This window comes from Fusobacterium sp. FSA-380-WT-3A (assembly GCF_012843705.1).
In the GTDB taxonomy this organism is placed as follows: domain Bacteria; phylum Fusobacteriota; class Fusobacteriia; order Fusobacteriales; family Fusobacteriaceae; genus Fusobacterium_B.
In genome coordinates, this window is sequence record NZ_JABAFQ010000010.1 from 1 (window position 1) to 57,671 (window position 57,671).

Here is a 57,671-nt window from a genome sequence, read left to right on the forward strand (position 1 = left end):
CCGAACCTAGCAGTTAAGCTCGTAAACGCTGAAAGTACTTGGGGGGCAGCCCTCTGGGAGGATAGGAACTTGCCAACACTACCAAATGCTTCTTTAGCTCAGTTGGTAGAGCCCACGACTGTTAATCGTGTTGTCGCTGGTTCGAGTCCAGCAAGAAGCGCCATTTGAAGAATAACAACCTAGAAATAGGTTGTTTTTTTTTATATAAGAAAAATTACATATTTTATAAGTAATTTCAAAAAGTTAGAAATCTGTGTATACAAAGAAAATTTCTTTTGAATATAATATATTAGATTTATTAATCAGGTTAATTACCGAAAATGTACAAGAAAATTTATAATGAATAATGATAATTGTCATATATAAAGGGAAATTCTAAATAATGTATAGTAATTACTCTAAATATATGAAGTAAATAATAATGAAAAATAAGAAAAATATAGAAAAAATTTAAAAAAGTTGTATGAATTTAAAAGTAGAGAAATAATAGAAGCAAGTATTTAATTTAAAGCAGTTTTAACTTTATAGAATATTTAAAAAGAAAAAGTTTTTTAATAATATTTTGAAGAATAAGAAATTAAATTTTCTTAGATTTATTTTAGAATAAAATTTTAAATTATGGGAAAAATTAGATATTTATTTACAAGATATATAGATAAAAATAGACATTGGTTTAAGAATTAAAAGTTTAATTTTTAGAAACTTGGAGTATAAAAACTTAATTTTTTAGAAAGATAATTAAATTTTTATTATGAAAATGAAAAATTTATTTTATTGAAATTAACAAAATAATATAGAATTTTATAAATAAGAATAAAATTATTGCAAGAATTTTATTTCATGTAAAATTAAGATGAAAAATATAATTTTAAGTAAAAAAATTATAGAAAGAAGAATAAATTACAATCTTTTTTATAAAATATTAAGAGATATAGACAAAAAATATATAAGCTAAAGGTATTGTAGATGTTTTTATAACTAATTTAATTCTTTATAAAATAAAAGAGTAAAAATTTATTATAAGTATTTTATATATCTTTTTTTATAAAATGAATTAAGTGAAGAAAAAAAATAAAAAAACACTTGAAAAAAGTACATAAAGATAGTAAAATAAATAAGATATTTAAATATATGATGGAAATATTTGAAAATGATTAGAGTTAATAAAAGAAAAGGATTCTTTTTATTTGAAATTTTAATAATTGTAAGCATAATATTGTTGATATTTTCTTTTTCTTATATAAAAGTTTTGAAAATTAGAGAAGAAAGAGATTTAGAAAGAGCTGTATTGGTTATTTTAAAGACTTTAGAGGGATATTCTGCCAATAGTTTATTAATGGCTATAGAGTATAAAATAAAACTACAATACAATAATAATAAAATAGAAGTACAGAAGAACTCTGAAAATAAAATATTGGAAGAGGTTATCCAATTACCAAGTAAATTAAAATATAGAATTCCTTATACAATAAATAGTAATTTAAAATTGTTGGATAATATGGAAATAAAAACTACAATAAATGGAAATATTTCTGATTCTTTTACAACTTATATTTTAGATTATAGTGGGAATATAAAATACAGGGTTGCTATTTATAATTTTCAAGAAAATAAATTAGTAAAAATAAATGTCTATAAAAAAATATATGGAGAAAAGATTTCAGAAGATAAATTACTAGATTATCATCAAAGGTTATTTGAAGAAGAGGAGTTAGGAAATGATTGGAGAAAGTGGTAACAAAAAAGAAAAAATTAAATTTATGAATACTGCTTTTTCTTCTAATGAAAATTCTAAAGTAGAAATTTTTATGAATAATATTTTTATTGATGGAATAAATTTAAATGCTAGTGATATTCATATAGAAACTTATAATGATTATTTTAGAATAAGATATAGGATAGATGGAATATTGATTGAAAAAGGAAAATATAAAATTCAAGATATTGCTCCTTTGATTTCAAGAATAAAAATTTTATGTAATTTAGATATTACAGAAAAAAGAATACCACAAGATGGGAGAGTAGATGGGCTATATAAGGGGAGAGAATTAGATTTTAGAGTATCTGTTGTCCCAACTTATTTTGGAGAAAAGTTAGTTATAAGAATTTTATATAAAGAAACTGCTCAAAAAACTTTGGAAGAATTGGGATTTAAAAAAGAATATTATTTAAAATTATTTGAAATAATAAAAAGAAAATCTGGAATGTTAATTATTTCAGGACCTATGGGAAGTGGAAAAACTACTTCAATGTATGCAATATTAAATGAAATAAATGGAGTAGAAAAAAATATAACAACTATTGAAGACCCTATTGAGTACACTTTAGAAGGAATAAATCAAATTCAATGTAAAAATGATATTGGATTAGATTTTTCAACTATTTTAAAATCAATATTAAGACAAGATTCTGATGTAATTATGATAGGGGAAATAAGAGATAGAGAAACAGCAGAAATTGCTATAAAAGCTTCTTTAACAGGACATTTGATTATTTCAACTTTACATACAAAGAATACTATAAGTGCAATAAAAAGATTGATGAGTTTAGGAATAGAACCATATATGATATCGGCTGGTCTCAAAGGAATACAAAATCAAAGACTTGTTAGAAGATTATGTCCTTATTGTAAAATAGAAGATAATAATTTAGAAGAAAAATTAAAAATTTTAGGTATAGAAAATAATAAAATTTTTAACAATAAGATTTATACTGCTAAAGGTTGTGAGTATTGTAATTATACTGGGTATAAAGGAAGGATTTTAGTTGGCGAATTTTTATATATAAATGATGAGATAGAAAATATAATCACTTCTGATTTTAGTACTTTAGAATTAGAGAATAGATTGAAAGAATTAGGAATAAAAACTATAGTAGAAAATGGTTTAGAATTTGTTAAACAAGGTTTAACTTCATTAGATGAGTTAATAAGAGAGTGTTAATTATGAAAATATTTTTTTATTTGGTGTGTGATAAGATAGGAAATAAAAAAATAGGTTTTTTAAAAGGACAATCTAAAAATGAAGTTGAAAATTCTTTGAGGAAAAAAGGTTATTTAATTATAAAGATAAAAAAGATAATTTTTATTCAAAGTGAAATCTCAAAAGCAGAATTAAAAGATTTTTTTATGAAATTAAAAGTGTTTGTAAAAAATGGATATCAATTTTATAAAATTATTGAGATTTTTCAGGGAAATGAAAAATTAGATTTTTATATAGAAAGAATGAAAAAATCTATTAATGAAGGAAGAAATTTACATAGTATTTTTGAAGAAAGTGGTTTGCCTTTAAAAGAAGTTGATATATTTATACTAAGAGCAGGAGAAGAAACAGGAAAATTATATAATTCTTTTGAAGGAATAGAAGAAAGGATTTCTCAAGAGATTGAAAAACAAAAGAGAATAAGAAAGATTTTGTTTTACCCAATTTTAGTGTTATTGATAGTTATAGTATTATTAATATTTTTAGGAAAATTTATATTACCTGATTTTGTAAATATTATTGGAAAAGATAGAATTCCAATTTTTACAATGGTAATAATTTTTTTAGCAAATAATATTATATATGTTTTTTTATTTTTGATTATCTTTTTTATAGGGATAAAAAAATTATATAAGAACAAAAGAGAGAGAATAATAGAATTTTTTTTAAAAAATAAAATACTATCAAAAATAATTATAGGAAATTTTATATTATATTTTTCCAAAATTTTAGTTATACTTTTGGAATCTGGAATAAGTTTAAGTGATGCTATATCTATAATAATAGATTCTATAAACAATGATTTTTTTAGAAAAAAATTATTAATGGCTAAAAATCATCTTATAAAAGGAAAAGACATATTTTATTCTTTAGAATCTATGGATATATTTGATAAAGTAGAATTAGAATTTATAAAAACAGGAGAACAAAGTGGGGAATTGTCTTCGATGTTTCAACTTATATACGAAAGAAAAAAAGAAGTTTTAGATGAAAAAATAGATAGATTTATAAAATTATTGGAACCAACCTTGATTTTAATTATCGGGATTATTGTAGGAGGAATATTTTTAGGAATATATGGTCCTATATTAGAGATGATGAATAATATATAACAATGTAATAAAGGGGGAAGTGTTATGAACAGTAAAGAAAAAGGATTTTCTTTAATTGAAGTTTTAGTAGTGTTGGGGATAATAGGATTATTTGCTAGCTTTTTAACACCAAAAGTATCAAACTATTTAGCTCTAGGAAAAGATACAAAAGTTATTACTACTTTACAAAATTTAAGAACTGCTTCTGAAATGTATTATTTTACAACTGGAGAAACTTTAGGAAAAGATAAATTAGATGGCAATTTATCAAGTACAGAATTAGAAAAATTAAAAGATTATATTTCAGGTGGATATAAGGAGCTTTTAAATAGTAATGAGGGAGAAGGAAAAGAGATAGTTTGTGAGATAGGTGGAAGTAGAAATGAAAAAATAGACACTCCAGGGGAAGCAGACTCTGTTATAACTTATGGAGGTAAAGTTAAATTTACTTTTAAAGCTCCTGATGGAGAAAAATCTGATGGAATAAAATTATGGATATTACCAGAAAATGGGGTAGGAGCTTATACAATAAAAGGGGAAAAATGGACAGAGTTATAATAGAAATATTATTTTTCATAGTATTATTTCTAATAGCTTTCATAGATTTAAAGAAAAAAATAATTCCAGATTCTTTAACAGGATTATTATTCTTATTCGGAGTTTTTAGAATTTTTTTATTTAAGGAAAGTTTTGAAAATAAAATAATAGGAATGAGTCTATTTCCTATATTCTTTTTAATTTTATATGGATATGGAGAAAGTATATTTAAAAAAGAAGTAGTAGGTTTTGGGGATATAAAATTATTGTGGACAATAGGATTTTATATAGGTTATAGAGGAATATATGAATTATTGATATTTTATAATATAATTTTTCTAATAGCACCATTATATGGATTTTTATATTATAAGTTTAGAAAGAAAAAAGAAGTTCCATTTGCACCAATATTAGCAATAGGAACTTTTATTTTTCGTATTTTTCAAAGGAAATTTTTATGAAGAGAAAAGGTTTTTTATTGATAGATTTGATTGTATCTATTTTTTTATTTGTTAATGTAATTTTGGGGTTACTTTTATTGTTGAATAAAAATAATGATAAAGCAAGAAAATTATTGATAGAAACTGATAAAAAAAGATTGATTTTTAATATAGAAAATATTATTGAAAGGGATTTAAAAAGAGATTTTTCAATAGCTAAATATCAATTAATTCAAAAAGATGAAATATTTTATTTAGAAAATTTATTAAAAAATAATGTTACAAAAATTGGAAAATATAAATATTTAAAGTTAGAGGATATAAAAAATATAAAAACTTTAAAAAAAGAAGTTTTATTAGAAAATCAAGTTATAGGTGAAGTATATATTTTTTATTTGGAATTTGAAAATAAAAAAATCGAAAAAATAATAGAGGGAGTTTATGAAAAATAAAGGTTACTTTATTTTAGAAGGGATTGTTGTATTAGGAATTTTTACAACAATACTTACAGTTAGTTTTTCTGTTTTTTCAAACTCAATGAAGATAAAAAATAATCTTTTAAATATATCCAATGTAGAGATAAATTATAGAAGAAATATTGATTATATGTTAAAAGAGATAAAAAATGGGAAAAAATTAAATTTAGATATAGATAGATTAAAATTTAGAAAAAATATTATTGAAAATAATATTTCTAAAGAGATAGAAATAACTTATTATTTTTCAGGAACTTCTCTATTAAGAAAAGCAAGTAATTCTGAAAAGTATGAAAGTTTTTTAGAAAATATAAAGGGGGAATTTTCTTTTAAAGAAAATCTTTTAAATCTAGTATTAAAATTTAAAGATAGAGAGGAAGAATATGTGGTGTATATCTGACAAAAAGAGAGGAAGCCTTTTGATTTTAGTTATATCTCTTCTATCTGTTATTAGTTGGAGTATATTTACAGTTAGTTTTATAATTCAAAAAGAATTTAAAAAGAAAAGTTTGGAAAAACAATTTGAAAAAAGAGTGGAAAAAGAAGAGATTTCTAAAATTTTTATTAAACTTTATACAAATTATATTGAAGAGGAGATAGGTAAAAATTCTGATTTAGAAGATAGGATAGACTATCTCTTATTTTTTAATGGAAAAAATATTATAGAAAATAATTTTGATGATAAGGAAGTAATATCAGATAGTGGATACTATATAGAGAAAATTTATTTAAAGAAGTCTTATGAAGATGATAATTTATACAAAGAGATTTATTCTAAAGATAGAAGACAAAAAAATAATTATAGAGGAATAATAAATAATTTTTCTTATATAAATAACTATAATCAAATTAAAGTAAATTTAAAAAAAATAGAAAGTACAGTAAAAATTAATAATAAAATTTATAAAACTGATATTTTTGGTATAGTGGAAATAAAATATTTTTTTAAAGGAAGTAGTTATCCTTGGGAAAAATTTGAGAAAATTAGGGGAGATATTGATGTATACTTTTATGAAAGATAAAAGATTAATAGTAGAAATAGGAGAAAATCAAATAAAAATCTTGTTAAATGATGAAGAAGTTGAAAAAATTAATAGAACTTTTAATTATTTGGATGAAGATTTAAAAAAGATAAAGAGAATATTCCTTAGGAAAAAAGTAAATTTTATTTTTAAAGATGATTTTTTTATAAAAAAAGAATTATTGGATAAAGAAAAATTAGAATATATTGATGTAAAAAGATATGTAAAAAATGAACTTTTAGAGGATTTAGAAGAGGAAAAAGATTTTTATTCTGTGAATTATTTTTATAATGAAAATGAAGAGTGTGAAATTTTTGTATATGAAGAGGGAGTTATATCAAATTTCATAGAATTTTTATTGAAAGAAAATATAAATGTTGAAGAGATATATTTTTCTGAAAAGTATATTTTAAAAGATTATAAAGAAGTACTTAAAAATAATAAAAAAGATAATCTATTTTGGATAATTTTAATAATAGGGATTGTATTAGGGATTAGTTATGGGGGAAATCTTTATTATAAAAAAGTTTTAGAGACACAATTAGAAGAGGTAAAAAATAATTTTTATAGTAAAGAAAAAATATTAAATAGTAAAAAAACAGATTTAGAAAATATAAAAACTGAAATAGAATTTTTAAAAAAAGAAATCAGTAAAAATAATATAAAAAATAAAAAATTTTTAAATGAAATTATGTGGATAATAAGTATTGCTCCAAATTCCTTAGGATTTAATAAGGTTTATTGGGAAAAAGGAAATATAATAATAAATGGGGCTGGAGATAGATTAGAAGATATATTGTATTTTATTAAGTTGTTAGAAAATGATGAGCGAATAGAAAAATTGAATTATGATTATATAATTAAAAAGGAAAATATTTATGATTTTATATTGGAGTTGAAAGTTTTTTATGAATGATTTAGATTTAAAAAATAAAATAATTTTATTAATTGTTATTTTAGGAGGGGTAATCTCTTTTTTTATAACTCCATTAGAGAAAAATCTATCTTTGAAAAAGGAGATTAAAAATTACTCATATAAATTGAGGAATAGTGATAAAAAAATATCCATAGTGAAAAATAAAATTTTGGAAGCCGAAAAAGAACTTGGGAATCTTCAGATTGAAGAAAAGACTATGGGGGAAAAAGTTTATAAATTTAATAATATCTCTCAAGGAAATCTCTATATAAATAATTTAATTGAAAAAAATAATTTGGAAATTTTAGAAATCGGAAGAATAGAAAGAATGGAGAAAAGTGTTTTTATACCTTATAAAATTATTGGGAGAGAGGAAAATATAATAAAGTTTATAGAAAAAGTAGAAAATGAAAATAAAATTTTTCTTTTAAATAATAGTTTTGAACTTTTAAAAGAGAATGAATTATTAAAAATTAGTTTTAGAGGGAATTATTTTGTAGAGGAAAATGAAAAAGTAATCAATGAGGGGGAGAGAAAAAACTTAAGTGGTAAAAAATTTTTAGTGGAAAAAGTAGAGTTTATAAATGATAGTGTGGGGATAATAGAGTTATCTGATAAAAAAATTTATATAAATGGAGAAAAAATAATAAGAATTTATAGGAATAATTATATATTTAGAATAGAAAATAAAAAATTAATTATTAGGGAGAAAATATTATGAAAAAAATAATTATTGGGATTGTATTTCTAGTCTTTTCTGTATTTTTATTTGGAAAAGATGAAAATATAAAAAAATTGGGAAATGTCTATTATTCTAATGAGATAAATGTTAAAGATATAAGTTTAGAAAACTTTTTGTTATTTTTATCAGAAGAAAGTGGAGTAACTGTTATATCATCTCAAAAAATAAAAAATGATAAAATATCTTTATATATTAATGAGAATAAAAATTTTTTTGAGATTTTAGATATTTTGTGTAATTCACAGGAATATATGATAAAGGACAGAGGGAACTATATTTATATATCCTCTAGATTTGAGAATAAAGAAAATAAAGGGATTTTAGTAGGAAGAGTTACTTCTGATGATTTTGGAGAAAATTTAGAAAAGGTAAAAGTTACTCTTTTAGATGGATATTCAAAACCAAATTATACTTCTAGTGATGGAGTATATAAAATAGATGATATCTCTTATGGAGTTTATTTTTTAAGAGTTGAAAAAGAGGGGTATGATACAGTAGGAGAAATAATTACAATTGATAAATCTCACAATATTTTAAATATTAATTTGAAAAAGAAATATCAAGTGATAAAAAAACAGGAGATTTCTAAAAAACAATTTGTAGTTAAAAAAGTTAAAGTTGGAGATTTAGAAAATCTAAAAATAGAGGAATTTATTTCAGATGAATTAAAAAATAATGTGAAACTTACAAGGGATAATAAGAAAAATATCTTGTATATAAGTGGAAGAGAAGAAAAGGTCGATATAGTAAAGGAAAATATAGAAAAAATTTGTCATTCAAATAAAGGGATAAGAATATCAGCTCAAATTTTAGACATAACGGATAATTTGTTTGAAGAATTAGGATTTTCTTGGATATATGGAGCTAATGAAAAGGGATATAAAGGAAATCAACTTGTGGGAGGTTCTTTAAATAATAGTTATATAGGTGGAATTGGGAGTATTTTTACTACAACTTTCAATTATATAAAAACTTTTAAAAATAATGAAGACTATTTAAATTTTGGAATAAATTTATTAAAATCAACACAAGATTTAAAAATAAGTTCTACTCCTGTGCTAGTTACAAGCAATGGTGAAGAAGCTAGTTTAAAAGTGATACTGGAACAAATTGTTGGACAGGAAAGAGTGGAGAATACAGATAATAATCAGAATACTTATATTCCTATTTTTAGAGAAGCTGGGATAATTCTTAAGGTTTTGCCAGAAATTTTAGATGATGAGTATATTTCGCTAAAGGTAAGTATAGAAAGTAGTGATTTCAAAATTTTAAATGAAAATACTTCTTCAGAAACTGATGGAGAAAATAATTATGGGGGAAAAGTTTCTAGAAATATTGAATCTACTTTGAGAATAAAAAATGGTGAAACAGTATTTTTAAGTGGACTTAAAAAAGGAGTTGTTCAAAAGAATCAAAGTAAAGTTCCATTTTTAGGGGATATTCCTGTAATTGGTTTCTTTTTTAGTAATAATAGAGATATAAAACAAGTGACAGATTTATATATAAGACTTAGAGTAGATGTAATAGAAAATAAAGGTTTTCAAGGAATTGATATGAAAAATTTTGAAAAAATTGACTAAAAAGATTGATATTATTCCTATTTGTTAGTAAAATATTAGTATGTAATACATATATTAGGTATTGTCCATGGAGGAAAAATGAAAAAAGAAAGATTAATAGAGATAATTTCAAATTTTAGAAAAGTAAGATTAGCTGTTATAGGGGATATAATGTTAGATGATTATTTAATAGGAAGTGTAGATAGAATTTCTCCTGAAGCTCCAGTACCAGTAGTTTTAATAAAGAAAGAAAAATTTGTTTTAGGGGGGGCTGGAAATGTTATAAATAATCTAGCTACTTTAGGGGCTAAAAGTTATTGTTATGGAGTAGTTGGTGACGATATAGATGGTGACCGCCTAATGAAATTTATGAAAAATTTAGGTGTAGATGTAAGTGGAATAATAAGAAGTGAAGAAAGACCAACTGTTGTAAAAAGAAGAGTTTTAGGTGGAAGTCAACAATTATTAAGACTTGATTGGGAAGACCCAACAGATATAAATGTTATATTAGAAGAAGCTATATTAGAGAAATTTTCTCAAGCTCTTGATAATATAGATGGAATAATATTATCTGATTATGATAAAGGTGTTTTAACTCCAAAAGTATCTAAAGAAATAATAAAAATGGCTAGAAAAAAAGGAAAAATAGTGGTAGTAGATCCAAAACCATCTAATGTAGAAAATTATATTGGAGCTTCTTCCATGACACCAAATAGAAAAGAAGCTGAACTTTGTTTAGGAAAACCTAAAAAGAAAACAATAGATGAAATAGGAACTGAGATAAGAGAAAAAATAAAATTAGAGAATTTACTTATGACTAGAAGTGAAGAGGGAGTAAGTCTTTATGAAGAGGATAAAGTAACAAATATTCCTACATTTGCCAAAGAAGTTTATGATGTAACAGGGGCTGGTGATACAGTTATATCAGTATATACATTAGCTAAAGCAGCTGGAGCTACTTGGGAAGAGGCTGCTAAGATAGCTAATACAGCAGCTGGAGTTGTAGTTGGAAAGATAGGAACTTCTACAGTAACTGTAGAAGAAATTATAAATTTTTATGATGAAATTTATAAGGAGTGGAATTAAAATTGTATAGAATAGGAAATGGTTATGATGTTCATAAATTAGTAGAAGGAAGAAAATTAATTTTAGGTGGAGTAGAAATTCCTTATGAAAAGGGTTTATTGGGACACTCAGATGCTGATGTTTTAGTTCATAGTATAATGGATGGAATATTAGGAGCTCTAGCTTTAGGAGATATTGGACAACATTTTCCAGATAATGATAATAAATATCACAATATTGATAGTATGATTTTATTAAAAAAAGTTAAAGAGTTAATGAATGAAAAAGGATATCAAATAGAAAATTTAGATTCAATTATTGTTGCTCAAAAGCCAAAATTAAAAGATTATATTTTAGAGATGAGAAAAAAGATATCAGAAGTTTTAGAAATTGATATAGAAAATGTTAGTATAAAAGCGACAACAGAAGAAAAACTTGGATTTACAGGAAATGGAGATGGAATGAAATCATATTCTGTTGTGTTATTAAAAAAATATTAGGGGGAATTATATGCCATTTGTAAAAATTAGTGGAATTTCAAAAGAAAAAGTTATAGAAATTAGTGAAGATTTAAAAAATATAATTGTAAAAGAAACAGAAACTCCAAAAGAAAGAATTAGAGTTTTCTATGATAGTACAGTTGAAATTTTTGACCAAAAAGAAGTTACAGAGAGAATAATGATTGATATACAATGGTTACCACGTCCAAAAGAGATGAGAGAAAAGGTTTCTCAAGCTTATTTTTCTTATTTTGAAGATAGAGGTTATAAAAATATAAGAATATATTTTGAAGATATCAATAAAGAATACTATTTTGTAAAAAATTAACCTTAAAATAAAATAAATAACTTTTTATCTAAAGATACCGTCTTTATTAATAAATTAAGAAAGATGGTATTTTTATTATTATTTATTTGTGAAAATACGATTAAAAAAAGAGCTTTAATAAAGAAAAATTAACAATTTGATATTATTAATATAAAAAATGTATTAAAATAATATAAAAAATATATTTTTAAAGTTGGTAAAATTGGACTATAATACTAAATATCAAATGAAAAGATGTCCCAATAAATATAAAATAATAAAGTAAAGAAGCAATTTTAAAACAAAGTATCAAAAATTAACCGAAAATAATTAAAATTAAAGGGGGATATATAAATGGAATTTGTAACATATGAACAAGAAGGATTTGTTGGAATAGTAACTATTAATCGTCCAAAAGCTTTAAATGCTTTAAATAGTAAAGTTTTAGAGGAACTTGATGAAGTATTTTCTAATGTAGATTTAGAAACAACTAGAGCTTTAATACTTACAGGAGCAGGAGAAAAATCTTTTGTTGCTGGAGCTGATATAGGAGAAATGAGTACTCTTACAAAAGAACAAGGAGAAGCTTTTGGTAAAAAAGGGAACGATGTATTTAGAAAAATAGAAACATTCCCAATTCCTGTAATTGCAGCAGTTAATGGATTTGCTCTTGGTGGAGGATGTGAAATTTCAATGAGCTGTGATATAAGAATTTGTTCAGAAAATGCTGTGTTTGGACAACCAGAGGTTGGATTAGGAATCACTCCAGGATTTGGAGGAACTCAAAGACTTGCTCGTATAGTTGGAGTTGGAAAAGCAAAAGAGATGGTATATGCAGCAACAAATATAAAAGCTGATGAAGCTTATAGAATAGGACTTGTAAATGCAGTATATCCTCAAACAGAATTGATGGAGATGGCTAAAAAATTAGCAAACAAAATATCAAAAAATGCTCCTATCGCTGTTAGAGCTTGTAAAAAAGCCATAAATGAAGGTTTAGATGTTGATATGGACAAAGCTATTGTAATAGAGGAAAAAGCTTTTGGAAGTTGTTTTGAAAGTGAAGACCAAAGAGAAGGAATGAATGCTTTCTTAGAAAAAAGAAAAGTAGAAGGATTTAAAAATAGATAAACTATATTAGAACTTAATTAAATTAAGATAGATGAGGAGGATTTAAAATGAAAATAGGAGTTATTGGAGCAGGAACAATGGGGTCTGGAATTGCTCAAACATTTGCACAAACAGAAGGATTTGAAGTAATGTTATGTGATATAAATCAAGAATTTGCAGCAAATGGTAAAAAGAAAATAGCTAAAGGATTTGAAAAAAGAATTGCTAAAGGAAAAATGGAACAATCAGTAGCTGATTCAATATTAGCTAAAATAACAACAGGAACAAAAGAAATTTGTGCTGATTGTGATTTAGTAATAGAAGCTGCTATAGAAAATATGGAAATAAAAAAACAAACTTTTAAAGAATTAGATGAGATTTGCAAACCAGAAACAATTTTTGCTACAAATACATCTTCTTTATCAATAACTGAAATAGGAGCAGGACTTTCAAGAGCAGTAATAGGAATGCATTTTTTCAACCCAGTACCAGTAATGAAATTAGTAGAAGTAATAGCTGGACTTAATACACCAGTAGAAGTTGTAGAAAAAATAAAAGAAATTTCTGAAATAATAGGAAAAGTTCCAGTACAAGTAGAAGAAGCTCCAGGATTTGTTGTTAATAGAATATTAATTCCAATGATAAATGAGGCAATAGGAATTTATGCTGATGGAGTAGCTTCAGTAGAAGGGATAGATGCTGCAATGAAATTAGGAGCAAACCATCCAATGGGACCATTAGCTTTAGGAGATTTAATAGGTCTAGATGTATGTTTAGCAATAATGGAAGTTTTATACAATGAAATGGGAGATACAAAGTATAGACCTCATCCATTATTAAGAAAAATGGTTCGTGGAAAACAATTAGGAATGAAAACAGGAAAAGGATTCTACGACTATACTAAATAATAGTTGCTATAGAGATTAACTTTCTTTAAGCTCGAAAATTTTTCGAGCTTATTTTATAAAAATGTTAAAAAATGTTTTAAAATTTAAAAATAATATATAAAATATATTTTAAAAAAAACAAAAATTGAATTATAATAAAATATATAAAAAATGATGGTTTTTATATCAAAAGGTTTAAAACAAAACATAAATTATAAAAATAAACTTGATAAAAAACCTAAATAATAAAAATCAGGAGGAAAACATGTCAAAAGTATATTTAGTAAAAGCAAAAAGAACTCCAATAGGAAGTTTTCTAGGAAGTTTAAAAGATGTTAAACCTGGAGATTTAGGAGCATTAGTTGTAAAAAATATAATTGAAGAAACAGGAATTAACCCAGCTGATTTAGATGAAGTTGTAATGGGAAATGTACTTCATGCAGGACATAAACAAGGAATAGGGAGACAAGTAGCTATAAAAGCTGGAATTCCACAAGAAGTACCAGGATATTCAGTAAATATGATTTGTGGTTCTGGATTAAAATCAGTTTATTTAGCTTATTGTGAAATAAAATCAGGACAATCTAATATGATAATAGCTGGAGGAGTAGAATCTATGTCTCAAGCAGGATTTGTTTTACCAGCTTCTGTTAGATCTGGAGTAAAAATGGGAGATCTTAAATTAGTAGATCATATGATAGCTGATGGATTAACAGATGCATTTCATGAATATCATATGGGAATTACAGCAGAGAATATTGCTGAAAAATATGGAATCACAAGGGAAGAACAAGATGAATTTGCAATGAATTCTCAAAGAAAAGCGATTGCAGCTGTTGATTCTGGAAGATTTGCTGATGAAATAGTTCCAGTACCAGTAAAAATAAAAAAACAAGAAGTTTTATTTGATAAGGATGAACATCCAAATAGAAAATCAACACCAGAAATATTAGCAAAATTAAAAACAGCTTTCAAAAAAGATGGAACAGTAACAGCAGGAAATGCTTCTGGATTAAACGATGGAGCTTCAGCAGTTTTATTAGCATCAGAAGAAGCTGTAGCAAAATATAACTTAAAACCAATGGCAGAAGTTTATGCTGTAGGGCAAGGTGGAGTAGACCCAGCATATATGGGATTAGGACCAGTTCCAGGGATTAGAGATGTATTGAAGAAAGCAGGATTAAAAATAACAGACATAGACTTATTTGAGTTGAATGAAGCTTTTGCTGCTCAATCTTTAGGAGTTTTAAGAGAAGTTTGTGAAGAACATGGAGTAACAAAAGAATGGATGTTAGAAAGAACAAATGTAAATGGTGGAGCAATAGCATTAGGACATCCAATTGGAGCTTCTGGAAATAGAATATTGACTACATTAGTTTATGAAATGGAAAAAAGAGATTTAACTTATGGACTAGCAACACTATGTATTGGTGGAGGAATGTCTGTAGCAGTAATATTAAAAAGAAATAAATAGTAAATTTAAAATAGCTTATTAGTGTTATAGCACTAATAAGCTATTATATAGAACAAAAACTTATCATTTTATGATAAAAATAGGCTCAATATTTTAAAAAACGTAAAAAAAGTGGAAAAATGGTTGATTTTACACACAATTTTATTATAAAATGATAAGTGACAAAGTTTAGCTAAAAAATCAGTAGGAGGATTAGATAGAATGGAATTCAATATACCTAAAACACATGAACTTTTCAGACAAATGATAAGAGAATTTGCTGAAAAAGAAGTAAAACCTTTAGCTGCAGAGGTTGATGAAGAAGAAAGATTCCCAATGGAAACTGTTAAAAAAATGGCAGAAATAGGAATAATGGGAATACCAATTCCAAAAGAATATGGAGGAGCTGGAGGAGATAACTTAATGTATGCTATGGCTGTTGAAGAGTTATCAAGAGTTTGCGCAACTACAGGAGTTATAGTATCAGCACATACATCTTTAGGAACTTGGCCAATTCTAGCTTTTGGAACTGAAGCTCAAAAGCAAAAATATTTACCAGGTCTAGCAAAAGGTGAATTAATAGGTGCATTTGGATTAACAGAACCTAATGCTGGAACAGATGCTGCAGGACAACAAACAACAGCAGTATTAGATCCAGAAACAAATGAATGGATTATTAATGGTTCAAAAATATTTATAACTAATGCTGGATATGCAGATGTATATGTAATATTTGCTATGACAGATAAAAGTTTAGGATTAAAAGGAATTTCTGCTTTCATAATTGAAAAAGGAACACCAGGATTTACTATTGGTAAAAAAGAGAAAAAACTTGGAATTAAAGGATCTGCAACTTGTGAATTAATATTTGAAAATGCAAGAATACCAAAAGATAACCTATTAGGACAAGAAGGAAAAGGATTTAAAATTGCTATGATGACTCTTGACGGAGGAAGAATAGGAATTGCATCTCAAGCTTTAGGAATAGCTCAAGGAGCTTTAGATGAAACAGTAGCATATACAAAAGAAAGAAAACAATTTGGAAAAGCTATTGCTAAATTCCAAAATACTCAATTCCAATTAGCTGATCTAGATGTAAAAGTAGAAGCATCAAGATTATTAGTTTATAAAGCAGCTTGGAAGAAAAGTGCAGGATTACCATATTCAGTAGATGCAGCAAGAGCAAAATTATTCGCTGCTGAAACAGCTATGGAAGTAACAACAAAAGCAGTTCAATATCATGGAGGATATGGATACACTAGAGAATATCCAGTAGAAAGAATGATGAGAGATGCTAAGATAACTGAAATTTATGAAGGAACTTCAGAAGTTCAAAGAATGGTAATAGCAGGACACTTATTCAAATAGGAAACTTTAGGTAAAAAACATATTGAAAAATATTGGAGGACAAAAAATGAAAATAGTAGTTTGTATAAAACAAGTTCCAGATACAACAGAGATAAAATTAGATCCTGTAAAAGGAACACTTATAAGAGATGGAGTTCCTAGTATCATGAACCCTGATGATAAAGGTGGATTAGAAGAAGCTTTAAAATTAAAAGATATGTATGGAGCACATGTAACAGTTATAACAATGGGACCTCCTCAAGCTGACGCTATATTAAGAGAAGCATATGCTATGGGAGTTGACAGAGCTATACTATTAACAGATAGAAGATTTGCTGGAGCAGATACATTAGCTACATCAAACGCTTTAGCAGCAGCATTAAGAGAATTAGATTATGATTTAATAATCGCAGGAAGACAAGCAATTGACGGAGATACAGCACAAGTAGGACCACAAATTGCTGAACATTTAGGAATACCTCAAATATCTTATTTAAAAGAAATGAAATACAATGAAGAAGCTAATACAATAACAGTAAAAAGAGTTATAGAAGATGGATACTATCTATTAGAAACTCAATTACCAGCATTAGTAACAGTTTTATCTGAAGCTAATACTCCAAGATATATGAGAGTTGGAAATATTGTTGATGCATTCGATAAAGAAGTTGAAGTTTGGACAGTAGACAACGTAAAAATAGAAGTTGAGAAACTTGGATTAAAAGGATCTCCAACACAAGTTAAAAAATCATTTACTAAAGGAGCTAAACAAGCTGGAAAAGTATTTGATGACTTAGATACTAAACAAGCAGTAGACTTAATTGTAGAAAAATTAAAAGAAAAATTCGTTATATAATTAATACGAATATAAAACCTTAAGATAAAGGAGATAGAATAATGAATTTAAGCGATTATAAAGGAATAGCTGTATTTGCTGAACAAAGAGATGGGCAATTACAAAATGTAGGATTAGAATTATTAGGAAAAGCAAGAGAATTAGCAGAAAGCTTAGATAATAAAGAAGTAACTGCTATATTAATAGGAAGCGAAATTGAAGGATTAGCAAAAGAATTAATAGCTTATGGAGCAGATAAAGTTTTAGTAGTAGACAAACCAGAATTAAAATACTACGATACAGAAGCTTATACACAAACTTTTAAAGCTATAATAGATGCTAAAAAACCAGAAATAGTATTATTTGGAGCAACAACTTTAGGAAGAGACTTAGCTCCAAGAGTATCTTCAAGAATGACAACAGGACTTACTGCTGACTGTACAAAACTTGAAATTTCTGCAGATGAAAATAAAAGATTAGAAATGACAAGACCTGCATTTGGTGGAAACTTAATGGCAACAATTATTTGTCCTAATCATAGACCACAAATGTCAACTGTAAGACCAGGAGTTATGCAAAAAATAGCTAAAGATGAAAATAGAGAAGGAATAGTAGAAAAATTTGACTTTGTTTTAGATTCATCTAAATTAAAAGTAAAAGTACTAGAAGTAGTAAAAGAAGAGAAAAATAAAATAGATATTACAGAAGCTAAAATATTAGTTTCTGGAGGAAGAGGAATTGGTTCAACTGAAAACTTCAAAAATCTAGAAGCTGTTGCAAAAGAAATTGGAGCAGAAGTATCTGCATCAAGAGCAGCTGTAGATGCTGGATATATGGACCATGACAGACAAGTAGGACAAACTGGTAAAACAGTTAGACCTGATATTTACTTTGCATGTGGAATTTCAGGAGCTATCCAACACGTTGCTGGAATGGAAGAATCTGAATACATAATTGCTATCAACAAAGATAAATATGCACCTATATTTGGAATAGCAGATTTAGGAATTGTTGGAGATGCAAATAAAATAGCTGTATTATTAGCTGAAGAATTAAAGAAAGTAAAAGCAGCAAAATAAACTTTGTCAAAATTAAAAGCTAGGAGTTAATCCTAGCTTTTTTTATTATTAAAATTTAAATATAATATAGGTTTTATAAAATGTAGAGAGTATATTTTTAGTATACTCTCTATATTTGATGTTAAAACTATGGTTATTATGAAAGTTATAATTTAAAATAACTTAATGGAAAATTATTATAATTATTATGGTAAAACTTCTATAGTAACTCTTCTATTTGCTTTTCTTCCTTCTAAAGTACTGTTAGAAGCTATTGGCATATCAGGACCTTTTCCTACTATTGCAAATCTATTAGGAGATACTCCCCTAGAAACTAAATAATTTCCAACTGTAAGTGCTCTTTTTTGAGAAAGAGTCATATTATATTCACGAGAACCTGTAGAGTCTGTATGTCCAGTAACAATAATATTTGATTTAGGATATTTATTTAAAACAGTAGCAATACCATCTAAATGTCTAGTAAATTGAGATTTTAAAGATGAGCTGTTTAAATTAAAAGTTAGTCCTTCAGGAATATTTAATAAAATAGAAGACCCAGTATTAATAATTTCTACTCCTGAATTATATAAAATATTTCTAAATTCATTTTCTTGTTGTTGTAAATGAGCACCTATAGCAGTACCGATTAAAGCCCCAGCAGCAGTTCCTATAAGAGTTCCTTTAGTATTACCACCAATTAATTGTCCTGCTAAAGCTCCAGCAGCAGCTCCACTTAAAGCTCCACCAGAAGTATAAGACATGGATCCTTCAGGTCTTACAAAATTAGAAGTACATCCAGAAATTAAAATTGCTGAAATAAAAAATCCAACTATAATTTTTTTTGTTTTCATATGAAACCTCCTTAAAAATTTTAGTAAAATGGAAAGTACAGATAAAGCTTCTACTTAAATTATAACTTATATATTAAAACTAAGCAAATTTTTTTAAAAAAATTAAAAATAAAAAACATTGAAAATAAAAGAAAAATATGAAAAAATAAAAAAAATCTAAAAAAAGTATTGACATAAACTATATATTATGGTATCATTATTCTTGTCTTAAGGGACGTCGGAATATAGCGCAGTCCGGTAGCGCACTTGCCTTGGGAGCAAGGGGCCGCAAGTTCGAATCTTGCTATTCCGACCATTAAGCGGGAATAGCTCAGTTGGTAGAGCGTCAGCCTTCCAAGCTGAATGTCGCGAGTTCGAACCTCGTTTCCCGCTCCATTTTTATGTTAATGTGTCTGTAGCTCAGCTGGATAGAGCAACGCCCTTCTAAGGCGTGGGTCAGGGGTTCGAATCCCTTCAGACACGCCATATATGGTGACTGTAGTTCAGTTGGTAGAGCGCCAGTTTGTGGCACTGGTTGTCGCGAGTTCGAGCCTCGTCAGTCACCCCAACAATGCGTCATTAGCTCAGTAGGTAGAGCACACGACTTTTAATCGTGTTGTCACTGGTTCAAATCCAGTATGACGCACCATATTTATTAGTGCGAGGATGGCGGAATTGGCAGACGCGCTAGACTTAGGATCTAGTGTCTCCGACGTGAGGGTTCAAGTCCCTCTCTTCGCACCATTTTTTTATAAAAAGAATAATTAAAATAATAAAAGGGCTACTACGGTAGTCCTTTATTTGTATAAAAAATATTTTAAAGTTTTTTGATTTATGTTATAATGACGTTGGATAAAATTTTATAGTTTAGGAAAATAAAATGGAGATATTTGATATAAAAGAAAAAACTAAAATAGATTTTCAAAAGACTCAGAATGAAAAAAATTATTATTTAGGAGAGTTTAAAGAAAATGTAATATCTGCCTTGAGAAAAGAGGATATTGATGAAAATATTCAATATAGGTTTTTAGATTTAATGAAAAAAGAAAATGCTAAATTGCTAAAAATTAGTAGAGAGCTTGAAATGAAAAAAATAAAAAAATATATTGAGTATGCTGAAAAAATTAATTTAAATTATAGGTTAGTTGATGGAATTGCTTATACAGGAGATATAGGAATGGTAATTGTATCTGATTATCCTATTGATAATGAAAATAAAGATGTAATTTTTAAAAATGAAAAAGAAATATATAAAGAAAAAAATCTATCGCCTTTTTATTGGGAGGCAGAAGGAAAAAAAATTTGTAATTTTCATTATAAACAATTAAAAGACAAATTTAAAGAAAAAGAAGACAAATTTAAAAAGATGGGGATATTAGATAAAATTTTAGGATATAAATGTCCTATATGTGAAAAAGAAAAAATAAAAGGAGATATGTAATGGGAGTAGGAGCTTTTAAAATAGTTGGAAATAAAAAATTAGAGGGTATACTAGAAGTAGAAGGGTCAAAAAATGCTTCATTACCAATTTTTATAGCAACTCTTATAGAAAAAGGAACATATGTATTAAAAAATATTCCTGATCTTATGGATATAAGAACATTAATTAAATTATTAGAAAGTCTAGGACTTGAAATAGAGAGATTAGACAGAAATTCTTATAAAATTGTAAATAATGGAATTACTAATATAGAGGCCTCTTATGAATTAGTAAAAAAGATGAGGGCTTCATTTTTAGTAATGGGTCCAATGTTAGCTCATTGTGGAGAAGCAAAAGTTTCATTACCAGGTGGATGTGCAATAGGAGCTAGACCTGTTGACTTACATTTAAAAGGTTTTGAAAATCTAGGTGTTGAAATAACAATAGAACATGGATATGTATATGGAAAAGTAAAAGAAAATGAATTAAAAGGAAATAAAATAGTTTTAGATTTTCCAAGTGTTGGAGCTACAGAAAATATTGTAATGGCAGCTGTAAAGGCTAAGGGAACAACTATAATTGAAAATGTAGCTAGAGAACCAGAGATAGATGATTTATGTAACTTTTTAAATAAAATGGGTGCTAAAATAGAAGGAATAGGAGAGGGAAGATTAATCATAGAGGGTGTAGATAAGTTATATCCTTGTGAATATGAGATAATTCCAGATAGAATAGTAGCAGGAACATTTATAATAGCAGCCATCATGTTTGAAGGGATAAAAGTAAAAGGAGTTTGTGTAGAACATTTAGAAAGTTTCTTAATGAAATTAAAGGAAATGGGAGTTACATATGAAATAGATGAAAATGGATTATTTATAGTAACTTCAAAAATAGATGATTTAAGAGGGGTAAAAGTAAAAACTATGCCTTATCCAGGATTCCCTACAGATTTACAATCTCCAATCATGACTTTAATGTGTTTGGCTAAAGGAAGTAGTGAGATAAAAGAAACAATATTTGAAAATAGATTTATGCATGTTCCTGAATTAAATAGAATGGGAGCAGAGATAACAACAGAAAAAAATATAGCTGTAATAAAAGGAATAAAGAATTTTTCTTCAGCTCAAGTAATGTCTAGTGATTTAAGAGCAGGGGCAGCTTTAGTATTAGCAGCTTTAAAATGTGACGGAGAAAGTATTGTAAATAGAATCTATCATATAGACCGTGGATATGAAGATTTAGATGAAAAATTAAGAAATATTGGGGCGGATATAGAAAGAGTTAAAGAAGAAATATAGGGAGAGCTATGGAAAAAATAATAGGAATAAATCCAGTAATGGAAGTATTAGAAAATAAAGAGAAGAGTATTGAAAAAATAGAGATATTTCAAGGGATAAAAGAAGAAAAAGCAAATATTATTAGAAAAAAAGCTTCTGAAAGAAATATAAAAGTTCAATATATAAAAAAGAAACTTGAAAATTCTCAAGGAGTAATAGCATACATCAGTTCTTATGATTATTATAAAGAATTTGGAGAATTTTTAGAAAAAGTAGCTCCTAAAGAGAAAGATATTATTTTAGTACTTGATGGTGTTCAAGATCCTAGAAATTTTGGTGCAATAATAAGAAGTGCAGAAATTTTTGGAGTATCAGGGATAATTATACCTGAGAGAAATTCTGTAAGTATAAATGAAACAGTTATAAAGACATCAACAGGGGCTATTGAATATGTTGATATAATAAAAGTAACTAATATAACAGAAGCATTAAAAGGATTAAAAAAATTGGGATATTGGGTTTATGGTGCTGAAGGTGATGGAGAAAAAAAATATTTTGAAGAGAAATATCCAAATAAGACAGTAATAGTTCTTGGAAGTGAAGGATTTGGAATTAGAAAAAAAGTTAAGGAAAATTGTGATATTTTAGTAAAAATTCCTATGTATGGAAAAATAAATTCTCTGAATGTTTCTGTTGCTGGAGGAATACTTTTGGCAGAAGTAGCAAAATCTATATACTAAAAAATAATGGGGTGTGGAGATGGATGCATCGGAATTAAATATTTTGATGAAAGCAAAAGCTGGTGATAACGAAAGTTTTGAAATTCTTTTAAAAAAATATGAAAAGTATATTTATATGAATACTAAGGGATATTATCTTGCTGATGGAGAAAGAGAAGATTTAATACAAGAAGGAATAATAGGGCTTTTGAAAGGAATAAAGAGTTACGATAGTGAAAGAGAGGCTTCTTTTAAAACATTTGTGATAATGTGTATGAGAAGGCAAATTATATCAGCTATTAAATCTTCAAATAGTAAAAAAAATAAGTTTATTAATAATTTGAATAATGATTTAGAAACTGGATATATAGATAATAATTATGTAGAAAAATCTCCTAATGCAGAAGAGACATATATATATAAAGAATTAATGGAAGAGTTTAAAGAATATACTAAAGAACATTTTAGTGATTTAGAAAAACAAGTACTAGAAAAATTAATACAAGGTTATAATTATAGTGAAATAGCTAAAATTTTAGATAAATCTCCAAAAGTAATAGATAATACATATCAAAGAATAAAAAATAAAGTAAAAAAATGGTTAAATGAATTTAGAAATATTTAAAAATAAAAATATAGAGAAAGGGGAAAAAATGAAAGAGTATAATTTCAAAGAAATTGAAAAAAAATGGCAAGCAAAGTGGGAAAGTAATGTACTCTTTAAAACAGAAGATAAAGTAAAAGGAAAAGAGAATTATTATGTACTTGTAATGTTGCCTTATCCATCTGGGAAATTACATGTAGGACATGCTAGAAACTATACAATAGGAGATGTAATAGCTAGATATAAAAGAATGAAAGGGTATAATGTTCTTCATCCAATGGGATGGGACTCATTTGGACTACCAGCAGAGAATGCTGCTATACAACATGGGGCACATCCAGCTATATGGACAAAATCAAATATAGAAAATATGAAAAGACAATTAAAATTAATGGGACTTTCATATGATTGGGATAGAGAAGTAGCAACATATACTAAAGAATATTATAGATGGAATCAATGGATATTTAAAAAACTTTATGAAAAAGGATTAGTTTATAAAAAAGTATCTACAGTAAACTGGTGTCCAGAATGTCAAACAGTATTGGCTAATGAACAAGTTGAAGATGGAAAGTGTTGGAGACATTCAAATACTCAAGTAATTCAAAAAGATTTAGAACAATGGTTCTTTAAAATAACAGATTATGCAGAAGAATTATTAACAGGACATGAAGAATTAAGAGAAGGATGGCCTGAAAAAGTATTAACAATGCAAAAAAACTGGATAGGAAAATCATTTGGAACTGAGATAATATTTACAGTAGCTGAAACTGGAGAAAAATTACCTATGTTTACTACAAGAATAGATACTATACATGGTGTTACATATTGTGTAGTAGCTCCTGAACATCCAGTAGTTTCTAAAGTAATAGAAGTTAATCCATCAATTAAAGAAGCAGTTAACAATATGAAAAATATGGATATAATTGAAAGAACTGCTGAGGGAAAAGAAAAAAATGGTGTAGCAACAGGATGGCATGTAATAAATCCAGTTACAGGAGATAAGGTCCCTTTATGGATAGCAGATTATGTATTAATGAACTATGGTACAGGAGCAGTAATGGCTGTACCAACACATGATGAAAGAGATTTCGCTTTTGCAAAAAAATATAATCTTCCAATGAAAGTTGTAATAAATCCAATAGGACAAAAAGAAATATTAAATCCTGAAAATATGACAGAAGCTTTTACAGAAGTAGGTATAATGGTAAATTCTGGAGAATTTAATGGATTAAATTCAAAAGAGGCATTAGAAAAAATAGCAGATTATGTTCAAGAAAAAGGATATGGAGAAAAAACAGTAAAATATAGATTGAAAGATTGGGGAATTTCAAGACAAAGATATTGGGGAACACCTATTCCAGTATTATATTGTGACAAATGTGGAATGGTTATGGAAAAAGATGAAAATCTTCCAGTTGAATTACCTACAGATGTTAAATTTACAGGAAATGGAAATCCAATAGAAACTTCAGAAGAATATAAACATGCTGTTTGCCCAGTTTGTGGAGGACCAGCAAGAAGAGAAACAGATACAATGGATACTTTCGTAGATTCTTCTTGGTATTATTTAAGATATTGCGACCCTAAAAATACAGATTTACCATTTGATAAGGAAAAAGCGGATGCTTGGACTTCTGTAAATCAATATATTGGTGGAGTAGAACATGCTGTAATGCACTTACTATATGCAAGATTTTTCTATAAAGCATTAAGAGATTTAGGATTGGTAACTGCTAATGAACCATTTAAAAGATTACTAACTCAAGGTATGGTACTTTCTGATTCTTATTATTCACCAGCTGAAAATAGATTTGCTTTTTCTGAAGAGGTAGAAGTAAAAGGAGAAAAAGCTTTCTTAAAAACTACTGGAGAAGAGTTAGTTGTTAAGATGGAAAAAATGTCTAAATCAAAAAATAATGGTGTAGACCCTGAAGAAATTATGGATAAGTATGGTGCTGATGCTACAAGATTATTTATAATGTTTACAGCTCCACCTGAAAAAGAATTAGAGTGGAATGAAAATGGATTAGCGGGAGCAGTAAGATTTTTAAATAGAGTTTGGAGAATTGTTATAGAAAATAAAGAATTTATTAGTGATGAAAAAATAGACTATTCTAAAATTTCTAAAGAAGATAAATCATTAATAAGAAAATTACATCAAACTATTAAGAAAATAACAGACTCTATAGAAGATAATTATCATTTCAATACAGCTATAGCTGGAACAATGGAATTAATAAATGATGTTTATGAATATAGAGCTAATATATTAGGAACAGAAAAAGAAACTACAGAATCTAAAAAAATATTTGGACAAGTAATAGAGAATATTATAATAATGCTTTCTCCATTTACTCCTCATTTCTGCGATGAGCTATGGGAAGAAATAGGAGAAAAAGGATTTTTATTTAATTCTGAATGGCCTCAATATGATGAAAAATTAACTGTAGCAGATGAAGTAACAATAGCTGTTCAAGTAAATGGAAAAGTAAGAGGTTCTTTAGTGATAGATGTAAATGCAACTAAAGAGGAAATAGAAAAAGCAGCATTTGAGATTGAAAATGTTCAAAAACATGTTGAAGGAAAAACAATTGTAAAAGTAATAGTTATTCCTAAAAAGATAGTAAATATTGTTGTAAAATAATTTAATTATAATGCACTACCAATAATAAAATTGTGTAGTGCATTTTTATTTTTTTGGTAAAAATAAATCAATTTAAAAAATATTGAAAAATATATATTTTTTTTAAAAACTGTAGTATAATAAGAGAGTTAATAGAAAAATAATAAAAACAGAAGGAGATGATAGTATGAATATCATGTTATTTGGAGCACCAGGAGCTGGGAAAGGAACTCAAGCAAAATATATTATAGAGAAATATGGAATTCCACAAATTTCTACAGGAGATATATTAAGAGCAGCAGTAAAAGAGGGAACTCCTATGGGATTAGAAGCTAAAGCTTGTATGGAGGCTGGAAAATTAGTTTCAGATGAAATAATTATAGGAATAATAAAAGACAGATTAGCAAAAGATGATTGTAAAAAAGGATTTATCTTAGATGGATTCCCAAGAACTATAGCTCAAGCTGAAGCTCTAGAAGTTTTAATGAAAGAAATGAATATAAAATTAGATAAAGTAATTTCTTTAAATGTACCAGACGAATTAATTGTAGGAAGAGTAATAGGAAGAAGAGTATGTAAAGATTGTGGAGGGTCTTTCCATGTTGAATTTAATCCACCAAAAGTAGAAGGAATTTGTGATTTCTGTGGTGGAGAGTTAGTTCAAAGAAAAGATGATTCAGCTGAAACAGTAGGAAAAAGATTAAATGAATATCATGCTCAAACAGCACCATTATTTGATTTTTATATGGAAAGAGGAATTTTAGCTGACATTGATGGAACTAAAGAAATTGACGAAATAACAAAAGAAATCTTTAATATTTTAGGATAATTTTATAAAAGAAAGGATGGAATATGGCAGTTATAATAAAAACTCCTGAAGAAATAGAAGGAATAAAAAAAGCCAATCAAATAATAGCTAGATTATACAAAGAAATATTACCTCCTCATATAAAACCAGGAATTTCTACAAAAGAAATAGATAAAATAGTAGATGAATATATTAGGTCACAAGGAGCCATTCCAGGTTGTATTGGAGTACCTGGACCTTATGGACCATTTCCAGCAGCTACTTGTATATCTGTAAATGAAGTAGTAGTCCATGGAGTTCCTAGTGAAAATATAATATTAAAAGAAGGAGATATAGTTAGTATAGATACTGTAACTATATTAGATGGATTTTATGGAGATGCCGCTATAACTTATCCTGTTGGAGAAATAGATTCAGAAACTAAAAGATTATTAGAAGTTACTGAAAAAGCAAGAGAAATAGGAATAGAGATGGCAGTGGTAGGAAATAGATTAGGAGATATAGGACATGCTATCCAATCTTTTGTAGAGAAGAATGGTTTTTCTGTAGTGAGAGATTATGCAGGACATGGAGTAGGAAAAGAAATGCATGAAGACCCTTGTGTAGCAAACTATGGAAGAAAAGGAAGAGGAATAAAAATAGAAGAAGGAATGGTTTTAGCTATAGAGCCTATGGTTAACATGGGAAGTTATAAAATTGGAATGTTAAATGATGGTTGGACAGTAGTAACAAGAGATGGGAAAAAATCAGCTCATTTTGAACATTCAATAGCGATAGTAGATGGAAAACCATTGGTACTTAGTAAATTAGATTAAAAAAATTTTAAAAAATGTAAAAAAATTGTAGACTTTTAGTGTAAAATATGGTATCATATTATGAATTTCTGTTCGATAGGAGGAGATATGTCAAAAAAGGATGTTATCGAATTAGAAGGAACTATTTTAGAAGCCCTTCCAAATGCGATGTTTCAAATTAAATTAGAGAATGGGCATACTATTCTAGGTCATATTTCAGGAAAAATGAGAATGAACTATATAAAAATATTACCTGGAGATAAGGTAACAGTTCAAATTTCTCCATATGATTTATCTAGAGGAAGAATAGTTTATAGAAAAAAATAGTTTTTTTACATCACGAAAAAGGAGGTAGAGATGAAAGTAAGAACATCAATTAAACCTATTTGTGACAAATGTAAAGTAATCAGAAGACACGGTAAAATAAGAGTTATTTGTGAAAATCCAAAACATAAACAAGTTCAAGGATAATTAGAATAAACTTATTTAGAAACTAGATTATTTTACTAACAGGAACAAATTTAGTACTGACATTGGAAGTACTGTAAAGATATGTGTGGCTGTAGAGCCTTTTCTTAGGTTATTCTAAGGCATATCGAGGAAAGTGTTGGCTAACCACAGATGTTAGCGAATATATAAAAATTTTTGTGAATAGGAGGAATCAGATTTGGCTAGAATCGCTGGAGTAGACATTCCTAGAAATAAGAGAGTAGAAATATCTTTAACTTATATCTATGGAATTGGAAGAAAAACTTCTCAAGACATTTTAACTCAAGCAGGAGTTAATTTTGACACAAGAGTAAAGGACTTAACTGAAGAAGAATTAAACAAAATTAGAGGTATCATTGATGGATTAAAAGTAGAAGGAGACTTAAGAAAAGAAGTTAGACTTTCTATAAAAAGACTTTTAGACATTAGATGTTACAGAGGATTAAGACACAAAATGAACTTACCAGTAAGAGGACAAAGATCTAAGACTAACGCTAGAACTAGAAAAGGTCCTAAAAAAATGGTAAAAAAATAAGATTAACTTAAAGTTAATTATGTCATATTTTAGATGAAGAGAGAATTAGGAGTAAGGAGGGAGCTCAATTGGCTAAAAAAGTAGCTAAAGTTAAAAAGAAATTAAAAAATATTCCTAGCGGAGTAGCTCATATACATTCAACATTCAATAACACAATTATTGCTATTACTGACCCAGAAGGAAGAGTAGTAAGTTGGAAATCAGGTGGAACTTCAGGTTTCAAAGGAACTAAAAAAGGAACTCCATTTGCAGCTCAAATCGCAGCAGAACAAGCAGCTGGAATAGCTATGGAAAATGGAATGAAAAAAGTTGAAGTTAAAGTAAAAGGACCTGGTTCAGGAAGAGAAGCTTGTGTAAGATCATTACAAGCAGCAGGATTAGAAGTTACAAAAATAACTGACGTAACACCAGTTCCACACAATGGATGTAGACCACCAAAAAGAAGAAGAGTGTAGTCACTTAATATTTATTTAAGTATGAGAAAAAAGTAAGGAGGAATATTCGAGAAATGGCAAGAAATAGACAGCCTATATTAAAAAAATGTAGAGCACTTGGAATTGAGCCTATGATTTTAGGAGTAAATAAAACTTCAAAAAGAGGGTTCAGACCAAATGCAAATAAAAAACCTACAGAATATGCAGTACAATTAAGAGAAAAACAAAAAGCTAGATTTATATATAATGTAATGGAAAATCAATTTAGAAAACTTTATGAAGAAGCAACTAGAAAAGATGGAGTAACAGGTTTAGTTTTAGTTGAATTCTTAGAAAGAAGATTAGAAAATGTTGTTTACAGATTAGGATTTGCAAAAACTAGAAGACAAGCTAGACAAATCGTTTCTCACGGACATATCGCTGTAAATGGAAGAAGAGTAAACATTGCTTCTTACAGAGTTAAAGTAGGAGATGTTATATCTGTAATTGAAAATTCTAAAAATATAGAAATAATAAAAGAAGCTATCGAAGGAGCTACAGTACCAGCTTGGTTAGAATTAGACAGAGCTGCATTTGCTGGAAAAGTTCTTCAAAATCCAACAAAAGAAGATTTAGACTTTGATTTAGATGAAGCCTTAATAGTTGAGTTCTATTCTAGATAATAAGCCTTTTAATAGGAGTTGATCAAATGTTAAAAATTGAAAAACATGCTAGAGGTATAAACATAACAGAAGTAAAAGAGAGTGAATTTAAAGGACAATATGTGATTGAACCTTTATATAGAGGGTATGGAAATACAATTGGAAATGCTCTAAGAAGAGTTCTACTTTCTTCTATACCTGGTGCAGCAATAAAAGGTGTCAAAATTGAGGGTGTTTCTAGCGAATTTTCAATTATGGAAGGGGTAAAAGAACCTGTTACAGATATTATCCTTAACATAAAAGAAATAGTAGTTAAAACAGAATCTGTTGGAGAGAGAAAAATGACTCTTTCTGTTAAAGGACCAAAAATAGTTACAGCAGCTGATATTATTCCTGATATTGGATTAGAAATAGTTAATCCTGAACAAGTTATTTGTACAATAACTACAGATAGAGAAGTTGAAATGGAATTCTTAGTAGATGTTGGAGAAGGATTTATAGTATCAGAAGATATTGATAAAAAAGATTGGCCAATTGGATATATAGCAGTAGATGCTATATACACACCAATCAGAAAAGTATCTTATTCTGTTGAAGCAACTATGGTTGGAAGAATGACAGACTTTGACAAACTAATAATTAATATAGAGACTGATGGAAGTGTTGCAATAAGAGATACAGTTTCTTATGCAGTTGAACTTTTAAAACTATATTTAAATCCTTTCTTAGATTTAGGAAATAGAATGGAATATTTAAGAGACGAATCTGAAGAAGAGGAAGAAGAAGTAGAAAAACAAGAAAAAGATGGAAATATTTTAGAAACTAAGATAGAAGAGTTAGATTTAACTGTTAGATCATTTAATTGTTTAAAGAAAGCTGGAATAGAAGAAGTTGGACAACTTGCTAGATTAAGCATGAATGACCTTCTAAAAATAAAAAATCTTGGAAGAAAATCTCTTGATGAAATCCTTGAAAAAATGAAAGAATTAGGATTTGACCTTAATCAGAATGAATATTCTGAATAATATCGATGAGGAGGAAGCTAACTAATGAATCACAATAAATCATATAGAAAGTTAGGAAGAAGAGCTGACCATAGAATGGCTATGCTTAAAAACTTAACAATCTCATTAGTAAAAGAAGAAAAATTAGAAACTACAGTTACTAGAGCTAAAGAACTTAGAAAATTTGCTGAAAGAATGATAACTTTAGGTAAAAAAGGAACTTTAGCTGACAGAAGAAGAGCTTTTGCTTTTTTAAGAGACGAAGAAGCAGTAGCAAAATTATTCAATGATTTAGCACCAAAATATGCTGAAAGAAATGGTGGGTATACTAGAATAATTAAAACTTCTGTAAGAAAAGGTGACTCTGCTGAGCTAGCTATAATAGCTTTAGTATAATTAAAATAAAATCAAAGAGACTCTTGAGAGTCTCTTTTTTTTATAGTATAATGTAGTATAACTTATAAGGAGGTATATAATTATGAATACAAAAATAGTTTTAGCTGGTTTAACTTTAGCCTCTTCAATAGCTTTTGGAGCTGGACCTCAATTTTCTGTAGCTCCTGGAATACAATTTGGAGCAACTAAATATGATACAATAACAAATTTCAGTTTTAACCTATTAGGGGCTGAAAACCAAAATATGTCTGGATTAGATATATCATTAGTTGGATATAGAAAAATTAATGGAAATTTTAGTGGAGTACATTTTCCTATATTTGGATTAGAAGCTTTTAGAGTTGGTGGTAATATGGAAGGTGTTTCTATATCTTTATGGAATGATATACAAGGAAATTTAAATGGTGGAACTTTAGGAATAGTAAATACTATTGGAGGGGATTCTACATTTAATTTAGGTGGAGTGAACTATGTAGAAGGTAGAGCAATGGTACAGTTAGGTTTGGTAAATTATTCTCAATCTGTTGGAGGAATTCAGTTAGGTTTTGTTAATGCAACACAAAATTTAGAAGGACTTCAAGTGGGATTTGTAAACTATGCTGCTAATGGAATTTTACCAGTTTTACCAATTATAAATTTTAGGAAATCTTTTTAAAATTATAGTATAAAAAATAATAAAAATGAAAAGGACTGTTATAGATTATTAATTTTATTGGATAATAATTTAATCAGTCTTTTTTTATAAAAAATAATATAACATTTTTCTAAAAAAGGCTTGCTTTTTTTCGTAAAAAATGATATCATATTCTTACAAATATGAAATGATTACAATTTTTAAAAGTTTAGGAGGGTCCATGGGAAAACATTTATCTACAGAAATAAGGGTAGCTATAGAAAAAGATAATTTTTCTATAATGAGAGATGAAGAGAAATGTGTGAAATGTGGGTTATGTAAGGAAATTTGTAATAACTATATAGGAGTAAATAATAAGTATTCACTAAAAACTACAAATGATAGAGCTATTTGTATCGATTGTGGTCAATGTTCAAATGTATGTCCTACTTCTAGCATAACAGAGGTTTATGATTATAAAAAATTAAAAGAAATTGTAAAAGATAAAAATAATATTGTAATTTTTTCTACATCACCAGCAGTAAGAGTTTCTTTAGGAGAGGAATTTGATTTAGAAAAAGGAAGTTTCATTGAAGGAAAAATGGTTTCTTTATTGAAAAAACTAGGGGCAAATTATGTTTTAGATACAAATTTTGCTGCTGATTTAACAATTATAGAAGAAGCTAGTGAATTAATAGATAGGATAATAAATAAAAAAACATTGCCTCAATTTACAAGTTGTTGTCCAGCTTGGGTAAAATATGCTGAAATTTTTTATCCTGAAATATTAGATAATATTTCTACAGCAAAAAGTCCAATAGGAATGCAAGGACCAACTATAAAAACATATTTTGCTAGTAAAATGGGACTAGATCCTAAAAAAATAGTAAATGTAGCAGTAACACCTTGTACAGCAAAAAAATCTGAAATAAAAAGAGATGAAATGAATGCTTCAAGAAGATATTATAAAATAGATGATATGAGAGATATGGATTTTGTTATTACAACTAGAGAATTAGCTTTATGGGCAAAAGAAGAAAATATTGATTTTAATGAATTAAAGGAGAGTTCATTTGATAATTTAATGGGTAAAGCTTCAGGAGCTGGAGTAATATTTGCTAATACAGGTGGAGTTATGGAAGCAGCTTTAAGAACAGCTTATTATTATATAACTAAAACAAATCCTCCAAAAGAGCTTTATAATTTAACAGAAATCAGAGGAATGAAAGGAGTAAAAGAAGCTTCTTTAAAAATAGGAGATTTAGAATTAAATGTGGCTGTTATTTATGGAACTGATAATGCTGGAAAATTTGTTGAAAATTTAGATAAGATGGATAAAAAATATCATTTTATAGAAGTTATGACTTGTCCAGGTGGTTGTATTGGTGGAGGAGGTCAACCAATACCAAAAGATGGAGATTTAGATAAAACAAGATTAAAAAGAATAGAAAGTATATATAATAGAGATTCACAACTAGAAATTAGAACAAGTCATGAAAATGATGAAATAATAACATTATATAAAGAATTTTATAAGGAACCGTTAAGTGATATAGCTGAGGAGATGCTACACACTATTTATTTTAATAAAAGTAATCAATTAGGAGGGAAAAAAATGAAAAAATATCGTTGTACAATATGTAATTATATTCATGAAGGAGATTTACCAGAAGATTTTATATGTCCAATCTGTAAACAACCAGCTTCTGTTTTTGAAGAAATAGAAGAAAAAAAAGAAGAAGGAAAAAATAAATATTCAGGAACAAAAACAGAGAAAAATTTATTAGAAGCCTTAGCTGGAGAATCAATGGCTAGAAATAAATATACTTTCTTTGCTAGTGTGGCTAAAGCTGAAGGATATGAGCAAATTCATAATTTATTTATAAAAACAGCTGATAATGAAAGAGAACATTCAAAATTATGGTTTAAAGAGTTAGGAATGCTAGGAGATACTAGTGAAAATTTATTGCATGCAGCTGAAGGAGAAAATTATGAATGGACAGATATGTATGATAAATTTGCTAGAGAAGCTGATGAAGAAGGATTCCATGATTTAGCATTAAAGTTTAGAGCTGTAGCAAAAATTGAAAAAGCTCATGAAGAAAGATATAGAAAATTATTAAGCAATGTTGAAATGAAAAAAGTATTTGAAAAATCAGAAGAAACTATGTGGGAATGTATAAACTGTGGTCACTTAGTAATGGGTAAAAAAGCTCCTGAAAGTTGTGAAGTTTGTGGATATGCACAAGGATTTTTTGAAGTAAGAAGTGAAAATTATTAAAAAATAAATTAAAGGGTATTGTAGTTTTACAATACCCTTTATTCATATAAAATTTATTATTAAAAAACTTTATTTTTAGTTTTAAAGAAATTATAGATATGAAAACTTGAAATAGCTATCCATCCAATACCTGTAGCCCAAGCTACACCCCCAAGTTTAAGTGAATCAATAAATAAATATGAAAGAACAACTCTAATTATAATTTGCAATGTAGTTCCAATAAAAGGAATGTTTAAAATTCCACTTCCTCTGAAATATCCAACAAAAGCACTTCCATTAAAACAAAGAATATAGAAATAAGAAATTACTTTTAAATATTCAACCCCATTACTAACAGTTTCTTCATTTGCATTTTCAAGTAACATTTTTATAAAAGGACTAGCTCCAAGATACATAAATAAAGCCATTACAAGACCTAAAGAATACATTAAAATAAGACTTATTTTAAAACCATCATAGGCTCTTTTTTTATTTCCAGCTCCAAGATTTTGAGCAATAAAAACAGAAATTGCTTCAGTTCCACTTATAGCAAAGGTATTAGAAATTCCTTCTATTCTACTTGTAGCCGTGTAGGCTGCTATTCCAAAAGTTCCTAAGGTATTTACAGCTCCTTGAACTAATATTTTTCCTATATAAAGACTAGATTGATGAAGAGCTGAAATTGAAGAAAAGTAGATAGTTTTTTTTAGAAGTTTTCCATCATATTTTATATCTTTTTTAGAAAGAATACATTCAGGGAAGTTTTTTCTTAGATAAATAAAACATAAAAAAGCAGAAATTCCTTGAGAAATTACAGTTGCCCAACCAGCTCCAGCTATTCCTAAATTTAAAAATTTTATAAAAATAATATCTAAAAAAATATTACAAATCATAGAAATAATTAAGAAAATAAGAGCATATTTTGTATTTCCCATTGATCTTAATTGAGAAGCAAATAAATTATATAAGAAAGTAATAAATAAACCAATAAATATTACAACTAAGTATTGGGTAACGTATATGGTTAATTCTTCTGGAGTATTAATAATATTTAATATAGTAGGTAATAAAAAAATAGAAATAATACTTAAAGTTATAGTAAATATTAAACCAAAAGAAAGAGCTAAAAAAGATTCTTTTCTATAGGAAGTTAAATCTTGTTTTCCATAAAAAGTAGAAAGGATAATAGAAACCCCAGTACAACAACCACCTATAAGAAAAATGAAAAGATTCATAACACTACCAGCTATTCCTAAGGCAGCAAAGGCATTTTCTCCAATATATTTTCCTACAATAATTGTATCAACTAAATTGTAAAATTGTTGGAAAATATTTCCTATTAAAAGTGGAAGAGCCAAATAAATAAGTTGAGATTTAATATTTCCTTCTGTTAGTATATATGTGTTTTTTTTCATTTGATAATGACTCCTTTAATCAAAATATCAATTTTATATTACTCTCTTTATTATAACATTTTATATAAAAAAATAAAAGTTAATAAAAGTTGAAATAATTGACAACTTAAATACATATGATATAATTTATAATATAAATTTATTAAGAAGAAAGTAAAGAAGGTAAAGAGTATGATTGAAGTAATAAAATGTATAGAAAAACGTATAGAAAAATTAATGTACTTTATGAAAGAAAAAAATTTAGATTTTATTATAATATCTAATCCTGAAAATATATTTTATTACACAAATTTTAATCCAATTATATATAGTAATCCACCATTTGTAATTATAAAAAAAACAGGAGAATGTATATTATTATTACATTCAATAAGAAAATTTCATGCAGAAGGAAGTAAAAATATTTTTGGAAAAATTTTATTTTATGGTTTTTGGGGAGAAACACAGAGTATAGGGAAAACTTTTCAGGAAGCATTGATAAAAATAGTGGGTATAACTAAAATAAAACTTGGTATAGAAATGGAAAATTTAAATTTAAAATTATTTTTAGAATTAAAAGAAAAATTAAATATTGAAAATATTTTTGATGTAACAGGATTTATAAAACAACAAAGAATAATAAAGGATATTTATGAAATAGATTGTATAAGAAAAGCTGCTGAATTAAGTGATTTAGGAGTTAAAACTGTAATAAAATATTTGGAAATAGGGTATTCAGAGTTAGAAGCTTGTACAGAAGCTCATTATCAAATGAGAAAAAGATGGCAAGAAAAATATTCTGACTATGAAGTAAGTGGATTTGGAACTAAAGAAAATGGACAAATTGATTCTTTAAATGTATGGTGTATGTCAAATGAAAGAATAATATATGGCTGTGATTGTCCAATAAATTATAAAGTAAAAAAAGGAGATTTAATTTTACCAATGGCTTGGGCTAGAATAGGTGGTTATGCAGCAGAAACGGAAAGAACAATTTTTGTGAAAGAATTAACAGAGGAAAAAAGCAAGCTTTTTGAGACAGTTTTAGCGACAAGAGATAAGATATTTTCTATGATAAAACCTAATATTATAGTTGAAAATTTATATATAGAAGCAATAAAAATTTTTATAGAAAAAGGATTTGAAAAAGTTTTACCTGGACGAATAGGGCATGGAATAGGTTTATCAACCCACGGGTTTCCATCTATCACTTTAGGTAATAAAGAAATATTGAAAGAAAATATGGTATTAACTATAGAACCAGGGATAATGATGAAAGATTATGGAATTAGACATTCTGATACAATTTTAATAACAAAAGATGGATTTGAATTTTTAACCAACTTAGAGAGAGGAAAAATAAAAATAAATAAGGAGTAAATATGAATTTTACAAATTTAGAATATTTTCTTTTATTAGCTGAAGAGTTAAATTTTACTAAAGCAGCAAATAAATTATATATTTCACAACAATCTTTAAGTGTTCATATAGCAAAATTAGAGAAATATTTTAATATAAAGTTATTTGATAGAAATAATCCAATAACATTAACTCCTGCAGGAAAGTGTTTATATATTAGGGCAAAAGAGATATTTGAAACAAAAAGTATTTTAGAAACAGAAATGGATAATATAAAAAATAATATAATAGATGAAATAACGATAGGAGCAACAATTTCACGGGGTTCTTTAATATTACCTTTTATAATAAAAAAATTTCAAGAAGAATATCCTTTTACTAAGATAAATATTTATCAAGAAAGTTCTTCAAAAAAGTTGGAAGAAGCATTGTATAAAGGAAAAGTTGATATTATAATTGGATTTACTCCAAGTGATATAACAGCTATAACTAGTATATTTTTTTGTAAGGAAGAATTTTTTATAGTAGTTCCTAAAAAGATACTTGAAAAATATTTTCCTAATAAAGAAGAAGTTATTATGCAAGAATTTCAAAAAAGTTTAAATTTTAATTTATTAAAAGATTGTCCTTTTATAAAAATGGATTCAAAGACTTATGCTGGGAAAGTTTTTGATGATATTTTTAAAGAACAAAAACTAAAACCAAATGTTTATATAAATATTTCAAATATAGAGACAATGTTGTCTTTATGTGAAGAAGGACTAGGTATAATTATTATTCCTAAAATATTTATTACAACTCCATTAAGAGAAAAAAATAGGTTAGAATTTGAAAAGAAAAATTATTATTTTTCAATTCAAATACCTGAAAATAATTTTACTATATCATTAAGTTATCTAAAGAAAAAGAAATTATCATTTAATGGAAAAGAATTTATAAGAATAGCAAAAGAATTAGGAAAAGAATATAATTTAGATTAAAAATAGAGCTATTAGCAAAATAAATCAGAGAAGCTAGTAGCTTTTTTTATTAACAACTAAAAGGTTGTAGTATGTTTAAAAATAAAAGTGTTGGATTTATTTATTTTTTTGTCATAAAATAGATTATAAAGTTTATTAAAATTATATAATATTAATATTTCTGCAGAAACTTTATTATTATAGTTATTATTAATCTATAATATGGAGGAAAAAATGAATAAAATAGAGAGAATTAAAGCAGCTATTTCAGGTGAGAAAGTAGATAAACTTCCTTATGCTTTCTGGAGTCATCTTCCTGGAATTGACTTAGATCCAGTAAGACTAGCAAAAGAAACATATAATTTTTATAAAAAATATGATATAGATTTTGTAAAAACTATGAATAATGGAATGTATTCTATTGAAGATTTTGGTTGTAAAGTTGATTATTCACAAGTTCCATTAGGAGGAGTAGCTAAAATTATAGACACTCCAATATCTTGTGGAGATGATTGGGAAAATATAAAAGCTGTTAAAATAACAGAAGGATCTCTAGCAAGGGAGCTTTATTCTTTAGAATTACTTCTTGATATGTTAAAAAATGAAAATGTTCCTGTTGTATTTACTGCTTTTAGTCCATTAACTACTGCAGAAAAATTATCTTCTAAAATGATAAGAAAACATATAGAGGAAGGAAAAGGAGGACTTATTCATAAAGCTTTAGAAGAGATAACAAAAACAACCTGTGAATTAGTAAAAAAAGCTATCGATATGGGAGCTTCTGGAATATTTTTTGCATCTCAATTAACTACATTTGATGAGATGACAGAGAAGGAGTACCTTGAATATGGAAAACCATATGATTTAAAAGTATTAGAAGCTGCTTCAAAAGGATGGTTTAATATAGTTCATGCTCATGGTAATAATATAATGTTTGACATATTAAAAGATTATCCAGTACAAGTTTTTAATTGGCATGCTTGGGAAACTTTACCAGAAGTAGAAGAAGCTAAAGATTTAACTCATAAATGTTTAATGGGTGGAATAAAAAGAATGGATATTACAAATTGTAATAAAAATGAGGTTCGTAATCAGATTTATAAATCTATTAAAATATTAAATAGAAAAAATCATATTTTAACTCCTGGTTGTGTTATTAGATATCCTTTAAATGAAGAAATGTTAAAATTTGTAAAAATAACTAAAGATGAGATAGAAAATAATCTTAGTTAAATAATAAATATAATAAAATATACTTAGGGAGGTTTTTATGAAAATTAAAAAAAGAATTTTGGCATTATTTTTATCTATTTTTACAATATTTGGATTAATCGGTTGTTCTCAAGGAAAGGAAGTAAAAATTGATCCTAAATATCCTAAAAAACCAGTAGAAGTTATAGTCGGATTCTCAGCTGGTGGAGGAACAGATGCTTGTGCAAGACTTGTATTTCAATATGCTGGAAAATATTTTGGACAAAAGTTTGCAATAGTTAATAGACCAGGTGCTTCTGGTGAAATAGCTTGGACTGAATTATCAAAAGCTCCTACTGATGGTTATACAATAGGATTTATTAATCCTCCAACTTTTAACTCTCATCCAGTTCAAAGACCAGGGTGTAAATATTCTATGGATAGTTTTAAAATAATTGCAAATATGGTTACAGATCCTGCTTGTTTTGTGGTTAGAGCCAATAGCCCTATTAATTCCATAAATGATTTATATGATATGGCAAAAACAAAAAATATTTCTATAGGATATTCTGGACCAGGAACATCAGAGTCTTTAATGTTAAGACAAATAGAGGAAATTAAAAAAATAAATCTTGATAAAATACCATATGATGGTTCAGCACCTTCAGTTGTAGCTTTATTAGGTGGTCATGTTGATTCAGTAGTAATGAATGTATCAGAAGCCATTACTTATACAGTAGATGGTTCTTTAAAACTTATTGCTGTCTCTTCAAGAGATAGAGTTGAAGCATTCCCCGAAGTTTCAACATTAGCTGAACAAGGATTAGAAGTTTATAATGAAGCATATAGAGGAGTAGCTGCTCCTGCTGGAATGCCAGATGAATATATAGCAAAAATAGAAGATTCAATAAAAAAAGCATTACAAGATCCAGAGTTTATAGCTAAAGCAAAAACTCAAAACTTACCATTAGATTATATGGGTTCTGAAGAATTTACAAATATTATTTTAGGAATAGATGCAAATTTAAGAGAAGAATTCAAAAAAGGAGAATGGTAAAATTTACCATTCTTCATAAATAAAATAAGGAGAGACAGATGGAAAAATTTCAAAAAAAATATATAGCAGTAATTATAATATATATTGTTACTTTTTCTTTTTTCATTCAATCTTTTTCTTTAGTAAAAGATGCTGGATTATTTCCAAGATTAATATCAGGAATATTAATTTTTCTTAATACTCTTTATGCTCTAGAAATATATAGAGGAATTGATAATAAAAAGAAGAAAAAAGATGATATGTTACCTAATAAATTAATTGGTATTATTGTTCTTTCTACATTATATGTTATAATTGTTAATTTTTTAGGTTATGTTATTACAACATTGATTTATTTACCAGTAACCATGAGATACTTAGGAATAAAGAATAACAAGATTATATTGTTATCATCTGTAATAAGTGTGACAGTTATTTATCTATGTTTTGTTACATTACTTGATGTTCCTATTCCTACTGGAATATTAGGTATATAAGGAGGTATTACGATAAATGGAACATTTTTTTAATGCGATACCTTTGGTATTCAATTTTTCAGCTATTTTTATTTCATTTTTAGGAGTTGTTTTAGGAATTATTATAGGAGCTTTACCAGGATTATCTTCTACAATGGGAGTTGCTCTTTTTATACCTGTTACTTATATGATGAAACCTTCAACAGGGTTAGTATTTTTAGGAGCAATATATATGGCTTCAACTTATGGTGGGTCAATATCAGCTATTTTAATTAATACTCCCGGGACTCCTTCAGCAGTAATAACAGCTCTTGATGGTTTTGAGTTAACAAAACAAGGAAAAGGTGGGGAAGCTTTATCAATGGCCACAATTGCTTCGGGAATAGGAGGAATTATATCTGTTTTTGCCTTAATGTTTATATCACCACCTTTATCAAAACTTGTTATAAAGTTTGGAGCTGCTGAAATGTTTTTACTTTCTATTTTAGGATTAACAATAATAGTAAGTTTATCTAAGGATTCATTAGTGAAAGGTTTAATGGTAGGGTTATTTGGAATGTTAATATCTGTTATAGGAATAGATGGAATAACAGGAGAATATAGATATACATACGATATACTTTCTTTATTTGGAGGAGTGAATACTGTAGCTACTGTTATTGGAGTTTATTCAACATCTCAAGTTTTTAAATTAGCTGCTCAAAAAAGAAGTACAATTCAATATGACTATGATGGTTCAACAAAACTTAATTTAGTAGGAATAAAAGATATTTTAAGAAATTCTTTTAATTTTATTAGATCAGGAATAATTGGAACAATAGTTGGTATTTTACCAGGAGCTGGAGTAAGTATTGCTTCTGCTTTAGCTTACAATGCTTCAAAATCTACTTCAAAAACTCCAGAACTTTATGGTGAAGGAAGTATAGATGGATTGGCAGCTTCTGAATGTGCAAATAATGGTGTTGTTGGAGGATCGTTAGTACCATTATTAACTTTAGGGATACCAGGAAATACTGTATCAGCTGTATTTTTAGGAGGCTTAATAATTCATGGCTTACAACCAGGACCACAATTATTTACAAAACATGGAGATATAGCTTATGCCTTATTTATAGGATTATTCTTTGCAACAGTTTTAATGACAATAGTAGGATTATCAGGAGCAAAAGTATTTGCCAAGATATCAGTTATGCCAACTAATGTTATAGCACCTATTATAATGGCACTTTGTGTAATTGGAGCATTTTCAATTAGTAATAATAGTTTCAATATTTATGTTATGTTTTTCTTTGGACTTTTAGGGTTAGCAATGTCTGAACTAAATTTCTTCCAAGCACCATTTGTTCTTGGATTAGTTTTAGGACCTATAACAGAACAAGAATTTAGAAGAGCTCTTTTAATTAGTAAAGGGGATTATGGAGTATTTGTAGGAAGTCCTATTTCAATATTATTAGTAATTTCTATTATAGGATTCTTAGTTTATCCATATTTAAGAGAAGCTAAATTGAAAAAGCAGAAATAATACCCAAAGTAACGATTATATAAATAAAAAAGGTTTATAAATCTTATGATTTATAAACCTTTTTTGTTTTTATAAGAAATGAGCTCCAAGTTTTGCAAAATCTTCTATCATTTCATCAGGCCAAACAGAAGCTTGAACCTCACCAATATGTAATTTTTCAAGGAAAAGCATACATATTCTTGATTGCCCAATTCCTCCACCAACAGTATAAGGAAGTTCTTTATTAAGAAGAGCTTTATGGAATGTTAATTCTTTTCTCTCTTCGTGACCAGAAATTTTTAATTGAGATTCTAAACTTTCTTCACTTACTCTTATTCCCATAGAAGAAATTTCAAGAGCATGTTCAAGGACAGGGTTCCAAATAAGAATATCTCCATTTAAATCCCAGTCATCATAATCTGGAGCTCTTCCATCATGTTTTTTACCTGATTTTAAAATTTTACCAATTTGAGATATAAAAACAGCTCTATGTTCTTTAGTGATAGCATCTTCTCTTTCTTTTGGAGTAAGATTAGGATACATATCTTCTAATTCTTGAGAAGTTACAAAGAAAATATCTTGAGGTAATTTTTTTGAAAATATAGGATATTCTCTAATTAAATATTCTTCAGTTTTTCTTAAAGCTTTGTAAATATCTTTAACTATAGTTTTTAATGTATCCATAGTTCTTTCTTCTTTTTTTATAATTAATTCCCAGTCCCATTGGTCAACATACATAGAATGGATATTATCTAAATCTTCATCTCTTCTAATAGCATTCATATCTGTGTAAAGTCCAGTATGAACAGGAAAATTATATCTTTTTAAAGCCATTCTTTTCCATTTAGCAAGAGAATGAATAACTTGAAATTCTTCACTTTTATCCCATTTAGTATCGAAAATAACAGGTCTTTCTACACCATTTAAGTCATCATTCATTCCAGATGACCTTCTAACATAAAGTGGTGCTGAAACCCTTGTTAAGTTTAATTCATATGCTAAAGTTCTTTCAAAGTAATCTTTTACTTTTTTTATAGCTACTTCTGTTTCATATAAATCTAGTTTGCAATCATAGTTTTGTATCATATATATCACTCCTTTAAAAATTTATTTTTTAACTATTAAAAAAAGCCATTCGTTTATACCCGAATGGCTTGTATCTTAAGAAAATCGGGTACAAATCATTTTAAATGGAAAATGGATTTGTACCTGAAGTAAATATTACTTAAGTCCAAATCCCGACATATTATTATTGCTATTATTTATTTTATCATTCAAAACAATAGAATGTAATTTCATAAAATCTCCTCTAAATCAATTTTGTATGTGATTAGAATACACCTTTTTGCAATAAAAGTCAATATTTTTTTTATTTTTTTAAATATTGGAAGCAAGAATCATTGATATTAAAATATATTTTAAAAAAAATATAATTTTTTTAAAAAATAGTTTGACAAACTAAATTTTTTATGGTATTATAATATCAAGAAAGAAATATTTCTTCTTTGAAACGATGGTGATAAGTTTCAAAGTTATCCGATTTATCTCTCCTAAAATAAATCGGTTCCTACCCTAAACTTTTAAAAAATTGTAGAAAAAGCTGGCTAGTGACGGAGTACGGCTTTTTCTATTTTTTGGAAAAATTTTATAGAGAATTTTGAATCTAAATAAAAATGAGGCTGTTGTAAAATTATTATTACAATTTACAACAGCCTCATTTTCTATTTTTTTCTATTTAAAATTTCATATCCATTTGAGATTACAGGCATATTTAAAATACCCAACATTCTTTCAAGTAAAATTCCTTCTCGAGGTTGATATTTAAATCCATAACTAGCTCTTATACATTGAGTTATGAATTGTGTACCTCTATCAATGGCTATTGGTAAACTATCACCTTGTAAAAGACTACCAATAACAACACTAGTATAACAATCTCCTGTTCCAGGATAAGAAGCAGGGATATATTTACATCTTATTTTCCAAAAAACATCATTTTCTCTATCATAAGCAATAACATTAGAATATTTTTCATTAACTATAGTTTCACTTTCAGGGACACTAGTAGCAATAACTATTTTAGGTCCTACATTTGATAATTGAATCAAATAATCTTTTACTGTTTCTTCATCGATATTTTCTACATATTCCTTATTTAATAAAAGACAAACTTCTGTAAAATTAGGTGTAATTATATCAGCTTTGGTAATTAGTTTTTTCATTTCTTCAACCATTTCAATTCCCATAGTACTGTATAGTTTTCCACTATCACCAAGTACAGGGTCAATAACAGTAAGATTATTTTTGTGACCAAAACGGTCTATAAATTTAGAAACTATATCTATTTGTTTGTGGGAACCTAAGAAACCAGAATAAATACAATCAAATTCAAGATTTAATTTAGACCAGTGCTCCATCATTTTTTCCATATTATCAGTTAAATCTATAAAACTAAAATCTGTAAATCCTCCTGTATGTGTAGACAAAATAGCAGTTGGAAGAGGACAAACTTGTATTCCCATAGTTGATAGAATAGGGATAATATTTGTAAGAGAAGCTCTTCCAAAACCAGATAAATCATGAATAGCAGCAACTTTTTTTACTATTTTTTCCATAAGTATCTCCTATTTAACTCTATAAGTTTTTATACCTCTATAATTAATTACATTAAATTTAGGGTCTTTTTCAATTCTTTCAATCATTTCATCAATTTTATTAACTTTTCTACTTTCTAAAAAGCTTTTTAGTTCAAATTGATTCATTGGATGTCTTTTACAAAGACTTAATACAGATTCATAATCATCTAAAATTTCACTAAAAAAAAAACCAGAACTTAACATATCTATAGATATTCCACCTAATTCATTAACAGCATATTTCATTTTTTCCTTAGTAATCATATTAACATCTGGTTCAGCAGGTGGTCTAACACAAGTATTAAGATAAAGTCTTGTATACTTAATTTTTTCTAATAATTTTTTATACTCTTTAATAGATTCTTTACTATCATTAATACCATCAAGTAGCATGATTTCTAGCCAAAGTTCTCCTTTATATAAGTGTGAAAATTCAATAATTCCTTTAAGAGTTTCGTCAAATTTAATTTTTCCATAAGGTCTGTCTATTTTTTTTGAAATCTCTTCATTATATCCGTTGATAGAAGGAAGAACAATATCGGCTTCCATTAAATCTTCTTGAACTTTTTTGTCATTTAATAAAGCTCCATTGGTAATAACAGCAACAGGTTTATCAGTTAGTTTTTTTAATTCTCTAACAAGTTCTCCTAATTTAGAATAAAGAGTTGGTTCACCTTCACCAACTACAGTTACAACATCAAAAATATCTGAGTTTTTAAGATAATTTTTAAATTCGTTAATAATATCTTCTAATTTAAAAAATTCTTGTCTTTCATTGGTCATTTTATTAGTTCTACCTAACTGACAGTAGATACAAGAATAATTACAAGTCTTTTGAGGTATAGGACTAACTCCTAGAGATTTTCCCAGTCTTCTAGAAGGAATAGGACCATATACAAATTTTAAAGTTTCCATATTTTCCTCCTTTAAATATATATTATTTCGCTCAATTATATCACAGTCTTATTAAAAAATCTATAATATAAATTTTTATAAAAATTATTTTTTTATAATATTTTAATTTTAGTACAAAAGTAATAAAAAAATGTGCTATATTTATTCAATTTAAAAAAAATAAAAAAAAGTCTTGAAATTCTTAAAGAAAAGTGATAAAGTATCATCAATCTTTATTTTGAAAACAAATGTATCTGAATTAAAAACAAAGTTTTGAGGGGAAGTGATTTTATGAAAAAGAGATTTTTAGCTTTATTATTAGCTTTAGGAGTCATAACAGGAATTATGACAGGTTGTGGAGGAAAAGAAGAAGTTAAAGAAGAAGTTATAAAAATAGGAGTATTTGAACCTCTTACAGGAGAAAATGGTGGAGGAGGTTCTCAAGAAGTTGATGGAATAAAATATGCAAACAAAGTTTATCCAGAAGTTCTAGGGAAAAAAGTGGAATTGGTTATAGTTGATAATAAATCAGATAAAGCTGAAGCTTCAGTAGCAGCTACTCGTTTAGTAGAAAAAGAAAAAGTTGTAGCTGTGATAGGTTCTTATGGTTCTGGAGTTTCAATAGCAGCAGGAGATATATTTAAAAATGCCAAAGTTCCAGCTATGGGAGCTTCTTGTACAAATCCAATGGTAACAGAAGGAAATGAATTTTATTTTCGTACTTGTTTCTTAGATCCATTCCAAGGTAAAGTTATGGCTCAATATGCAATTGAAAAGGGAAATAAAAAAGCAGCTATAATAACTCAAATAGGAGATGATTATTCAACAGGATTAGGAAATTTCTTTAAAGAAGCCTTTACAAAATTAGGAGGAGAAATAGTTTATCATGGAGAATTCCAAACAAATGAACAAGATTTTAACTCAATATTAACAAATGTAAAAGCTTCAGGAGCTGAAGTAATATTTGCTCCTTCATCTATAGCTTCTGCAGGATTGATTATAAAACAAACTAGAGCTTTAGGAATTGATGCTCAAATAATGGCTGGGGATACTTGGGAAAATGTAGCAATAATAGATGTAGCTGGAGAATCAGCCGAGGGAGTTGTAATTTCTACATTCTTTGATGAACATAATACATTAGCTACAGAAGAAGCTAAAAAATTTGTTAAAGGATTTAAAGAATATTTAGGTGGACCAGATGAAATAATACCAGCTGTGGCTTCTTTAGGATATGATGCTTATGTAGTAATATTAAATGCTATAAAACAAGCCGGAAATACAGATGGAGATTCTATAAGAAAAGCTTTAGTAGATATGAAAGGTGTAGAAGGAGTAACAGGAGTTTACTCATTTGATGAAAATGGAGATGCCCAAAAAGATATGGCAGTAATAAAAATAGTAAAAGATGGAAAATTCCAATATATAGACACAGTAGTAGTTAAATAAAATAAGCCCCCCTCTTTTAAGAGAGGGGGGTTTCTTAGATAGTAGGGAGGGAAATTATGGACCTATCAACATTTGTACAACATATTATAAATGGTATTTCATTAGGAAGTCTTTATGCTTTGATAGCAATAGGTTACACAATGGTATACGGAATTTTGTTACTTATAAATTTTGCCCATGGAGATATTTTTATGATGGCAGGTTATTTTATGATATTTTCAGTAATAAATTTTGGTTTACCATTTTTTATAGCTATTCCTTTAGTATTAACATTAACAGTAATATTAGGGATAGTATTAGAAAGAACAGCCTATAGACCTCTTAGGAATGCTCCAAGAATGTCAATAATGATTTCAGCTATAGGTGCTTCTTATTTTTTAGAAAATCTTGCTACATATTTGTTTACAGGAGTACCAAAAAGATTTCCAGAAATAAGTTGGTTAACAAAGGTAGTAACTTTTGGAAATGTATCTTTTCAAATAGTTACAATAATAACTCCAATAGTGACAATGATTTTATTATTTGGTTTGATGACATTAGTTAATAAAACAAAAGTTGGAATGGCCATGAGAGCAGCTTCTAAAGATTATGAAGCAGCTAGATTAATGGGAATAAAAATAAACTGGATAATAGGTATAACTTTTATAATAGGTTCATTTTTGGCAGCAATAGGCTCTATATTATGGGGAAGTAAATATCCAAGTGTATATCCTCTAGTAGGAATGATGCCAGGATTAAAATGTTTTATAGCAGCTGTTTTTGGAGGAATAGGGAATATTCCAGGAGCTGTATTAGGAGGATTAACTTTAGGATTGGGTGAGGCATTATTAGTAGCTTTTATACCTAGTATGACAGGGTATCGTGATGCTTTTGCTTTCATATTATTAATTATAATATTAATAGTTAAACCTAATGGATTATTAGGTGAAAAAGTAACTGATAAGGTGTGATATTATGGAAAAGAAACTATCAAATAAAACAAAAAATATATGTACAACAATTTTAGTTATATTAAGTATTTTTATACTATTTCTTTTTGATAAAGGAATAATAGGAGATGCTTATTTAAGAAGAATTTTAAATTTATCAGCTATTTATGCCATAATAAGTGTTTCTATGAATTTAGTAAATGGATTTACAGGATTATTTTCATTAGGACAAGCTGGATTTGTGGCTATTGGAGCTTTTAGTGTAGCAGTATTTACAGTTCCAGAAAAATATATCCAATCTATATTTTATATAAAACCAATGGCACCCTGGCTAGTAGAAATGAGATTACCTTTTGTAGTAGCTTTACTAATTGGAGGATTAGTAGCTGGTATTTTGGCTTTTTTAATAGGATATCCTATTCTTAGATTAAAAAGTGATTATTTGGCCATAGCAACTTTAGGATTTTCTGAAATTATACGTATAGTACTAACAAATATGCAAACTATAACAAATGGAGCTTTAGGAATAAACAGAATACCTCCAATGAAATCTATGTTTATACCTTTTGGAATAGCTGTAATTTGTATAGGAATGATGGTTTTATTGATAAATTCAAGTTATGGAAGAGCTTTTAAGGCTATAAGAGAAGATAACATAGCAGCAGAATCAATGGGAATAAATTTAGCTTTACATAAAAATTTATCTTTTGCCATTAGTGCCTTTTTTAGTGCTATAGCTGGAGGACTTTATGCTGCTCTACTTACTACAGTAGACCCAAAACAATTTTATTTCACTTTTACATATAATTTCTTATTAATAATTGTTTTTGGTGGAATAGGAAGTATAACAGGTTCAGTAATAGCTTCATTTGTAGTGACTTATGGACTAGAATGGTTACGTATATTTGATGAACCTTTTATAATAGGTGGAGTAACAATACCATTTTTTAGAGCTGGTCTTAGAATGGTAATATTTTCATTATTATTGATGATAATAGTTTTATTTTTTAGAAAAGGACTTATGGGAAATAAAGAATTCTCATGGGATGCTATTTATAATTTCTTATTAAAAATAAAAATTTCTATAAAACAAAAAAGATATGATAAGATGAGAGTTTATGTAAGAAAACCCTTAAAAAATAAGGGAGGGGATAAGTAATGAGTGTACTAAGATTAAATGATATAACAATGCAATTTGGAGGTGTAGTGGCTGTAAACAACTTATCCTTAAACGTAGAAAAAGGAGAGATAGTAGCTTTAATAGGTCCAAATGGGGCTGGAAAAACAACAGCTTTTAATGTAATAACTGGGGTGTATTCTCCTACAAATGGAGAAATTTCTTTTAATGATAAATGTATAATAAGTAATTTTCCAAAAGGAAATATGAAAAAAAATTATAAAGGAGAGAATTTTGGAAAATATACAAAAACTATAGAGTATACTCCAGATAAAATAACAAAATTGGGAATAGCTAGAACATTTCAAAATATAAGACTTTTTAAAAATTTAACAGTATTTGAAAATGTATTGATAGCTACACATATGAGGTCAAAAGCTAATTTATTATCAGCTATTTTTAGATTAAATTATAAAGAGGAGAAAAGAAATAGAGAAGAAGCTTTAAAACTTTTAGAAATAGTGGGATTATTAAGTGTAAAAGATGAAATAGCTAGTTCATTACCTTATGGAAAACAAAGACGTTTAGAAATAGCTAGAGCTTTAGCTACAGAACCAGAACTTTTATTACTTGATGAACCAGCAGCTGGAATGAATCCACAAGAAACAAATGAATTAACAAAATTTATAAGAGAGATTAAAGATAAATTTAATCTAACAGTATTTATGATAGAACATCATATGGATTTAGTAATGGAAATATCTGATAGAATATATGTTTTAGATTTTGGAAAATTGATAGCTTCAGGAACTCCTAAAGAGATTCAAAATAATAAAAGAGTAATAGAGGCGTATTTGGGGGTAGAAAATGAATAACGAATTATTAAAAGTGACAAATTTAAGTGTTGTTTATGGTGGAATTGAAGCTGTTAAGGATATAAGTTTTTCTGTACCAGAGGGAAAAATTGTAACTTTAATAGGAAGTAATGGAGCAGGAAAAAGTTCTACTCTTAGGTCAATTGTAGGACTAGAAAAACCTAAAACAGGAAAAATAGTTTTTGATGGTTTAATATTAAATAATTTTACTACAGATGAAATAGTTGGAGAGGGAATAACTTTAGTACCAGAAGGAAGAAGAGTTTTTGATAACTTAACTGTTGAAGAAAATTTAAAAATAGGAGCTTATTTAAGAAAAGATTCTATAACGGAAGATTTAGAATGGGTATATGGAATATTTCCAAGATTAAAGGAACGTTCATGGCAAAAAGCTGGAACTTTATCAGGTGGAGAACAACAAATGTTGGCTATAGGAAGAGCTTTAATGCTTAGGCCTAAGTTAATAATGATGGATGAACCATCTCTTGGGCTAGCTCCTATTGTTGTTCAAGAGGTATTTAAAATAATAGAGGATATAAGTAAACAAGGTGTCACTATTTTATTAATAGAACAAAATGCTAATCAAGCTTTAAAAGTGGCTGATATAGGTTATGTTATGGCCACAGGGAAAATAGTTATGAAAGGAAGTGGAAAAGAGTTATTAGAGAATGAAGAAATCAAAGAAGCTTATTTAGGAAAGAAAAAATAAAAAATATATAAAGTTTTTAATTAAAATATTTTAAAGACAAAAATGAAATAAAATTATCAAATTTATATTTTAAGATTTTAATGTATGAAAAAAATAAAAATAATACTTTAAATGAAAAAAAAGTGAAAAATATAAAAAAAATTTCTGAAAATATAGATATAAAAAATAAATATTATTAATTTAAAAAATATAAAATATATATTTTGAAATAAAATTCAAAAAATAAATAAAGAGTATTATAAAAATTTATATTTTTATAATACTTTGTTTTATATATTGTTAAACAAGAAAAAGAAATAAAATAAAAAGGTTGTCTTAAAAAAAACAAAAAAAGTTTAAAAAAAAACAAAAAAAGGGTTTACAAAATATAAAAAATAATGTATCATTGAGTTAGAGATGGAAAAAATAACACATCTTAAAATAAATTATGATAATTTAAGGAGGAAATTTAATTATGAAAAAATTAGCACTTTTATTAGCAGCAGTTGGAATGGTATCAGCAGTAGCTTATGGAGCTCCTGAATTAAAAGTTACATCAGTAGGACAAGAAATAGAAATAGAAAACTCTAATCATAATGGAACAGACTTAGATGATGTATGGTTATTTAACAATGTTGGATTAGCTTATGGAGATTGGACATTTGGATTACAAGCTGGTAAACAATGGGATGTAAATTTTGAAGATCATGATACATCAGATAAAGGGGTATCAAGTGCAGACCATAGATTACAAATAGATGTATGGAATAAAGTAACTGATGATTTAAAATTAGGATTCAGATATAGAGGAACTAAATCTTATGATAGATATTATGGTAGATGGGACTGGTCAAATGGAATGTTATGGTCAGCAGGTGATGTTTGGTATGAAGCTCATAACGGAATTGGAAGTGACTGGTTAAAAGCTGAAGTATTCCCTATTGGAATTAAATATGGAGCATTAAAAGTTGGATATTATTATCAATATTATACAGCAATAGGAGGAGATGTAACTCCAGGAACAGTTAGCGAAGAAACTGAACACCAAATAAGAGCATATGCTCCTTTATATCAAGGAGAAAAATTAAGTCTTTCTACAGAAGCTAGATTAACTTTAGCACATGATGTAGACCATGATAAAGCTCCTGCAAAAGGATACAGAGAATATGATAATTTTGGAAGATTAAGAGTTTACTTAAAAGCAAATTATGCTATGACTGAAAACTTATCAGTTTATGGTTCTTATGCTTGGGAATTTAGAGATTTCGAAATGACAGGAGATTATAAGAATGACCATACTGAAAATGCTTATCAAGATTTTGTAATTGGATGGTCTTATAAATTCTAATTAACCAATTAATAAAAAGAGAGGAAATTAATTTCCTCTCTTTCTTCTTAAATTCTATGTGAAAGTAATTAAAATAATTCTGGTAACATTCCCCATGTTACCTTTTTTATTTTAACTATGTTATTTTTCAATATAATTTTTAATAAATTTAGATAATGTTCCCCTATCTACTTTTAATCTTCTAGAAATTTCACTTTTAGAGATCTTTTCTTTTAAAAGTTTTTTTATAATTTCTTCTTTTCCTGTTAATTTAACTTTTTTAGCCTTTCCCAAAGGACGACCTAATCTAATTCCTTCGGCTTTTTTTCTGGCTAAAGCTTCTTTTGTTCTTTGACTTATAAGATTTCTTTCTATTTCTGCTGATAAACCAAAAGCGAAAGCTAGAACCTTACTTTGAATATCGTCCCCCAAACGATAATTATCCTTTATGGTCCATACTCTACACTCTTTAGTCATACAAATATTTAAAATCTCCATTATCATGAAAAGATTTCTTCCAAGTCTAGAAAGTTCAGAACAAATTATCAAATCTCCTTTTGTCACTTTTTTTAAAAGTTTTCCTAATTTTCTTTTGTCATAATCTTTTGTCCCACTAATAGTTTCTTCAATCCATCCATTAATAGTTAGTTTTTCTTTTTGACAAAACTTAATTATTTCAAATCTTTGATTTTCAACAGTCTGTTTATCACTACTAACTCTTATATATCCATATACCATTTCCCCACCTTTCACATAGTTAATATATATTTTAATACTTTTTTACAAAAAATAAAATATATAAATATATGTAAATATAAGTTATTACCTAATATTAGCATTAGTTTGGAAATGGATAATTGTTACTTTTATAGAAGTAATTTTTTATTATTTTTGTGATAGATATATAATCAATACGAGAAAAAGAGAGACCGAAGTCTCTCTAATATTTTCCCTATTATTAAATTTTATTTTACAAGAACATTTTATAAAATTATCTTATGAAAGATTAGAATGTATATGTCCATCCTAAACAAGTTTCACCATAACGTTTTTTACCTTCTCCAGCTTCTTTAGTTTTATCTCCATATTCATAAGCATAGTAACCTTTTACTGTTAAGTTTTCAGTTACTGGATAAGAAGCTCCAACTTCTAATTTCATATAATCTCCAGCATCATAAACGTCTACAGATTTTTCTTCTCTTCCTAAAGAATATCTAAACTCAGCATAAGTAGCTAAATTTTCAAATTTATAATTTACATATGCTCTAATTTGATGTTCAGTTTCTTCTCTATTGTTTGAATCTCCTAAAAAGTCTTTATTATTAAAGAAATATCCAATTTTAAATGGTCCATAAGTTACAGCTATAGGCATAATTTCCATTTCATAGTTATCATCAGCATTAACATTATTAAATTGATACCATACATCTGCCCATCCAGAGAACATTCCTTGAGAATAAGCTCCTCTTAAATATAATCTATCAAAATCTTTTTGAGCTCTCCATCTCATTCCTAATTTATATCCATCAAATGCTCTCCAAGCATCAAATTGTAGTCTATGGTTAGAAGAATGAACAGAATCTTCATCTTTATTTACATCCCAAGCTTTTCTTGCTAATAATCCAAATGTCCAATCTTCATAAGCTAATCCAACTTCATTTGCAAAATGAACTGTATATTTATCTTTTCCATACTCATTATCAATTTCGATATATTGTCCCACTGATGTAACTTTTAATTCAGGAGCTGCGTAAGCTACTGCTGATACCATTCCAACTGCTGCTAATAAAAGTGGGTTTATTTTCAACAATTTTTATAATAATTTTTCAAAAAATAAAATAACATTTTTTAATATTTTTTATTGAAAAATTATAAAAAAACAATTAAAATAAGGGATAGGATATTATAATGGGAGGAAAAAATGATAATAGGTCTTACAGGTGGAATAGCCAGTGGAAAATCAACTGTTAGTAATATTTTAAATAAAATTGGAGTAAAAATAGTAGATGCTGATAAAATTTCAAAAAAATTATCTGAAAGAAAAGATATAATAAAAGAAATTCAAGAGAAAATTTCAAAAGATATATTAGATAATGAAAATAAATTAGATAGAATAAAATTAAAAAATATAGTTTTCAATAATAAAGAGAAATTAAATATTCTTAATGAAATTTTTCATCCAAAAATAAGAGAAGAATTTAAAAAAATTAAGTTAAATTCTCATAAACATGATATAATAATATTTGATATACCTTTACTGTTTGAAACTGGAATGTATAAATTATGTGATAAAAATATATTAGTCTATATAGACAAAGATATTCAAATTAAAAGATTAATTTTAAGAGACAATATTACAGAAGAGCTTGCTGAAAAAATAATAAATTCTCAAATGAGTTTAGAAGAAAAAAAAGAAAAATCAGATATTCTTATAAACAATAATAAAACCATTGAAGAATTAGAAATAAAAGTTATGGAAATTTATAATAATTTATTAAAAGAGATAGAAAAATAATTGGAGGAAAAATGAAAATAGTAGCCCCAGCAGGTAATTTAGAAAGATTTTATTCAGCAGTTAATGCTGGAGCAGATGAAATCTATATGGGAATAAAAGGATTTGGAGCTAGAAGAAATGCCCAAAATTTTACTTTAGATGAATATAAAGAAGCTATAGATTATGCCCATAAAAGAGGAAGTAGAATATTTCTTACTCTTAATACATTGATGAAAAATGTAGAGATAGATTTTTTATATACAAATTTAAAAGCCTTATATGAATATGGATTAGATGCTATTATTGTTCAAGATTTAGGATATTTTAGATTTATAAAAGAAAATTTTCCTGATATAGATATTCACGGAAGTACTCAGATGACAGTAGCTAATCATGTAGAAGCAGAATATTTAAAAAACTTAGGATTTAAAAGAGTAGTTTTACCAAGAGAGATGACTTTTGAAGAGATAAAAAGTATAAGAGAAAAAACAGATATAGAATTAGAAGTCTTTGTTTCAGGAGCTCTTTGTATATCTTATTCTGGAAATTGTTATATGAGTAGTTTCATAGGTGGAAGAAGTGGTAATAGAGGAATGTGTGCCCAACCTTGTAGAAAATTATATACCAAAGATAGTAAATGTAATTTTTTGCTAAGTCCTAAAGACCAACTTATGGGATTAGAGGAGATACAAAAATTAAAAGAGATAGGAATAAATAGTATAAAAATAGAAGGAAGAATGAAAGAAAAAACATATGTTAACGAAGCAGTAACATATTTTAGAGATATGATAGATAATATAAAGAGAGAGGAAAAACTTTCTAAGATTTTTAATAGAGGTTATTCAAAGGGATATTTTTATAAAGAAACTATTTCTAAAGATATTATGAATAAAGATTATTCAGCTACAATAGGAAATCCTATTGGAATAATTAGTGGAAAAGAGTTATTGTTAGAAGATAAAATAATATTAGGAGATGGAATAACATATCTTTCAAAAGATTATGAAGTATTAGGTGGAGAATACATTAATAGAATAGAGAAAAAAAATCAGAAAGAAAAATATAAAGAAGCAGTAGAGGGAGAAAAAATAATTTTAAAAAATGCTCCTAAAGGGTCTAAGTTTGTATTTAAAAATTTTGATAAAAAAATAATAGATGAAGTTAATATTAGATTAAAAGAAGAAAAGAAAAAAGAGAATGTTGAACTAATTTTTGAAGGAAAATTAGGAGAGAAACCTATCTTAAAAGGAAAAGTAATAAATAATATAGGAAAAGAAGTTTATAGCAAAATAATAGGAGAGAATATAATAGAAGTAGCAAGTAAAAAAAGTGCTGACTCTAAAAATATTGAAGAAAAACTTTGTGAAACAGGAGAAACAGGATTTAAAGTTTCAAAATGTAATGTGTATATAGATAATAATATTTTCCTACCTATATCAGTTTTAAAAGAACTTAGAAGAAATTTATTAAAAGAGTTAGAAGAAAAATTAGTATTAAGCTATAGAAGAGATTTAGGAGAAAGAGAAATATTTAAGATTCAAATTGAAAAAGACAAAATAAAAACTCCAGAAATTTCAGTTATGGTTACGACAAAAGAGCAAGAGGAAATTATAAAAGAATTAGGAATAGAAAAAATTTATCATAGAGGTTATGATGTAGCTAAAGAGGGGAATTTAAACTTTATCGATATAAATGAAAAACTTGCTACAAATCTTTATCAAGTGTTAAAAAATACGAATACAGACATAACTGTTGGGTGGAATTTAAATATTGGAAATATTTATTCTTTAAATGAATTTGCTAAAATTCCTAATGTAAAAACTGTTATAATTTCTCCAGAATTGAAATATGAAGAGATTGAAAATATTGGGAAAGTTCCTGTAAGAAAAGCAATGTTAGGTTACTCTAAATTAAAAGGGATGTATATTGAGTTAGATATATTAAAAGATAAAGAAACATTTAAAAACGAACAGGAAGATTTATTTATTTCAAGAATCAATCCTTTAGGAAATAATGAAATATATTTTAATAAACCATTAAATGTATTAAGTCAAGTAAAAAGATTAGGAAAACTTGGGATTGATGAAGTTGTTATAGAACTTTTAGACGAAACTAAAGAGGAAATAGAAGAATTAATTAGAAATATAGATAAAAAAGAAAATGTGTATAGTCCATATAATTATGAGAGAGGAGTATATTAAATGAAAACAATGACTATTAGAAACTTAGCCACTTGGTTTGGGCTAGGGGATATGCCTAAGGCTCCAGGAACTTTTGGAACTTTAGGAGCTATACCTTTATACATAGGTATAAATTTTTTAAGAAATATTTTTCCAAATGTAATTTTATATAATTCATTTTATTTTATGTTTTTGATGACTTTTTTTGCATTGTCAGTATATGTATCAGATATCAGTGAAAGAATTATATTTCAAAAAGAAGATCCACAACAAGTTGTAATAGATGAAGTTTTAGGGTACATGACAACTCTATTTTTGGTTAATCCTGTGGGAGTGAAAGAATTTTTAGTAGCTATTGGTTTGGCTTTTGTTATTTTTAGATTTTTAGATATAACAAAAATAGGTCCAATAGATAAAGTACAGGATTTGAAAGATGGAATAGGAGTTACAATGGATGACTTCTTAGCGGGAGTTATAGGAAACTTTATATTACTTTGTATTTGGACATTTATATTTTAAATAAAAGGGAGATAAGGATATGAAGGCTAGTATAATTCTTGTGGGAACAGAGCTTTTAAGTGGTGGAACTGTAGATACTAATAGTATATTTATGGCAGAAGAACTTAATAAATATGGGATAGAAATAAAATATAAATTGACAACAAAAGATACAATAGAAGATATTATGATAGCTTTAGAATTTGCTAGAAAAAATAGTGATTTAATAATAACTTCTGGTGGTTTAGGTCCAACTATTGATGATATAACAAAAGATGCTGTAGCAAAATTTTTAGGAAAAAGAATTATTGTTGATGAAGAAGATTTTAAGGTAATGAAACAAAAATTTGAGGAAAGAAGAATAAAATATACACCAAATAATATAAAGCAAGTAGAAAAACCAGAGGGAGCTATATCAATAGAAAATCAAGTTGGAATGTGTCCAGCTGTTTATATAGATGATATAGTATCTTTCCCTGGAGTTCCTTCAGAAGTATATGATATGTTTCCTAGATTTTTAAAATGGTATGTAGAAGAAAAGAAACTTCTTATAGATAAGATATATATAAAAGATTTATTAGTTTATGGATTAGGAGAATCTTATATAGACCAACAAATAAGTGAACTTTTTACAGAAGAGGGAATTGATTACGAATTTTTAGTAAAAGATTTTGGAATAATTATTAGATTACAGGGAAAAAATAGCAATAAAAACATAGTAGAAAAAATTTCAGAAAAGATATATAATATAATAGGTGACAATATTTTTGGAGAAGGCAATGATAGATTAGAAAATTTAGTTATCACTAAACTAAAAGAGAAAAATTTATCATTTTCTGTTGCAGAATCTTGTACAGGGGGATTACTTGCAGGAAAGATTGTTAGTGTTTCAGGA

At 27.0% G+C, this 57,671-nt stretch carries 59 protein-coding genes, 7 tRNA genes and 1 pseudogene (1 of these 67 running past the window's edge); 60 read left to right on the top strand and 7 right to left on the bottom strand.

Features of this window, described 5'->3' with window-relative positions:
- Positions 1-87 precede the first annotated feature (87 nt).
- From HF862_RS06650 to HF862_RS06750, 21 genes are all read left to right on the top strand, one after another.
- Positions 88-163 (top strand) — tRNA-Asn (locus tag HF862_RS06650).
- 987 nt (positions 164-1,150) lie between these two features.
- The gene (locus HF862_RS06655) at positions 1,151-1,738 is read left to right on the top strand and encodes a hypothetical protein (RefSeq protein WP_170187139.1); all 588 of its coding nucleotides are present in this window, start codon (positions 1,151-1,153) and stop codon (positions 1,736-1,738) included.
- Complete coding sequence (locus HF862_RS06660; protein ID WP_170187140.1) at positions 1,719-2,942, top strand: GspE/PulE family protein; 1,224 nt, start codon at positions 1,719-1,721, stop codon at positions 2,940-2,942. The genes HF862_RS06655 and HF862_RS06660 overlap by 20 nt, the downstream gene beginning before the upstream one ends.
- A 2-nt stretch (positions 2,943-2,944) precedes the next feature.
- A complete protein-coding gene (locus HF862_RS06665) occupies positions 2,945-4,093 on the top strand; it encodes a type II secretion system F family protein (protein WP_170187141.1) in 1,149 nt (382 codons plus the stop codon).
- A gap of 24 nt (positions 4,094-4,117) precedes the next feature.
- Complete coding sequence (locus HF862_RS06670) at positions 4,118-4,630, top strand: type II secretion system protein (RefSeq protein WP_170187142.1); 513 nt, start codon at positions 4,118-4,120, stop codon at positions 4,628-4,630.
- Positions 4,615-5,070: an A24 family peptidase gene (locus HF862_RS06675; protein ID WP_170187143.1), complete on the top strand. Its 456-nt coding sequence runs from the start codon at positions 4,615-4,617 to the stop codon at positions 5,068-5,070. The genes HF862_RS06670 and HF862_RS06675 overlap by 16 nt, the downstream gene beginning before the upstream one ends.
- Positions 5,067-5,501 (top strand): hypothetical protein, encoded by a 435-nt coding sequence (locus HF862_RS06680; protein WP_170187144.1) that lies wholly within the window; start codon positions 5,067-5,069, stop codon positions 5,499-5,501. The genes HF862_RS06675 and HF862_RS06680 overlap by 4 nt, the downstream gene beginning before the upstream one ends.
- Positions 5,491-5,925, top strand: a complete 435-nt coding sequence (locus HF862_RS06685) for a hypothetical protein (protein ID WP_170187145.1) — start codon at positions 5,491-5,493, stop codon at positions 5,923-5,925. The genes HF862_RS06680 and HF862_RS06685 overlap by 11 nt, the downstream gene beginning before the upstream one ends.
- 19 nt (positions 5,926-5,944) lie before the next feature.
- Positions 5,945-6,547, top strand: coding sequence for a hypothetical protein (locus HF862_RS06690; protein ID WP_170187146.1), 603 nt, complete (start codon positions 5,945-5,947; stop codon positions 6,545-6,547).
- Positions 6,525-7,463: a hypothetical protein gene (locus HF862_RS06695; protein ID WP_170187147.1), complete on the top strand. Its 939-nt coding sequence runs from the start codon at positions 6,525-6,527 to the stop codon at positions 7,461-7,463. The genes HF862_RS06690 and HF862_RS06695 overlap by 23 nt, the downstream gene beginning before the upstream one ends.
- A complete protein-coding gene (locus HF862_RS06700; protein WP_170187148.1) occupies positions 7,456-8,184 on the top strand; it encodes a hypothetical protein in 729 nt (242 codons plus the stop codon). The genes HF862_RS06695 and HF862_RS06700 overlap by 8 nt, the downstream gene beginning before the upstream one ends.
- A complete protein-coding gene (locus HF862_RS06705) occupies positions 8,181-9,785 on the top strand; it encodes a carboxypeptidase regulatory-like domain-containing protein (protein WP_170187149.1) in 1,605 nt (534 codons plus the stop codon). Before HF862_RS06700 ends, HF862_RS06705 begins: the two co-directional genes overlap by 4 nt.
- Before the next feature lie 78 nt (positions 9,786-9,863).
- A complete protein-coding gene (gene rfaE1, locus HF862_RS06710; protein ID WP_170187150.1) occupies positions 9,864-10,850 on the top strand; it encodes a D-glycero-beta-D-manno-heptose-7-phosphate kinase in 987 nt (328 codons plus the stop codon).
- 2 nt (positions 10,851-10,852) lie between these two features.
- Entirely contained in the window at positions 10,853-11,329 is a 477-nt protein-coding gene (gene ispF / locus HF862_RS06715; protein WP_170187151.1) for a 2-C-methyl-D-erythritol 2,4-cyclodiphosphate synthase, read from the top strand.
- A 10-nt stretch (positions 11,330-11,339) separates the two neighbouring features.
- The gene (locus HF862_RS06720) at positions 11,340-11,657 is read left to right on the top strand and encodes a DUF1904 family protein (RefSeq protein ID WP_170187152.1); all 318 of its coding nucleotides are present in this window, start codon (positions 11,340-11,342) and stop codon (positions 11,655-11,657) included.
- A 333-nt stretch (positions 11,658-11,990) separates the two neighbouring features.
- Positions 11,991-12,767, top strand: coding sequence for an enoyl-CoA hydratase-related protein (locus tag HF862_RS06725; RefSeq protein ID WP_170187153.1), 777 nt, complete (start codon positions 11,991-11,993; stop codon positions 12,765-12,767).
- A gap of 47 nt (positions 12,768-12,814) precedes the next feature.
- Positions 12,815-13,654: a 3-hydroxybutyryl-CoA dehydrogenase gene (locus HF862_RS06730; RefSeq protein ID WP_170187154.1), complete on the top strand. Its 840-nt coding sequence runs from the start codon at positions 12,815-12,817 to the stop codon at positions 13,652-13,654.
- 244 nt (positions 13,655-13,898) lie between these two features.
- Positions 13,899-15,107: an acetyl-CoA C-acetyltransferase gene (locus HF862_RS06735; protein WP_170187155.1), complete on the top strand. Its 1,209-nt coding sequence runs from the start codon at positions 13,899-13,901 to the stop codon at positions 15,105-15,107.
- Positions 15,108-15,308: 201 nt separating this feature from the next.
- On the top strand, positions 15,309-16,454 hold the full coding sequence (locus HF862_RS06740) for an acyl-CoA dehydrogenase (protein ID WP_027128720.1): 1,146 nt from the start codon (positions 15,309-15,311) through the stop codon (positions 16,452-16,454).
- A gap of 46 nt (positions 16,455-16,500) precedes the next feature.
- Positions 16,501-17,289 (top strand): electron transfer flavoprotein subunit beta/FixA family protein, encoded by a 789-nt coding sequence (locus tag HF862_RS06745; RefSeq protein WP_027128721.1) that lies wholly within the window; start codon positions 16,501-16,503, stop codon positions 17,287-17,289.
- Positions 17,290-17,330: 41 nt separating this feature from the next.
- Positions 17,331-18,347 carry an electron transfer flavoprotein subunit alpha/FixB family protein gene (locus HF862_RS06750; protein ID WP_170187156.1) on the top strand — a complete coding sequence of 339 codons (1,017 nt, stop codon included), beginning with the start codon at positions 17,331-17,333 and terminating at the stop codon, positions 18,345-18,347.
- A 185-nt stretch (positions 18,348-18,532) separates the two neighbouring features.
- On the opposite strand, the gene HF862_RS06755 is transcribed toward HF862_RS06750, so the two are convergent.
- Entirely contained in the window at positions 18,533-19,177 is a 645-nt protein-coding gene (locus tag HF862_RS06755; protein WP_170187157.1) for an OmpA family protein, read from the bottom strand.
- A gap of 218 nt (positions 19,178-19,395) precedes the next feature.
- Between HF862_RS06755 and HF862_RS06760 the strand changes: the two genes are divergently transcribed.
- The 23 genes and pseudogenes from HF862_RS06760 to rbr all read left to right on the top strand — a co-directional run bounded on the left by HF862_RS06760 (position 19,396) and on the right by rbr (position 33,797).
- Positions 19,396-19,472, top strand: a tRNA-Pro gene (locus HF862_RS06760).
- A gap of 4 nt (positions 19,473-19,476) precedes the next feature.
- Positions 19,477-19,552 (top strand) — tRNA-Gly (locus HF862_RS06765).
- A gap of 13 nt (positions 19,553-19,565) precedes the next feature.
- Positions 19,566-19,642: transfer RNA gene (locus HF862_RS06770), tRNA-Arg, on the top strand.
- A 6-nt stretch (positions 19,643-19,648) separates the two neighbouring features.
- Positions 19,649-19,724, top strand: a tRNA-His gene (locus tag HF862_RS06775).
- A gap of 5 nt (positions 19,725-19,729) precedes the next feature.
- Positions 19,730-19,805, top strand: a tRNA-Lys gene (locus HF862_RS06780).
- An 11-nt stretch (positions 19,806-19,816) separates the two neighbouring features.
- Positions 19,817-19,900 (top strand) — tRNA-Leu (locus HF862_RS06785).
- Positions 19,901-20,036: 136 nt separating this feature from the next.
- Entirely contained in the window at positions 20,037-20,597 is a 561-nt protein-coding gene (locus HF862_RS06790) for a DUF1694 domain-containing protein (RefSeq protein WP_170187158.1), read from the top strand.
- On the top strand, positions 20,597-21,874 hold the full coding sequence (murA, locus tag HF862_RS06795) for a UDP-N-acetylglucosamine 1-carboxyvinyltransferase (protein WP_170187159.1): 1,278 nt from the start codon (positions 20,597-20,599) through the stop codon (positions 21,872-21,874). Before HF862_RS06790 ends, murA begins: the two co-directional genes overlap by 1 nt.
- 8 nt (positions 21,875-21,882) lie before the next feature.
- Positions 21,883-22,593 carry a 23S rRNA (guanosine(2251)-2'-O)-methyltransferase RlmB gene (gene rlmB, locus HF862_RS06800; RefSeq protein WP_170187160.1) on the top strand — a complete coding sequence of 237 codons (711 nt, stop codon included), beginning with the start codon at positions 21,883-21,885 and terminating at the stop codon, positions 22,591-22,593.
- Positions 22,594-22,612: 19 nt separating this feature from the next.
- Complete coding sequence (locus HF862_RS06805; protein WP_170187161.1) at positions 22,613-23,197, top strand: sigma-70 family RNA polymerase sigma factor; 585 nt, start codon at positions 22,613-22,615, stop codon at positions 23,195-23,197.
- 28 nt (positions 23,198-23,225) lie between these two features.
- Complete coding sequence (gene leuS, locus HF862_RS06810; protein WP_170187162.1) at positions 23,226-25,823, top strand: leucine--tRNA ligase; 2,598 nt, start codon at positions 23,226-23,228, stop codon at positions 25,821-25,823.
- Positions 25,824-25,989: 166 nt separating this feature from the next.
- Positions 25,990-26,631: an adenylate kinase gene (locus HF862_RS06815; RefSeq protein ID WP_170187163.1), complete on the top strand. Its 642-nt coding sequence runs from the start codon at positions 25,990-25,992 to the stop codon at positions 26,629-26,631.
- 23 nt (positions 26,632-26,654) lie between these two features.
- Positions 26,655-27,425, top strand: coding sequence for a type I methionyl aminopeptidase (gene map, locus HF862_RS06820; RefSeq protein WP_170187164.1), 771 nt, complete (start codon positions 26,655-26,657; stop codon positions 27,423-27,425).
- An 87-nt stretch (positions 27,426-27,512) separates the two neighbouring features.
- Positions 27,513-27,731: a translation initiation factor IF-1 gene (infA, locus tag HF862_RS06825; protein WP_027128731.1), complete on the top strand. Its 219-nt coding sequence runs from the start codon at positions 27,513-27,515 to the stop codon at positions 27,729-27,731.
- A gap of 30 nt (positions 27,732-27,761) precedes the next feature.
- Positions 27,762-27,875 (top strand): 50S ribosomal protein L36, encoded by a 114-nt coding sequence (gene rpmJ / locus HF862_RS06830; protein WP_027128732.1) that lies wholly within the window; start codon positions 27,762-27,764, stop codon positions 27,873-27,875.
- Between the two features lie 196 nt (positions 27,876-28,071).
- The gene (gene rpsM / locus HF862_RS06835; RefSeq protein WP_027128733.1) at positions 28,072-28,428 is read left to right on the top strand and encodes a 30S ribosomal protein S13; all 357 of its coding nucleotides are present in this window, start codon (positions 28,072-28,074) and stop codon (positions 28,426-28,428) included.
- 68 nt (positions 28,429-28,496) lie between these two features.
- Positions 28,497-28,883, top strand: coding sequence for a 30S ribosomal protein S11 (rpsK, locus tag HF862_RS06840; protein WP_027128734.1), 387 nt, complete (start codon positions 28,497-28,499; stop codon positions 28,881-28,883).
- Positions 28,884-28,936: 53 nt separating this feature from the next.
- Entirely contained in the window at positions 28,937-29,524 is a 588-nt protein-coding gene (gene rpsD, locus HF862_RS06845) for a 30S ribosomal protein S4 (protein ID WP_170187165.1), read from the top strand.
- 26 nt (positions 29,525-29,550) lie between these two features.
- Entirely contained in the window at positions 29,551-30,528 is a 978-nt protein-coding gene (locus tag HF862_RS06850) for a DNA-directed RNA polymerase subunit alpha (protein ID WP_170187166.1), read from the top strand.
- Positions 30,529-30,552: 24 nt separating this feature from the next.
- Entirely contained in the window at positions 30,553-30,903 is a 351-nt protein-coding gene (gene rplQ / locus HF862_RS06855; RefSeq protein ID WP_027128737.1) for a 50S ribosomal protein L17, read from the top strand.
- A gap of 82 nt (positions 30,904-30,985) precedes the next feature.
- The gene (locus HF862_RS06860; protein WP_170187167.1) at positions 30,986-31,558 is read left to right on the top strand and encodes an LA_2272 family surface repeat-containing protein; all 573 of its coding nucleotides are present in this window, start codon (positions 30,986-30,988) and stop codon (positions 31,556-31,558) included.
- Positions 31,559-31,817: 259 nt separating this feature from the next.
- Positions 31,818-33,221 (top strand): annotated as a pseudogene (locus HF862_RS10045) ([FeFe] hydrogenase, group A); the annotation flags it as partial.
- Positions 33,222-33,236: 15 nt separating this feature from the next.
- Complete coding sequence (rbr, locus tag HF862_RS10050) at positions 33,237-33,797, top strand: rubrerythrin (protein ID WP_304205664.1); 561 nt, start codon at positions 33,237-33,239, stop codon at positions 33,795-33,797.
- Between the two features lie 59 nt (positions 33,798-33,856).
- Here rbr and HF862_RS06870 read toward each other — a convergent pair whose 3' ends face one another.
- On the bottom strand, positions 33,857-35,191 hold the full coding sequence (locus tag HF862_RS06870; RefSeq protein ID WP_170187169.1) for an MATE family efflux transporter: 1,335 nt from the start codon (positions 35,189-35,191) through the stop codon (positions 33,857-33,859).
- A 171-nt stretch (positions 35,192-35,362) separates the two neighbouring features.
- On the opposite strand from HF862_RS06870, the gene HF862_RS06875 reads away from it, so the two are divergent.
- From HF862_RS06875 to HF862_RS06900, 6 genes are all read left to right on the top strand, one after another.
- Entirely contained in the window at positions 35,363-36,550 is a 1,188-nt protein-coding gene (locus tag HF862_RS06875) for a Xaa-Pro peptidase family protein (RefSeq protein ID WP_170187170.1), read from the top strand.
- Between the two features lie 2 nt (positions 36,551-36,552).
- The gene (locus HF862_RS06880; protein WP_170187171.1) at positions 36,553-37,509 is read left to right on the top strand and encodes a LysR family transcriptional regulator; all 957 of its coding nucleotides are present in this window, start codon (positions 36,553-36,555) and stop codon (positions 37,507-37,509) included.
- Between the two features lie 213 nt (positions 37,510-37,722).
- A complete protein-coding gene (locus HF862_RS06885; protein ID WP_170187172.1) occupies positions 37,723-38,721 on the top strand; it encodes a uroporphyrinogen decarboxylase family protein in 999 nt (332 codons plus the stop codon).
- 37 nt (positions 38,722-38,758) lie between these two features.
- Positions 38,759-39,736 (top strand): tripartite tricarboxylate transporter substrate binding protein, encoded by a 978-nt coding sequence (locus HF862_RS06890; protein WP_170187173.1) that lies wholly within the window; start codon positions 38,759-38,761, stop codon positions 39,734-39,736.
- Positions 39,737-39,774: 38 nt separating this feature from the next.
- Positions 39,775-40,212 (top strand): tripartite tricarboxylate transporter TctB family protein, encoded by a 438-nt coding sequence (locus tag HF862_RS06895; RefSeq protein ID WP_170187174.1) that lies wholly within the window; start codon positions 39,775-39,777, stop codon positions 40,210-40,212.
- Positions 40,213-40,228: 16 nt separating this feature from the next.
- Positions 40,229-41,713, top strand: coding sequence for a tripartite tricarboxylate transporter permease (locus HF862_RS06900; RefSeq protein ID WP_170187175.1), 1,485 nt, complete (start codon positions 40,229-40,231; stop codon positions 41,711-41,713).
- 69 nt (positions 41,714-41,782) lie between these two features.
- On the opposite strand, the gene asnA is transcribed toward HF862_RS06900, so the two are convergent.
- The 3 genes from asnA to HF862_RS06915 all read right to left on the bottom strand — a co-directional run bounded on the left by asnA (position 41,783) and on the right by HF862_RS06915 (position 45,243).
- A complete protein-coding gene (gene asnA, locus HF862_RS06905; RefSeq protein WP_170187176.1) occupies positions 41,783-42,778 on the bottom strand; it encodes an aspartate--ammonia ligase in 996 nt (331 codons plus the stop codon).
- A gap of 635 nt (positions 42,779-43,413) precedes the next feature.
- On the bottom strand, positions 43,414-44,307 hold the full coding sequence (locus HF862_RS06910) for a pyridoxamine kinase (protein WP_170187177.1): 894 nt from the start codon (positions 44,305-44,307) through the stop codon (positions 43,414-43,416).
- A gap of 9 nt (positions 44,308-44,316) precedes the next feature.
- Entirely contained in the window at positions 44,317-45,243 is a 927-nt protein-coding gene (locus tag HF862_RS06915; RefSeq protein WP_170187178.1) for a radical SAM protein, read from the bottom strand.
- A 270-nt stretch (positions 45,244-45,513) separates the two neighbouring features.
- Here HF862_RS06915 and HF862_RS06920 point away from each other — a divergent pair, with 270 nt between their 5' ends.
- The 6 genes from HF862_RS06920 (at position 45,514) to HF862_RS06945 (ending at position 51,625) form a co-directional block, all read left to right on the top strand.
- A complete protein-coding gene (locus HF862_RS06920) occupies positions 45,514-46,668 on the top strand; it encodes an ABC transporter substrate-binding protein (RefSeq protein ID WP_170187179.1) in 1,155 nt (384 codons plus the stop codon).
- A 56-nt stretch (positions 46,669-46,724) separates the two neighbouring features.
- Positions 46,725-47,618, top strand: coding sequence for a branched-chain amino acid ABC transporter permease (locus HF862_RS06925; RefSeq protein ID WP_170187180.1), 894 nt, complete (start codon positions 46,725-46,727; stop codon positions 47,616-47,618).
- Between the two features lie 4 nt (positions 47,619-47,622).
- Positions 47,623-48,756, top strand: a complete 1,134-nt coding sequence (locus tag HF862_RS06930; RefSeq protein ID WP_170187181.1) for a branched-chain amino acid ABC transporter permease — start codon at positions 47,623-47,625, stop codon at positions 48,754-48,756.
- Positions 48,756-49,589 (top strand): ABC transporter ATP-binding protein, encoded by an 834-nt coding sequence (locus tag HF862_RS06935; RefSeq protein WP_170187182.1) that lies wholly within the window; start codon positions 48,756-48,758, stop codon positions 49,587-49,589. The genes HF862_RS06930 and HF862_RS06935 overlap by 1 nt, the downstream gene beginning before the upstream one ends.
- On the top strand, positions 49,582-50,298 hold the full coding sequence (locus HF862_RS06940; RefSeq protein ID WP_170187183.1) for an ABC transporter ATP-binding protein: 717 nt from the start codon (positions 49,582-49,584) through the stop codon (positions 50,296-50,298). Before HF862_RS06935 ends, HF862_RS06940 begins: the two co-directional genes overlap by 8 nt.
- Before the next feature lie 454 nt (positions 50,299-50,752).
- Positions 50,753-51,625, top strand: a complete 873-nt coding sequence (locus tag HF862_RS06945) for a hypothetical protein (protein ID WP_170187184.1) — start codon at positions 50,753-50,755, stop codon at positions 51,623-51,625.
- A 120-nt stretch (positions 51,626-51,745) separates the two neighbouring features.
- Here HF862_RS06945 and HF862_RS06950 read toward each other — a convergent pair whose 3' ends face one another.
- Complete coding sequence (locus HF862_RS06950) at positions 51,746-52,342, bottom strand: master DNA invertase Mpi family serine-type recombinase (RefSeq protein WP_170187185.1); 597 nt, start codon at positions 52,340-52,342, stop codon at positions 51,746-51,748.
- Positions 52,343-52,610: 268 nt separating this feature from the next.
- Entirely contained in the window at positions 52,611-53,411 is an 801-nt protein-coding gene (locus HF862_RS06955) for a hypothetical protein (protein ID WP_170187186.1), read from the bottom strand.
- Positions 53,412-53,525: 114 nt separating this feature from the next.
- Between HF862_RS06955 and coaE the strand changes: the two genes are divergently transcribed.
- The 4 genes in view from coaE to HF862_RS06975 are tightly spaced (at most 19 nt apart) and all read left to right on the top strand, a layout consistent with a single transcriptional unit that may run on beyond the window.
- On the top strand, positions 53,526-54,119 hold the full coding sequence (coaE, locus tag HF862_RS06960) for a dephospho-CoA kinase (protein ID WP_170187187.1): 594 nt from the start codon (positions 53,526-53,528) through the stop codon (positions 54,117-54,119).
- An 11-nt stretch (positions 54,120-54,130) separates the two neighbouring features.
- Positions 54,131-56,299, top strand: a complete 2,169-nt coding sequence (locus HF862_RS06965) for a U32 family peptidase (RefSeq protein WP_170187188.1) — start codon at positions 54,131-54,133, stop codon at positions 56,297-56,299.
- On the top strand, positions 56,300-56,797 hold the full coding sequence (locus HF862_RS06970; RefSeq protein WP_170187189.1) for a phosphatidylglycerophosphatase A: 498 nt from the start codon (positions 56,300-56,302) through the stop codon (positions 56,795-56,797).
- Between the two features lie 19 nt (positions 56,798-56,816).
- Positions 56,817-57,671 carry the 5' portion of a CinA family nicotinamide mononucleotide deamidase-related protein gene (locus HF862_RS06975; RefSeq protein ID WP_170187190.1) on the top strand. Its footprint extends 351 nt past the window's final position, so 855 of the gene's 1,206 nt are visible here — the first part of the coding sequence; it begins with the start codon at positions 56,817-56,819; its stop codon lies off the right edge, out of view.

Excerpts from the sequence above, each read along its gene's own strand:
- HF862_RS06655 (WP_170187139.1), top strand. The coding sequence starts at position 1,151 with ATGATTAGAGTTAATAAAAGAAAAGGATTCTTTTTATTTGAAATTTTA.
- HF862_RS06660 (WP_170187140.1), top strand. The coding sequence starts at position 1,719 with ATGATTGGAGAAAGTGGTAACAAAAAAGAAAAAATTAAATTTATGAAT.
- HF862_RS06665 (WP_170187141.1), top strand. The coding sequence starts at position 2,945 with ATGAAAATATTTTTTTATTTGGTGTGTGATAAGATAGGAAATAAAAAA.
- HF862_RS06670 (WP_170187142.1), top strand. The coding sequence starts at position 4,118 with ATGAACAGTAAAGAAAAAGGATTTTCTTTAATTGAAGTTTTAGTAGTG.
- HF862_RS06675 (WP_170187143.1), top strand. The coding sequence starts at position 4,615 with ATGGACAGAGTTATAATAGAAATATTATTTTTCATAGTATTATTTCTA.
- HF862_RS06680 (WP_170187144.1), top strand. The coding sequence starts at position 5,067 with ATGAAGAGAAAAGGTTTTTTATTGATAGATTTGATTGTATCTATTTTT.
- HF862_RS06685 (WP_170187145.1), top strand. The coding sequence starts at position 5,491 with ATGAAAAATAAAGGTTACTTTATTTTAGAAGGGATTGTTGTATTAGGA.
- HF862_RS06695 (WP_170187147.1), top strand. The coding sequence starts at position 6,525 with ATGTATACTTTTATGAAAGATAAAAGATTAATAGTAGAAATAGGAGAA.
- HF862_RS06700 (WP_170187148.1), top strand. The coding sequence starts at position 7,456 with ATGAATGATTTAGATTTAAAAAATAAAATAATTTTATTAATTGTTATT.
- HF862_RS06705 (WP_170187149.1), top strand. The coding sequence starts at position 8,181 with ATGAAAAAAATAATTATTGGGATTGTATTTCTAGTCTTTTCTGTATTT.
- rfaE1 (WP_170187150.1), top strand. The coding sequence starts at position 9,864 with ATGAAAAAAGAAAGATTAATAGAGATAATTTCAAATTTTAGAAAAGTA.
- HF862_RS06720 (WP_170187152.1), top strand. The coding sequence starts at position 11,340 with ATGCCATTTGTAAAAATTAGTGGAATTTCAAAAGAAAAAGTTATAGAA.
- HF862_RS06725 (WP_170187153.1), top strand. The coding sequence starts at position 11,991 with ATGGAATTTGTAACATATGAACAAGAAGGATTTGTTGGAATAGTAACT.
- HF862_RS06730 (WP_170187154.1), top strand. The coding sequence starts at position 12,815 with ATGAAAATAGGAGTTATTGGAGCAGGAACAATGGGGTCTGGAATTGCT.
- HF862_RS06735 (WP_170187155.1), top strand. The coding sequence starts at position 13,899 with ATGTCAAAAGTATATTTAGTAAAAGCAAAAAGAACTCCAATAGGAAGT.
- HF862_RS06740 (WP_027128720.1), top strand. The coding sequence starts at position 15,309 with ATGGAATTCAATATACCTAAAACACATGAACTTTTCAGACAAATGATA.
- HF862_RS06745 (WP_027128721.1), top strand. The coding sequence starts at position 16,501 with ATGAAAATAGTAGTTTGTATAAAACAAGTTCCAGATACAACAGAGATA.
- HF862_RS06750 (WP_170187156.1), top strand. The coding sequence starts at position 17,331 with ATGAATTTAAGCGATTATAAAGGAATAGCTGTATTTGCTGAACAAAGA.
- HF862_RS06755 (WP_170187157.1), bottom strand. The coding sequence starts at position 19,177 with ATGAAAACAAAAAAAATTATAGTTGGATTTTTTATTTCAGCAATTTTA.
- HF862_RS06790 (WP_170187158.1), top strand. The coding sequence starts at position 20,037 with ATGGAGATATTTGATATAAAAGAAAAAACTAAAATAGATTTTCAAAAG.
- murA (WP_170187159.1), top strand. The coding sequence starts at position 20,597 with ATGGGAGTAGGAGCTTTTAAAATAGTTGGAAATAAAAAATTAGAGGGT.
- rlmB (WP_170187160.1), top strand. The coding sequence starts at position 21,883 with ATGGAAAAAATAATAGGAATAAATCCAGTAATGGAAGTATTAGAAAAT.
- HF862_RS06805 (WP_170187161.1), top strand. The coding sequence starts at position 22,613 with ATGGATGCATCGGAATTAAATATTTTGATGAAAGCAAAAGCTGGTGAT.
- leuS (WP_170187162.1), top strand. The coding sequence starts at position 23,226 with ATGAAAGAGTATAATTTCAAAGAAATTGAAAAAAAATGGCAAGCAAAG.
- HF862_RS06815 (WP_170187163.1), top strand. The coding sequence starts at position 25,990 with ATGAATATCATGTTATTTGGAGCACCAGGAGCTGGGAAAGGAACTCAA.
- map (WP_170187164.1), top strand. The coding sequence starts at position 26,655 with ATGGCAGTTATAATAAAAACTCCTGAAGAAATAGAAGGAATAAAAAAA.
- infA (WP_027128731.1), top strand. The coding sequence starts at position 27,513 with ATGTCAAAAAAGGATGTTATCGAATTAGAAGGAACTATTTTAGAAGCC.
- rpmJ (WP_027128732.1), top strand. The coding sequence starts at position 27,762 with ATGAAAGTAAGAACATCAATTAAACCTATTTGTGACAAATGTAAAGTA.
- rpsD (WP_170187165.1), top strand. The coding sequence starts at position 28,937 with ATGGCAAGAAATAGACAGCCTATATTAAAAAAATGTAGAGCACTTGGA.
- HF862_RS06850 (WP_170187166.1), top strand. The coding sequence starts at position 29,551 with ATGTTAAAAATTGAAAAACATGCTAGAGGTATAAACATAACAGAAGTA.
- rplQ (WP_027128737.1), top strand. The coding sequence starts at position 30,553 with ATGAATCACAATAAATCATATAGAAAGTTAGGAAGAAGAGCTGACCAT.
- HF862_RS06860 (WP_170187167.1), top strand. The coding sequence starts at position 30,986 with ATGAATACAAAAATAGTTTTAGCTGGTTTAACTTTAGCCTCTTCAATA.
- HF862_RS06870 (WP_170187169.1), bottom strand. The coding sequence starts at position 35,191 with ATGAAAAAAAACACATATATACTAACAGAAGGAAATATTAAATCTCAA.
- HF862_RS06875 (WP_170187170.1), top strand. The coding sequence starts at position 35,363 with ATGATTGAAGTAATAAAATGTATAGAAAAACGTATAGAAAAATTAATG.
- HF862_RS06880 (WP_170187171.1), top strand. The coding sequence starts at position 36,553 with ATGAATTTTACAAATTTAGAATATTTTCTTTTATTAGCTGAAGAGTTA.
- HF862_RS06885 (WP_170187172.1), top strand. The coding sequence starts at position 37,723 with ATGAATAAAATAGAGAGAATTAAAGCAGCTATTTCAGGTGAGAAAGTA.
- HF862_RS06890 (WP_170187173.1), top strand. The coding sequence starts at position 38,759 with ATGAAAATTAAAAAAAGAATTTTGGCATTATTTTTATCTATTTTTACA.
- HF862_RS06895 (WP_170187174.1), top strand. The coding sequence starts at position 39,775 with ATGGAAAAATTTCAAAAAAAATATATAGCAGTAATTATAATATATATT.
- HF862_RS06900 (WP_170187175.1), top strand. The coding sequence starts at position 40,229 with ATGGAACATTTTTTTAATGCGATACCTTTGGTATTCAATTTTTCAGCT.
- asnA (WP_170187176.1), bottom strand. The coding sequence starts at position 42,778 with ATGATACAAAACTATGATTGCAAACTAGATTTATATGAAACAGAAGTA.
- HF862_RS06910 (WP_170187177.1), bottom strand. The coding sequence starts at position 44,307 with ATGGAAAAAATAGTAAAAAAAGTTGCTGCTATTCATGATTTATCTGGT.
- HF862_RS06915 (WP_170187178.1), bottom strand. The coding sequence starts at position 45,243 with ATGGAAACTTTAAAATTTGTATATGGTCCTATTCCTTCTAGAAGACTG.
- HF862_RS06920 (WP_170187179.1), top strand. The coding sequence starts at position 45,514 with ATGAAAAAGAGATTTTTAGCTTTATTATTAGCTTTAGGAGTCATAACA.
- HF862_RS06925 (WP_170187180.1), top strand. The coding sequence starts at position 46,725 with ATGGACCTATCAACATTTGTACAACATATTATAAATGGTATTTCATTA.
- HF862_RS06930 (WP_170187181.1), top strand. The coding sequence starts at position 47,623 with ATGGAAAAGAAACTATCAAATAAAACAAAAAATATATGTACAACAATT.
- HF862_RS06935 (WP_170187182.1), top strand. The coding sequence starts at position 48,756 with ATGAGTGTACTAAGATTAAATGATATAACAATGCAATTTGGAGGTGTA.
- HF862_RS06940 (WP_170187183.1), top strand. The coding sequence starts at position 49,582 with ATGAATAACGAATTATTAAAAGTGACAAATTTAAGTGTTGTTTATGGT.
- HF862_RS06945 (WP_170187184.1), top strand. The coding sequence starts at position 50,753 with ATGAAAAAATTAGCACTTTTATTAGCAGCAGTTGGAATGGTATCAGCA.
- HF862_RS06950 (WP_170187185.1), bottom strand. The coding sequence starts at position 52,342 with ATGGTATATGGATATATAAGAGTTAGTAGTGATAAACAGACTGTTGAA.
- coaE (WP_170187187.1), top strand. The coding sequence starts at position 53,526 with ATGATAATAGGTCTTACAGGTGGAATAGCCAGTGGAAAATCAACTGTT.
- HF862_RS06965 (WP_170187188.1), top strand. The coding sequence starts at position 54,131 with ATGAAAATAGTAGCCCCAGCAGGTAATTTAGAAAGATTTTATTCAGCA.
- HF862_RS06970 (WP_170187189.1), top strand. The coding sequence starts at position 56,300 with ATGAAAACAATGACTATTAGAAACTTAGCCACTTGGTTTGGGCTAGGG.